Genomic DNA, 56770 nt, shown 5'->3' on the forward strand with positions numbered 1-56770 from the left:
GCCACCGGCCCCCTTCCCCCCCCCCCCCCCCCCCCCCCCCCCCCCCCCCTCCCACCCCCCAGAAGTCCGCTGTAAGCGCCCCCAGCCACGAAGGGGCTCCGCCGCTGGCCGCCGACCGCGCGCCAGCGCGCTCCGCCCGAATCCCGGAACCATGCGCTTGCTCACGGATTGACCACGCAATTGATGACAACGTTGTCCCTACCTGGCGCCGGACTCTCTCCCCGGCCTCCCAGGTGCCTCTGTCCGGCCCCTCCCGTCGCCTTCCCCGGCGACGCCCGGACCTGCGTCACGCGCGGCGCCATCGGGGCCCGCGCGCCCTTTGATCGGAGACACACCATGTACGACCCGATTGTGCGCAGTGCCGAACGTTCCACCCGAAGCTGTCGTCCCCGCCGCCTGGCCTGGCTGCTTGCCCTGGCCGCCGGTGCCGCCAGCCTGCCGGGCCTGGCCCAGGCCGCCAGCTGTGCCGGCGTGGCCGAATGGGACCAGGCCAAGATCTATCGCGCCGGCGACACCCTGCAGAAGGGCGGCGTGCTGTACCGGGCAAACCAGGACATCTGGAATGCCCCGCCAGACCATCCGGCCGGTGCGCCCTACTACACCAACCTCGGTGCCTGCGATGGCGGCGGCGTCAACCAGCCTCCCGTGGTCAGCCTGACCTCACCGGCCAATGGCGCTACCTTCAGCGCCGGCAGCACCATCAACGTCACCGCCAACGCCAGCGACCCGGACGGCAGCGTCAGCAAGGTGGAATTCTTCCGCGACGGCAGCTCGATCGGCGTGGATACCAGCGCTCCCTACAGCGCCAGCTGGGCCAATGCCAGCGCCGGCAGCCACACCCTGCGCGCGGTGGCCACCGACAACAACAACGCCACCACCAGCACCCCGACCATCACCATCACCGTCAACGCCGCCAGCGGCGATACCACCGCACCCAGCGTGCCCGGCGGGCTGGCGGTGGGCACCCGTACCGCCAGCAGCATCGCGCTGAGCTGGAGTCCGTCCACCGACAACGCCGGTGGCAGCGGCGTGGCCGGTTACGATGTGTACCGCAACGGCAGCCTGGTCGGTTCTCCGTCCAGCACCAGCTACGTCGATGGCGGCCTGACCGCGTCCACCACCTACCGCTACCGTGTGCGTGCCCGCGACAACGCCGGCAATGCGTCCGCCCAGGGCACGGAAATCAGCGCCACCACCCTGGCCGGCGACGGTGGCGGCACCGGCAAGCGGGTCATCGGCTACTTCACCCAGTGGGGCATCTACGGCCGCAACTACCGGGTGAAGAACATCGACAGCAGCGGTTCCGCCGCGCGGCTGACCCACATCAACTACGCCTTCGGCAACGTGCGCAACAACCGCTGCGAAGTGGGCGTGACCCAGCCGTCGGACCCGAACAGCGGCGCCGGTGGCGATGCGTTCGCCGATTACACCAAGGCCTTCAGCGCCGCCGAGAGCGTCAGTGGCAGCGCCGATACCTGGGACCAGCCGCTGCGCGGCAACTGGAACCAGCTCAAGCAGCTCAAGGCCAAGCATCCGGGTCTGAAGGTGCTGATCTCGCTGGGTGGCTGGACCTGGTCGCGTGGATTCTCCAGCGCGGCCCGTCCGGAGAACCGCCAGGCCTTCGTCGCCTCCTGCATCGACGCCTACATCAAGGGCAACCTGCCGGTGACCGACGGCGCCGGCGGCACGGGCGCAGCACTGGGCGTGTTCGACGGCATCGACATCGACTGGGAATACCCCGTGGCCTGCGGCATCGAGTGCGGCAAGCCCGAGGACAACGCCAACTTCACCGCACTCATGGCCGAGTTCCGCCGCCAGCTCGATGCGGTGCGTCCGGGCCTTCTGCTGACCGTGGCGGTGGGTGCCGGCATCGACAAGATCCGCGTCACCGACCCGGCGGCGTATCACCCGTACCTGGACTACATCAACGTGATGACCTACGACTTCCACGGTGCGTGGGATGCAAGGACCAATCACCAGTCGGCACTGTTCGATTCGCCGAATGATCCGTCCACCGGCGACCAGAAGCTGTACAACAGCAACGACGCCATCGAGGCCTTCATCAGCCGGGGTGTGCCGGCCGCCAAGCTCAACCTGGGCATCGGCTACTACGGACGTGGCTGGACGGGCGTGGCCAATGCCAACAATGGCCTGTACCAGACCGCCTCAGGCGCCGCACCGGGCACCTATGAGGCCGGCATCGAAGACTGGAAGGTACTGAAGAACCTGGCCTGGCCGGGCTACACCGACAACACCGCAGGCGCCACCTGGATCTACAACGGCAGCACGCTGTGGAGTTTCGACACTCCGGCCAACATCACCCGCAAGATGGGCTACGTGAAGACCCAGGGCCTGGGCGGCGCGTTCGTCTGGGAATTCAGTGGTGACGATGCGCAGGGCACGCTGACCAAGGCCGTCAGCGATGGTCTGAAGTAAGGAAAAGGCCGGGGGCGCCGTGCGCCCCCGGCCTTGATCGGTTAAGGCCTCCGCCGGGCATGGCCCGGCGCTACCGTGGTCGGGCGGGTAGCGCCGGGCCCTGCCCGGCGATATCCCGGTCAGCGCTGGGCCGACAGTTTCTCCAGCGCCGCACGCAGCTGCGCCGGCGGCAGGTAGCCGCCCAGCTGGGTGCCATCGGGCGCGAAGATCGCCGGGGTACCGTTCACCCCCAGCTGCTGGCCGAGCGCGTACTGCATCGCCACCGGATTGGTGCAGTTCTTCGCCGGCACGGTTCCACCACGCTTGGCATTGGTCAGCGCCTGGCGGCGATCGGCTGCGCACCAGACCGAAATCATGTCGGTGTAATCCTTGCTGCCCAGTCCCATGCGCGGGAAGGCCAGGTACTCGACGCTGATGCCGTTGCGGTTGAGTTCGGCGATGTCCTGGTGCAGCTTGCGGCAATAGCCGCACTCGATGTCGGTGAACACGCTGACCGTGTACTTGGCGTTGGGCGCGGCGAACACGATGCGGTCGCCGTGGTTGGCCTTGGCCAGCAGCGCGCGACGGTAACCGAGCAGGCCCTCGCTGTTGGCCGGCCCCTTGGCCCGGGTGTCATAAGGCTGCGACTGGAACAGGTAGCGGCCGTCGTCGGAGACATACAGCAGCTGACCGGAGACCACCACCTCGCGGAAACCGGGGAAGGGCGCGGCGCCGATGTAATCCACTTCGAAACCGGGGTTGAGCGCGGTCAGCGCGGCGCGCACCGCCTGCTCTGCCGGACCATTGGCAGCCGGGGTGGCCCGGGCGGAGGCGGCGGCAGGCGCCTTGGCCGCAGGGGCCGGCGGAGCCGGCTGGGCGCAGGCCGTCAGGCTGAGCGCGCCGAACACGGCGGCGATGGCGAATCGGAGCATGGAGCATTCCGCAGCAGAAGAGGACCACCGATTCTGACACAGCCGCCCGGGGCGGCGCCGTGGCCCGCTGACGGAAGCCGGACGGGGTTCATCCAGGCCGCTCAACCACGGGGATGGTGGCGAGCGTGCAGCTTCTGCAGGTGTTCACGCGCCACCAGCGTGTAGATCTGGGTGGTCGACAGCGAGCTGTGGCCAAGCAGCATCTGCAGCGCACGCAGGTCCGCGCCGCGGTTGAGCAGATGGGTGGCGAAGCTGTGCCGCAGGCCATGCGGGCTGATGCGGGCCGGATCGATGCCGGCGACCTGTGCATGGCGCTTGACCAGATGCCAGAACGCCTGCCGCGTGAGCGCGTGCAGCCGGGGCTCGATGAACAGCGGCGTCTGCCCATCGGCGAGTGCCTGCACCCTGCCCTTTCCCACCAGCTGCGGCCGCGAATGCTGCAGGTAACGCTCCAGCCAGTGCTGTGACTCTTCGCCCAGCGGCACCAGCCGCTCCTTGCTGCCCTTGCCGGTCACCCGCAGCACGCCCTGCCGCAGGTTCACCGCCGTTGCCGGCAGCAGTACCAGTTCGCTCACGCGCAGGCCCGCGGCGTACATGAGCTCCAGCATGGCCCGATCGCGCAGCCCCAGCGGACTGCCGACATCCGGCGCGGCCAGCAACGCATCGATCTGGCTTTCGGCCAGCGCCTTGGGCAGCAGGCGTGGCAGCTTCGGCGGATCCAGCAGAGCGCCGGGGTCCTCGCTGCGCTCGCCGCGACGCACGCCATCGGCGAAGAACGCACGCAGCGCCGACAGCAGGCGCGCATTGCTGCGTGGCGACCAGCCATGGCGCGTGCGCCAGGCCAGGTAGTCGAACAACCCGGCGCGTTCGACGCCGGCCAGGCCCCCTTCGCGGCCGTCCAGCCAGCGTGCCAACCCTTCCAGATCGCGACGGTAGCTGTCCAGGGTGGCCCTGGCCAGACCGTTCTCCGCCCAGATGGCATCAAGGAAGCGCTGGATGCGCATGCTGTCGTCGGCACGCAGTGCAGGCAGTTGCTGGACCAGCTGACGGCGCTCGGCGGGGGTGGAAATGACGGCCATGCGCGGAGGATACGAGGGTGACTGCGGACGCGGCCAGCTTTGCGTATGCTCGGCGCATGTCCAGCCCTGCCACCGACGTGTCTTCCACTGCCACGCCCGAGGCGCAGCGCCCCCGTGCGCTGCTGCCGTGGCGCGTGCTGGCGATGGTCTACGACGCGCTGCCCGTGCTCGCGCTGTGGATGCTGGCCGGCACGGCGTTCACCCTGGCCTACACCTTCAGTGGCCATGCACAGCGCGAGAACATCGCGCCCTTCAGTGCCTGGCAATGGCTGTTGTGGGCGGTGTGCTGGGTCGTCACCGGGGCCTATGCAACCGCCAGCTGGCGCCGGGGTGGGCAGACCCTTGGCATGCGGCCGTGGCGGCTGAAACTGGTGTCGGCCGACGGCACCGCGCTGCGGCGCGCGCAGCTGTGGCTGCGGTTCGCCGTGGCAACGCTGTCGTTGCTGCTGGGTGGGCTGGGCTTCTGGTGGGCCCTGCTGGATCGCCAACGCCTGGCGTGGCACGACCGTGCCAGTGGCACGCGTCTGGTGCGGATGCCCAAGCGCTGAAGTGTCCTGCTGGCGCCGGGCATGGCCCGGCGTTGCCGGAATCAGCCCGATTTCCGCCGGAACAGCAGGCCTGACACCACCAGCATCACGATCGGCGGCAGCGCGTAGGCGATGCGGTAATCAAACTTCAGTGCGCCGGCCATGCGCCCGAAGAACAGCTGCAGCAGCCAGAAGCCCAACGCGAACAGGATGCCGAGGAACAGGCGCTTGCCCATGCCACCACTGCGCAGCGAACCAAACGCGAACGGCACGGCGGCCAGGCACAGCGCCAGTACGTTCACCGGATAGAACCAGCGGCTCCAGTACACATCCTCGAAGTCACGCGCATCCAGGCCGTTGCGCTCGCGATAGGCGATGCTCGTGCTCAGTTCGGACACGCTCAGGTTGCGCGGCTTGGCGATACCGGTCGCCAGTGCCGCCGCGTCCAGCTTGGAATTCCAGGGCTCGCGCGCCACTTCCTCGCGCGTTGCCGAGCGCTCGCCGAAGGTATCGCGGCGCACGCCGGTCAATACCCAGCCGTCCTTGTCATGTTCGGCAGTGGCGGCGTGGGTCAGGGATGCGATCCGCCCGTCTTCGGCGATCCGGTACAGGCGGACGTCACGCAGGATCAACCGCGTTCCCGTGTTGCCGACCAGCTGTTCCTCACCGCTCTGCGCGTTGAGGAAGGTATCGCCTTCGCGTGCCCACATGCCGGAATAACGGGCCACGGCCATGTCCTGGCCCCATTTGGCACTCATCTTCAGCGAATCGGCACGGTTCTGCCCCCACGGGCCCAGCGTCTCGGCGCTGAACACCATCACCGCGGTCAGCAGCGACAGGGCAATCGCCACCGACACGCTCAGGCGTTTGCGGGACAGGCCCAGCGCACGCAGCGCGGTCAGTTCGGAGGTCGCCGCCAGCTGGCCCAGCCCCATCAGCGCGCCGATCACCGCCGCGGTCGGGAAGAAGGTGTAGGCGCGGCGTGGCACCGTATACAGCACCCACGCCGCGGCGTGTCCCAGGGTGTAGCCGTTCTTGCCGATGTCCTTGAACTCGCCGGAGAAGGCCATCACCACGTCCAGGCCGGTCAGCACCGCCCAGGTCAACAGCACGGTGCCGAACACCGCGCGCCCGAGGTAGAAATCGAACCGCATCGGTCGCAGCATCATGCGCGGGCCCCCTTGGGCAGGCTCATGCGTCCATCACGCGCATACATCCAGACCGCGAACGCCAGCAGTGGCAGGGTCAGCCACCACAGGCCCAGCATCGCCGGCAGCTTGCCACTGGCGATCCAGCCGGCGCCGATGAACGTCAGGTTGGTGCCGACCATGTAGGCCAGCAGGGCCAGCATCATGCGCCCGTAGCGCTGCTGGCGCGGCGAGCTGCGCCCCAGCGGCACGGTCAGCAGGGCGAACGCCAGGGCGATCAACGGCGGGGCCAGCCGGCGATGCAGTTCGGCCTGGGCCTGGGTGCGGCCGTCGCCCAGCAGCTGCAGGGTCGACATCAGTTCCGGATCGTCATCCTTGCGGGTCTGCGCACCGTCAGGCAGGGCCACATCGTTGCGGGCGAAGGTGGCCAGCCGGTAATCCAGCGCACCGGCCAGCGGACCCTCGACCTGGTGGCCCTTGTCCAGTTCCAGGAAGCGCTGCCGCTCGCCCTCGAAGTACATGCGGCCGCTGGCGGCAGAGACCACTTCCAGCCGGTCGTCCTTGGCACGCTGCAGGAACACCTTGCCCAGCTGGGTGCCATCGGGCGAGATCGAGGACAGGTAAACCACGCCGCCGTTGGGCAGCGGGGTGAAGCGCCCGGGTTCCAGGCCGGCCATCAGTACGCTGCGGTTGGCGTCCTGGATCATCTGCTCGGCGGTGCGTGAGGCCCACGGCCCCAGCCACAGCGAGCAGGCGCCCACCACCGCCACCACCGGCACCACCAGCATCAGCAGCGGCCGCAGCAGGCGCCTGGGGCCCACGCCGATGGCGGTGATCACCGCCATTTCCGAGTCGCGGTAGAGGCGGGCGATCGCCAGCAGCAGGCCCAGCATCAACGCCAGCGGCAGGATCAGCGGCATGTAGACGATGAACTGCAGCGCAAGCTGCGAGAACAGCAGCCTGGCCGGCAAGCGCCCGTCGGCGATGTTGCCGAGGATGTCCACCAGCACGCCGCCCACGCTGACCACCAGCAGGACGATCAGGGTGGCCAGGAAACTCTGGACGAAATCGCCCAGCAGGTAGCGGTCGAGCTTCAACATGGGGCGGTGGTTTAAACTCTGGGGTTCGTTCGCGGTGCCGCCCAGTCTAGCGTCTGGGCGTAAACGGTCCGCGATTGTACGGACTTGCCAATGGAATCTGCTCAATGGCTCTCGAATTCACCCTGAACCACCTCGCCCCGGCCGCCGCCCCCGTTGACTGCCTAGTGGTCGGCGCGTACGCCGACCATACCCTGACTCCGGCTGCACAGGCGCTGGATGCCGCCAGCGGCGGCCGCCTGTCGGCCCTCGCCCAGCGCGGCGACCTGTCCGGCAAGACCGGCGCCACCAGCCTGCTGCACGACCTGCCGGGCGTGGCAGCGCCGCGCGTGCTGGTGGTCGGGCTGGGTGAAGCCGCCCGCTTCGGCGTGCCGCAGTACCTGAAGGCCGTAGGCGACGCCGTTCGCGCGTTGAAGGCAGGCGCCACCCGCAGTGCGCTGTTCACCCTGTCTGAAGTGGCTGTGAAGGAGCGCGATGCGGCTTGGGCGATCCGCCAGGCAGTGATCGCCGCCGATCACGCGGCGTACCGCTACACCGCCACGCTGGGCAAGAAGAAGGCCGATGATGCCGGGCTGGCCCAGCTGGCCATCGCCGGTGACGACGCGCAGGCCCTGGCCCAAGGCCAGGCCATCGCTGCCGGTGTCGAGTTCGCCCGCGAGCTGGGCAACCTGCCGCCGAACTACTGCACCCCGGCCTACCTGGCCGAAGTCGGCGTGAAGTTCGCCAGCGAGCATGACGGCGCCGAGGCCGAGATCCTCGACGAGACCCAGATGGAAGCTCTGGGCATGGGCTCGCTGCTGGCCGTGGCCCGTGGTTCGGCCAATCGCCCGCGCCTGGTCGTGCTGAAGTGGACCGGCGCCGGCGATGCCAAGCCCTATGTGCTGGTCGGCAAGGGCATCACCTTCGATACCGGCGGCGTCAACCTGAAGACCCAGGGCGGCATCGAGGAAATGAAGTACGACATGTGCGGCGGCGCCAACGTCATCGGCACCTTCGTCGCTGCGGTCAAGGCCAGGCTGCCGCTGAACCTGGTGGTGGTGGTGCCGGCCGTGGAGAACGCCATCGACGGCAACGCCTACCGCCCGTCCGACGTCATCACCTCGATGTCGGGCAAGACCATCGAAGTCGGCAACACCGACGCCGAAGGCCGCCTGATCCTGTGCGATGCGCTGACCTACGCGCAGCGCTTCGAGCCGGCCGCGCTGGTCGACGTCGCCACCCTGACCGGCGCCTGCATGGTCGCCCTCGGTCACCAGACCGCGGGCCTGATGAGCAAGCACGACGACCTGGCCAACGAGCTGTTGGCCGCCGGCGAGCACGTGTTCGACCGCGCCTGGCGCCTGCCGCTGTGGGATGAGTACCAGCCGATGCTGGATTCGACCTTCGCCGACGTCTACAACATCGGCGGCCGCTGGGCCGGCGCCATCACCGCCGGCTGCTTCCTGTCGCGCTTCGCCGAAGGCCAGCGCTGGGCTCACCTGGACATCGCCGGCGTCGCCAGCGACGAGGGCAAGCGTGGCATGGCCACCGGCCGCCCGGTCGGCCTGCTGAGCCAGTGGCTGCTGGACCAGGCCGCCCGCGCCTGATGCTGTACCAGACCCTGGCCGGCCACCGCCGGCCAGGGCCTCGCCCGGCCAGACCGGGCCCCCGCCTGTTCCGGACCCTGCCATGCCCCGCGCCGACTTCTACCTGATCGCCAAGCCCCGTTTCCTGACCGAGCCGTTGCGCCTGGTATGCGAGCTGGCACGCAAGGCCAACGATGCCGGCCTGTTCACCCTGGTGCTGGCGCGCGACCAGGCCCAGGCCGAGGAACTGGACGAACTGCTGTGGGCGTTCGATGACGACGCCTACATCCCGCATCAGATTGCCGGCGAGGACATGGACGAGGAAGAAGCGCTGGTGCTGATCGCCGTGCCCGGCACCGAGGCGCCGGCCCGCCCGCTGGTGATCAACCTGCGCGACGCCCCCTGGCTGGGCCAGTGCGAGCGCGTGCTGGAAGTGGTCCCGGCCGACCCTGAAGCGCGCGAACCGCTGCGCGAACGCTGGCGCCAGTACAAGGCCGCCGGTTACGACCTGAACAAGCACGACATGTGAGCGCCCCGCGGCCCCCTTGATGGGCCACCCCTGCGCCCTGATCCTTCAACGATTACCTCCTGGTTCCCCCGCATGACCCAACTCGCCTCCAGCTACGACCCGAAGTCCTTCGAGACCGACCTCTACGAGGCCTGGGAGAAGGCCGGCCACTTCAAGCCGTCCGGCCAGGGCGAGCCGTACACCATCCTGCTGCCACCGCCGAATGTGACGGGCACGCTGCACATGGGACACGCCTTCCAGCAGACCCTGATGGATGCGCTGGTGCGCTACCACCGCATGCGCGGCTACGACACGCTGTGGCAGGTCGGCACCGACCACGCCGGCATCGCCACCGAGATGGTGGTCAGCCGCAACCTGGCGCTGGAAGGCAAGGGCGAAACCCGTGACTCGCTGGGCCGCGAAGGCTTCATCGGCAAGGTCTGGGAGTGGAAGCAGCAGTCCGGCGACACCATCGAACGACAGATGCGCCGCCTCGGCACGTCGGCCGACTGGTCGCGCAGCACCTTCACCATGGACCCGCAGCCCTCGGCGGCGGTGATCGAGGCCTTCGTGCGCTGGCATGAGCAGGGCCTGATCTACCGCGGCCAGCGTCTGGTCAACTGGGATCCGGTGCTGAAAACCGCCATCTCCGACCTGGAAGTGGAGAGCGCCGAAGAAGACGGTTTCCTGTGGTCGATCGCCTATCAGCTCGATGACGGCCTCAGCTACGAGCACGTCGAGCGCGACGCCGACGGTAACGAAACCCTGCGCGAGACCCGCGATTACCTGGTGGTGGCCACCACCCGCCCGGAGACCCTGCTGGGCGACACCGCCGTGATGGTGCATCCGGAAGACGAGCGGTACGCACACCTGATCGGCAAGACCGTGGTGCTGCCGCTGACCGGCCGCCGCGTGCCGGTGATCGCCGATGATTACGTGGACCGCGCGTTCGGTACCGGCGTGGTCAAGGTCACGCCCGCGCATGACTTCAACGATTACCAGGTCGGGGTGCGCCACAGCCTGCCGATGATCAACCTGTTCACTCCGGTGGCGGCGCTGAATGAGAACGCCCCGGAACGCTTCCAGGGCCTGGACCGCTATGAAGCACGCAAGGCCGTGCTGTCCGAGCTGGAAGACCTGGGCATCCTGGTCGAGACCAAGGCGCACAAGCTGCAGGTGCCGCGCGGCGACCGCACCGGCCAGGTGATCGAGCCGTACCTGACCGACCAGTGGTTCGTGAAGATGGACGAGCTGGCCAAGCGCGGCCTGGAGCTGGTCGAAGGTATCGATGGGAAGCCGGGCAGCATCTCCTTCGTGCCGCCGAACTGGATCAACACCTACCGTCACTGGATGGCCAACATCCAGGATTGGTGCATCAGCCGCCAGCTGTGGTGGGGCCACCGCATTCCGGCGTGGTTCGACGCTGCCACCGGCACCTGCTACGTCGGTCGCAGCGAGGATGAGGTGCGGGCAAAGCACAAGCTCGGCAGCGATGTCGTGCTGAACCAGGAAAGCGACGTGCTGGAAACGTGGTTCTCCTCCCAGCTGTGGCCGTTCTCCACCCTGGGCTGGCCGAACGAACAGGCCATGGCCGAGCGTGGCTTCGACCGCTACCTGCCGTCGTCGGTGCTGGTCACCGGCTTCGACATCATCTTCTTCTGGGTGGCCCGCATGATCATGGCCACCGACAACCTGACCGGAAAGATTCCGTTCAAGGACGTCTACTTCACCGGCCTGATCCGCGACGGACAAGGCCAGAAGATGTCCAAGAGCAAGGGCAATGTGCTCGACCCGCTGGACATCATCGATGGCATCAGCATCGATGACCTGGTCGCCAAGCGCACCGGCGGCCTGATGCAGCCGAAGATGGTGGAGAAGATCGAGAAGGCCACGCGCAGGGAGTTCCCGGACGGCATCGCCGCCCACGGGGCCGACGCGCTGCGCTTCACCATCGCGGCGCTGGCCACCCATGGCCGCGACATCAAGTTCGACATGAACCGTGCCGAAGGCTACAAGAACTTCTGCAACAAGCTGTGGAATGCCAGCCGCTTCGCGCTGATGAACACCGAAGGTGCGGCGTTCAGCGGCGTGCCGGCACCGCGTACCGATGCCGAGCGCTGGATCCTTGCACGCCTGGCGGCCACCACCGCTGAAGCGCAGGGCCACTTCGCCGCCTACCGCTTCGACCTGCTGGCGCAGTGCCTGTACGAGTTCGCGTGGAATGCGTTCTGCGACTGGTTCCTCGAACTGAGCAAGCCGGCGCTGAGCGGCAGCGACGCAGCGGATGCCGAAAGCACCCGCCACACCCTGCTGTATGTGCTGGAAGCCCTGCTGCGCCTGCTGCACCCGTTGACGCCGTTCATCACCGAACAGCTGTGGCAGCAGCTCGCCCCGCGCCTGGGCCTGGCCGAAACCACGCTGTCGCTGCGCCCCTACCCGACCGCAGCCGAGTTCCAGGGCGATTTCGCCCAGGCCGAGGCCGACGTCGAATGGCTCAAGGCGGTGATCAGCGCGGTGCGCCGCGTGCGCAGCGAACTGAACGTCGCACCGTCCAGGCTGGTGCCCCTGCGCCTGCAGGCCGGCCAGCAGCAGGATCGTGCCCGCGTCGAACGCTTCAGTGCGTCGCTGTCGTTCCTGCTGAAGCTGGACAGCGTGCAGTGGCTGGGCGAAGGCGAAAGCGCTCCGCCTGCGGCCGCCGCCATCGTCGGTGAGTTGAAGCTGCTGGTGCCGCTGGAAGGCCTGGTCGATCTGGATGCCGAACGTGCACGCCTGGACAAGGAGATCAAGCGCGTGGAAGGCGAGCAGGAGAAGAGCGAAACCAAGCTGGCCCGGTTCACCGACAAGGTGCCGGCTGCGGTGGTCGAGCAGGAGCGCGTGCGCCTGGCCGACTGGAACACCCAGCTGGCCGGCCTGCGCGAACAACGCGCGAAGCTGTAACAGCCGACCGGCGGGTGCGGATCCAGGTCCGCACCCGCCCAGGTCTTTTGGCATCATCAGAGGATGCCGCTTTCGATCTTCCTGCTGGTTCTCGCCGCTGCCGCGCTGCATGCCAGCTGGAACGCCATCGTCAAGCGTGGCGCCGACAAGCTCCTCGGCACCGTGCTCGTCACCGGCAGCGCCGCACTGCTGTCCGCCGCGCTGCTGCCTCTCCTTCCTCTGCCGGACGTGACCAGCTGGCCGTGGCTGGCGGCCTCGGTACTGCTGCAGGTGGTCTATTACGCGCTGGTCGCGCGCTGCTATCAGCAGGTGGACATGAGCCTGGCGTATCCGCTCATGCGCGGTTGCGCACCGATCCTGGTCGCGCTGGCTGGCACCGTGCTCGGCGAATCACTGCCCGCAGCGGCGTGGCTGGGCGTGGCGCTGGTCAGCAGCGGCATCCTGGCCATGGCACTGGGCGCGCGCGCAGGCCAGCTCGGCCTGCCGCTGCTGACGGCGACGATGATCGCAACCTACACCCTGGTCGATGCGCACGGCGCGCGCCTGTCGGGCAGCCCGCTGGCCTACACGTTGTGGCTGTTCCTGCTGTCGGGCATCCCGCTGCCGCTGTGGGCGCTGTACACCCGCCGCAGCGCGGTGCTGACCTATGCGCGCCAGCATTGGCCGCTGGGCCTGGCCGGCGGCGTGGGCACCACCGCGTCCTACGCGATGGCACTGTGGGCGATGACCCAGGTACCGGTCGCGATGGTGTCGGCCCTGCGCGAGTCATCGATCCTGTTCGCCCTGCTGATCTCGGCATTCCTGCTGCGTGAACGGATACCGCGCGTGCGCTGGCTGGCGGCGTCGCTGATCGTCAGCGGAGTGCTGGCCCTGCGGCTGGCGTGAGCCACACGTGCCCGCCAAGGTTGGCACCTGCCGCCAGCGCCCGGCCGTACCGGCGGGCAACGCGGCGCATGCCGGTTACAGCGGCGGCATCGTCTGCAGGTCGCCCTCGACCAGCTCGATCGCCATCACCACCGCGTCCTCGCGCCCCTGCGCGGCCGGGTAATAGCGCGGACGCCGGCCGATTTCGTTGAACCCTTCGCTGTGATACAGCGCCAGCGCCGGCGCATTGGACGGGCGCACTTCCAGGAACACACGCTGGGCACCGCGATCACCAGCCAGCTGCACCAGCGCACGCAGCAGCTGCCGCCCCAGCCCGCGTGACTGCACCAGCGGATCGATGCAGATGTTCAGCACATGCGCCTCGTCGGCAGCGATGCTCAGCACGCCGTAGCCGAGCAGCTGGCCGTCGCGCTCCATTGCCAGACCGGGATAACCCGCACGCAGGCAATCGATGAAAATGCCGCGGGTCCACGGGAAGGGATAGCCACGCACCTCGATCGCCATCACCTCGGCAAGATCGCTCTCGCGCAGCGCCCGCAGGCGCACCGGGCCAGGCTGGCTGACCGCACTCACGGCGCGCCCCTCTTGCGCAGGGCGCGCAGCTGCGGCCACAGCGCGCGCTTGGCGGCTGGATCACGGCGCAGCTGCTCCAACGGCCAGCTGTCCATCAGCGCCTGCGTCGCGGCATCGTTCGGGTTGCAGCCGGATGCGCGCAGCAGCGCGATCTGCAGGCGATCAGGCAGACGTACCGCCGGCTGCCGGGTGGTGCCCGCCGGGGCTGCGCGTGCCGCCTGCGGTTCGGTTGCCGGCACCACGGCGGGCGCGGTGCGAGGCGGCGACGACGGACTCCGCGGCTGGCGCGGTGCCGGCTCCACCGCTGCCGGTTCGGGCTGGCGTGACGGAGACTGCGCTGCCGGGCTGGCGGCATCGGCGTCGGCCACGCTCAGCTGCAATGCAGCGTCCAGCTCCGCGGCGAGCTGGCCGTCGTGATAGACGGTATAGCCCATCGCCTGCAGCCAGGCCTGCTGGGCCGGTGACCACAGCACGGGCAGATCCTGGCTCACGCGGCCTCGGACTTCTTGCGCAGGCGCTGCACCGCCCACATCACCGGGCCGGACAGGGCATACAGGATGCCCACGGCGAACAGGACGCGCGGCAGGTCGATCACCGCGATCGCGATGGCCATCGGTACCAGTGCCAGGACCAGGAACGGCACCCGGTCGGATCGGGAATCCTTGGCGGCACCGCCCTTGAAGCTCCAGAAGCGGATGCGGCTGACCATCAGCAGCGCAGCGACCAGCGTCACCGCCAGCGCCACGTAGCGCAGCTGATTGCCATCCCAGCCCAGGTTGCCATCGGCGAAGGCCCAGACGAACGACATCATCAGCCCGGCAGCAGCCGGGCTGGCCAGGCCGACGAACCAGCGCTTGTCCACCACCGCGACCTGGGTATTGAAGCGGGCCAGACGCAGCGCCGCGCATGCGGCGTACAGGAAGGCCACGGCCCAGCCGACACGGCCCAGCAGGGGATCATCGAATTTCAGCCAGGACAGCGACCAGTGGTACATCACCAGTGCCGGCGCCATGCCGAAGCTGACCAGGTCGGCCAGCGAGTCGTACTGCACGCCGAACTCGCTGCTGGTGCCGGTCAGGCGCGCGACACGGCCATCCAGGCCGTCCATCACCGCCGCCACGAACACCGCGATGCTGGCATTGACGAAATCCCCGTTGGCAGCGGCGATGATCGCGTAGAAGCCCGCGAACAGGCCCGCAGTGGTGAACAGGTTGGGCAGCAGGTAAATCGTGCGCGAACGCGGCGGCGGTGTGATCGGGTCCATGGAATCCAGTTTAATCGACTTGCCAGCGGTCGGTGCCAATGCTGCAATCGGCGTTCTACGCCCATTCTGCGGAGTTTGCCATGCGTGCCCTGTCCTGCCTGGGATGCCTGCTGCTGTTGGCCAGTACCAGTGCCATGGCCGGCCCCGTCTACAAGTGGAAGGACGCCAACGGCGTCACCCAGTATTCGGAAACCCCGCCAGCAGGCAGGACCTACGAGACCCGGGCGCAGGCGCGCTCGGCGCCATCGGCTGACAGCGCCGAACGCCCGGCCGCACCCGTACCGGAGCAGTGCAGCACCGCCCGTGCCAACCTGGCCCTGCTGGAGGGGTCCGGCCAGGTGATGCAGGACACCGACGGCGACGGCAAGGGCGACACCGTACTGACCGCGGAGCAGCGCACCGCGCAGAAGGGACTGGCTGAAGCCAGCATCAAGGCCTACTGCCCAGCAGCCGGTTGAGGGGTCGGCAGGGCTGCGCCCTGCACCTGCTTCAGGCAACGGCAACGTCAAATGCCAAAGCGGCTCTGGTTTTCTGCTGGTCTGGCGGGGCGGTGTGGGCTGGCAGGACACGCCGTAAACCCATCCATGGGGCTACATGGAATCAAAAATGGGGTCAGATCCGTTTCCGCAGGAAAACGGATCTGACCCCAAGGCATGTCCTGACAGGTCGCAGAGATCTGTCGAAGGCGGGGTGGGTCCGATGGAAGGGGCTGAGCGGCATGGATGCCGCGACCAAGCCCCCATGGACGGGTTTACGGCGTCCCCTGCCACCGGATCCACCCCGCCATCCCACGCGAAGCCCGCTGTTGCTGTGGCAGTTGAAGTTGCCTGAGACGGGTGCAGGGCGCAGCCCTGCCGATACCCTCCCCCCGCCCGGGCTGGCAGAATAGGGATCTCTGCCGTAGACCGAAGCCGACGATGCGCCTCTCCCAGTTCCACCTGCACACCACCAAGGAAACCCCCAGCGACGCGGAGCTGACCAGCCACCGCCTGATGCTGCGTGCGGGCATGATCCGCAAGCTCGCCTCCGGCCTGTACACCTGGTCGCCGCTGGGACTGCGCGTGCTGCGCAAGGTCGAACGCATCGTGCGGGAGGAAATGGATCGCGCCGGTGCCGTGGAGTTCCAGATTCCGACCATCCAGCCCAAGGAGCTGTGGGAGCAGACCGGCCGCTGGCAGAAGTTCGGGCCGCAGCTGCTGAAGATCAAGGATCGCAAGGACCAGGTGTTCTGCTACAGCCCGACCGCCGAGGAAGCGGCCTGCGACTTCGCGCGCAGCGAACTGTCCAGCTACAAGCAGCTGCCGGTGAACTTCTATCAGATCCAGACCAAGTTCCGCGATGAGATCCGCCCGCGCTTCGGCGTGATGCGTGCACGCGAATTCCTGATGAAGGACGCCTATTCGTTCCACCTGCACGATGAGTGCCTGGTGCGCGAGTACGAGAACATGAAGGCCGCCTACAGCCGCATCTTCACCCGGCTGGGCCTGGACTTCCGCATGGTGCAGGCCGATTCCGGCGCGATCGGTGGCGACGCGTCGCAGGAATTCCATGTGATCGCCGATTCGGGCGAGGACGCGCTGGTGTTCTCCACCGGCTCGGACTACGCGGCCAACATGGAAGCGGCGATCGCCGCGGAACCGGCACCGCGCGCGGCAGCCGGCGAGACGATGCGCAAGGTCGAGACCCCCACCCAGAAGACCTGCGAGGACGTTGCCGCCCTGCTCGGCATCGCGCTGCAGCGCACGGTGAAGTCGGTGGCGCTGATGACCGACGAAGGGTTCGTGCTGGTGCTGGTCCGTGGCGACCACGAGGTCAACGAGATCAAGCTGGGCAAGGTTCCCGGCCTGGAAGAGCAGCGCTTTGCCAGCGAAGCGGAGATCGCCGAGTACCTGGGCAGCGTGCCCGGCTTCCTCGGCCCGGTTTCACCGGCCAAGGCGATCCGCGTGGTGGCCGACCGCGAAGTGGCGGCGATGTCCGATTTCGTGGTCGGTGCCAATGAAGCGGGCTTCCACTTGGCTGGAGTCAACTGGGGCCGCGACCTGCCGGAACCGGAAGTGGTCGATATCCGCAACGTGCGTGCCGGTGACCGTGCGCTGGACGGCGGCGAGTTGAAGATCGCCCGTGGCATCGAAGTCGGCCACGTGTTCCAGCTTGGCCGCAAGTACGCCGAAGCACTGGACGCCACCGTACTGGACGAGAACGGCAAGGCCGCAGTGATGGCAATGGGCTGCTACGGGATCGGCATCTCGCGCGTGGTCGCTGCCGCGATCGAACAGAATCACGACGATGCCGGCATCATCTGGCCGGACGCGATGGCGCCGTGGCAGGTGGTGGTGTGCGTCATCAACCCCAAGGGCGATGCCGCTGTGGCCGAAGCCGCTGCCGGCCTGCTGCAGGAACTGCGCGATGCCGGTCTCGATGCCGCGCTGGATGATCGCGGGCTGCGTCCGGGTGCGATGTTTGCCGACATGGAGTTGATCGGCATCCCGCATCGCGTGGTGGTCAGCGAGCGCGGCCTGGCGGCCGGCACGTACGAGTACCGCTCGCGACGTGCCAGCGAAGCCGAAAGCCTGGACAAGGCTACCCTGCTGCAACGCCTGCAGGGTTGAGTGACAGGACCGGGGCATGCCCCGGTCTTTTTCTTTGTACCGGCGGTGGGCCGGTGAATATGCAGCTGGACATAATCCGGTCAAAATGGTCACGATGCAGTCGGTCCATCGCCATACCCTGACCTGCATGATTTGTACTGGATTTAATTCATCATTATCCTGTGCGCCGACGCCACGGACCGGCTCGTCCCTGTCCCTTATTAGTTTCCGGAGTAACCGTAGATGAGCATCGACCTGACCGGCCTGTCGGCACGCGAGCTGGGCGCATTGATCCGCACCGCGAAAAAGCAGCAGACCATCGTCGCCAAGCGTCGCCCGATCGCCAAGGTGCGGGCCCAGCTGAGCAAGCTGGCCAAGACCGAGGGTTACACCATCGAGGAGTTGTTCGGTACCGCTACCACGGCTGCCAAGCCACGCGCCCGCAAGGCAGCGGCGCCGTCCAAGACCGCCGGCCGCAAGCTCGGCAAGGTCGCCCCGAAGTACCGCAACCCGGCCAACCCGAAGGAAACCTGGACCGGCCGTGGCAAGCAGCCGCGCTGGATGGCCGAGCTGACCGCCAAGGGCAGCAAGAAGCCGGAAGATTTCCTGATCAAGAAGGCCTGAGGCCGGATCGGAAAGAATGAAGAACGCCGGCGCAAGCCGGCGTTCTTCATTCCATCACAACGTCTTGCGCGCCGGCATCAAGAGGTTGCCGAACAGCAGGCCCGCCACCAGCGCCATCACCACGTTGAGCACGGTCAGGAACACGCTCTGGCCGGCACCGACATCCTGTTGCTGGACGAGCGTCAGCACGCCACGCAGGCTGGTGCTGCCAGGGACCATCATGATGATGCCCGGCAGGCGGATGATCGCACCCGGACGCCCGGCCAGCCGACCGAACAGGTTGCCGCCGGCGGTCAGCACCATCGCCGACAGGAAGATGCCTGCCGGTGCCCCCCAGGCGTGCCCGCCAAACTTGGAAATGGCATAGCCGGCCACGGACGCGGCAATCACCCAGGGATAATCGCGACGGCTGGCCTTGAACAGCATCGCGAAGGCGAAGGCCGCAGTCAGCAGCGACCCCCACTCCACCCACGGTCCCTGCGGTCGCGAGGCACGGATCACCGGGTCCAGGCCCAGCACATCGGCCAGGGTCACCGCGATCATCGCGCCGACGCTCAGTTTCATGATCGTGGTCAGCGCACCGGCAAACCGCGCGGTGCCTGACACCCAGTGCTGGCTGGCCAGTTCGTTGACCGCATTGGTCAGCGACATGCCGGGCAGCAGCACCACCAGCGAGGCGATGATCACCGTGTTGAGGTTGAGCGCGCCGACAAACGAAGCGACCAAGGTGGCAACCAGGCCGGCCAGCAGCGCGGCCAGCGCCTCGGCGGCCTCGCGGGTCGCCGGGCGACGGTCGGTGACCATGCCGAGCAGGCCGATCATCAGGCCGATGACACCGGCGGTGGCGATGTCCAGCCAGGGCAGCTTCCACATGCCGGCGACACCGGCCGCGCCGAGCGTGAACGAGAGGATGGTGCGGAGCTTGCCGCGACGGCCGGGATCCTTGTCCAGCTGACGCAGCGCGGTGTGCCCCTGCGCGATGCTCATCCGCCCGTTGGCCACTTCCTCGGCGATCCGGTCGGCGACACTGAGCTTGTGCAGGTCGTTCTCGCCCGGTGCCAGGCGGATCACGCGGGTGATGTCGCTGGAGCCGATCGCCTGGGCCGGGTCGCTGAAGCTGAGGATGATGCCGGTGGGGTTAGACCACGGTTCACAATCGAGATCGAGCTGTTTTGCCAGTGCAACCACGGCCGTTTCCAGACGCTGGGCCGTGGTGCCGTAGCTGTGGAGGCGGCCGGCGATCTCGGAAACGAAGGCCACGCGCTGCGCGTAGGTGGCCTGGGGCGTGGGGATCGTGTGAGCGTCTGCGGACATGCGCCGTAGTATTACCTAGGCCGGGCCCCGCCGGAGGAATTCATCCTGGTTCAACGCGAAGCACAATACAGAACGGTTATGCTGCGACCCGAATGGCCCACGTGACCCAGAACCTCGCCCCCCAGCTCGAACAGGACGCCCACGACCCCGGGCTGATCCGCCTGTCCGGCCACTGGACCTTGAAGACCGCGCTGGCCGCGGCCGAGGTGCTGCGCGCCGTTCCCGACAAACTGACCGGCATTGACGCCACGGGCATCGAGCAGCTCGATTCGGCCGGCGTACTGCAGCTGTTGCGCGTGGCCCATCGCGCCGACCTCGGCGAGGATGCGCTGCAGTTCCGGCCGGATCACCAGGCACTGGTGTGCACCATCGAGGAAGTGGCCGACGACCGGCCCAAGCCCAAGCGCGACTTCGGCGTGCTGGCCGCGCTGGAACGGCTGGGCGTCAGCATGCATGGCACCGGCCACAACATCGTGGCCCTGGCCAGCTTCCTCGGCGAGGCGATGGTCAAGACCGCTCGCCTGGTCAAGCAGCCGCGGCGCTTCCGCCTCACCGCCACCGTGCATCAGATGGAGCAGGTGGGCCTGGACGCCGTGCCGCTGGTGGCGCTGCTGTCCTACCTGGTCGGTGCGGTGATCGCGTTCCTGGGCTCGACCATCCTGCGCGACTTCGGCGCGGAGATCTACGTGGTCGAGCTGGTCAACATCGCCTTCCTGCGCGAGTTCGCCGTGCTGCTGACCGCGATCGTGCTGGCCGGCCGCACGGCAAGCGCGTTCACCGCGCAGATCGGCGCGATGAAGGCCCGCGAGGAGATCGATGCGATGCGCACGCTGGGCCTGGACCCGATCGACCTGCTGGTACTGCCGCGCCTGTTCGCGCTGCTGGTGACCCTGCCGCTGCTGACCTTCATCGCGATGATTGCCGGCCTGGCCGGCGGCATCACGGTCGGCGCGTTCGATCTGGACATTCCGCCGCAGATGTACATCGCGCGGATGCACGACACGATGGAGGTGCGGCACATGCTGGTCGGCCTGTCCAAGGCGCCCGTCTTCGCGGTGGTGATCGGCCTGATCGGCTGCCTGGAGGGCCTGAAGGTCACCGGCACCGCGCAGTCGGTCGGCGAGCGCACCACATCCAGCGTGGTGCAGACCATCTCGCTGGTGATCATCATCGACGCCTTTGCGGCGTTGTGGTTCATGCATATGGACTGGTGACATGAACACGACCTCCGGTTCCGGCACCTTCGAGATGCGTGATGACGATGGCCATGACCTGGCCATCCGCGTGCGCGGGCTGGTCAACCGCTTCGGCAGCCAGACCGTCCATGAGGACCTCGACCTGGACGTGCGGCGCGGCGAGATCCTCGGCGTCGTCGGCGGCTCGGGCACCGGCAAGTCCGTGCTGATGCGCTCGATCCTGGGCCTGCGCGTGCCGGATGAAGGACAGATCGAAGTGCTCGGCCGCGATGCGCGTGCCGACGATGCCGAAAGCCGGCTGCATATCGAGCGCAACACCGGCGTGCTGTTCCAGGATGGCGCGCTGTTCTCCTCGCTGACCGTCGGCGAGAACGTGCAGGTTCCGCTGAAGGAGCATCATCGCGACCTTCCCGAACGCTGGCACTACGAGCTGGCACTGCTGAAGGTGAAGCTGGCCGGCCTGCCCGCCGATGCGATCAACAAGCTGCCCTCGCAGCTGTCCGGCGGCATGCGCAAGCGTGCCGGCCTGGCCCGCGCGCTGGCACTGGACCCGCCGCTGCTGTTTCTGGACGAACCGACCGCCGGCCTGGACCCGATCGGCGCGGCGGCCTTCGACCGGCTGATCAAGACCCTGCAGGAAGCGCTGGGCCTGACCGTGTTCCTGATCACTCATGACCTGGACACGCTGTACGCCATCTGCGACCGCGTCGCCGTGCTGGCCGACCACAAGGTGATCGCCAACGCACCGCTTGCGGAAATCGAGAAACTGGATCATCCGTGGATCCAGGAATACTTCCACGGACCACGTGCGCGTGCCGCGCGTGGCGAACAGATCGAGAGTGCCTGAGCCATGGAAACCAAAGCCAACTACGTGCTGATCGGCGCGTTCACCCTGATCACCGGCCTGGCCCTGCTGGCCTTCGGCCTGTGGGCGGCCAAGTACTCATCCGACCGCACCTGGCAGGAATACCGCGTGGTGTTCCGCGAGGCGGTGACCGGCCTGTCGGTCGGCAGCCCGGTGCAGTACAACGGCATCGCGGTCGGCTCGATCATCGAGCTGAACCTGGTACCGGACGATCCGCGCCAGGTGGTGGCGCGCATCCGCCTGAACTCCACCACGCCGGTGAAGACCGATACCCGTGCCAAGCTGGCGATCACCAGCCTGACCGGTCCGTCGATCATCCAGCTCAGCGGCGGCACGCCGCAGTCGCCGGCACTGACCACGGTCAACAAGGACCCGGCGCCGATCATCCCGACCACGCCTTCGGCATTGCAGAACATCACCGATGTGGCCAACCGCATCGTCGAGCGCATGGACCAGATCCTCAGCGATCGCAACGTGGCGTCGATCAACGCGACCCTGGCCAACCTGGAAACCATCAGCGGCGGACTGGCCGACCGCGACCAGGGCACACAGGCGCTGCTGCTCAGCGCGCGCGATGCCGCACGCAGCCTGGACACCACGCTGAAGACCACCAACGGCACCATCGAGCGCCTCGACAGGAACCTGGTGCAGCAGCTGCCGGGCATCATCGACAAGCTCGACGCAACCCTGGTCAAGCTCGATTCGGCTGCCGGCAATGCCGATTCGATCCTTGGCGAGAACCGCGCCGCGATCAACAGCTTCGCCAATGACGGGCTCGGCCAGCTGGGCCCGACCCTGACCGAGCTGCGTGGCCTGATCCGCGACCTGCGCCGGGTCAGCGACCGCCTCGAGAACAACCCCGCGCGCTATCTGCTCGGCCGCGATGCCCCGAAGGAGTTCGAACCCAAATGAGCCCGATCCTCTTCCCGCGCCTGCTGCTGCCAGGCCTGGCCCTGGCGCTGCTGTCGGGCTGCTCGATCCTCGGCAGCGGCGACAAGAATCCCGTCACCCTGTACTCGCCTGCCGTGCAGGTGAAGGTCGATCCCAGCTGGCCCCAGGTCGCCTGGCAGCTGGTGCTGGCCAAACCCAGCGCGGCGCGCATGGTCGACAGCCCGCGCATCAACGTGCGTCCCACGCCGTCGGAGCTGGAGATCTACAGGGGTGCCAGCTGGGCCCAGCCGGCCACCGACATGATCGAGGACACGCTGCTGCGCGGTTTCGAGGACTCCGGCCGCATCAACGGCGTGGCCCGCACCGCCGCCGGTATCCGCGCCGATTACAAGCTGTCCACGGACATCCGTCGTTTCGAATCGGACTACCAGGGCCAGACCACGCCGACGGTGGTGATCGAACTCAATGCCAAGCTGATCCACGTGGCCGACCAGCGCGTGGTCGCTGATCGCACCTTCCGTCAGGCGCAGCCCGTTGGCAGTACCGATGTGCCGGCGGTTGCGGCGGCGTTCGAACGTGGCCTGCAGCAGATCGCGCAGGACGTGGTCGGCTGGACGCTGGTCAGTGGGCAGAACGACAGCGCCGCAGCACCGCGCTGATCCCTCGCTCAGCGCGGCGTGATCCAACGGAATGTCAGGTTGATCCGCTCGCCCTGAGCCCGCGCCATCTTCGGCAACGCGTGCTGATAGAAGCGCTGGGTGCTGCCGGCCATCAACAGCAGATCGCCATGGCCCAGCAGGAACTCCGCCTTGCGTGCCGGCTCGTCGCGTCGTCGCAGCAGGAAACGCCGCGCCGCACCCAGGCTCAGTGAAGCGATCACCGGCGCCGGTCCCAGTTCGGGTTCGTCGTCGCTGTGCCAGCCCATGTAATCGCCACCATCGCGGTATCGATTGAGCAGCACGCTGTTGAACCGGCCGATACCCTCTTCCTGCAATCGCACGCGCAGCGCCTGCAAAGCCGGCAGCCAGGGCCGCGGGACGAACTCGGCGCCGGAATACCGGTAGCGCGCCTGCGGATCGCCGATCCAACTGCTCAGCCGCGGCGAATCCACCCAGTGACCGAACATCCGGATGCGGTGCACATCCCAGGCCACCTGTTCGCCCAGTGTCCGCTGCAGCGCATCCGCCCGATCCGGCAGCAGCCAGCCCGGAACATGACGGACGTCGGCATCGGGCAGCTCGTGTGGAAACAGCATCGGGATCGCCAGGCAGTGTCGGGGCGGCACGAGGCCGCCCCGCCGGACTCAGGCACGCCGGAACGGCACGCCGGTCTTTTCCTTCAGTTCGTCCTCGTCAACCCCCGGCGCGGTCTCCACCAGCACCAGACCGGCATCGGTCACGTCGAACACAGCCAGATCGGTGATGATGCGGTCGACCACGCCCACGCCGGTCAACGGCAGCGTACATTCGGCCAGCACCTTGTGCTCGCCGTTCTTCGCGGTGTGCTCCATCAGCACCACCACGCGCTGCACGCCGGCCACCAGGTCCATCGCGCCGCCCATGCCCTTGACCATCTTGCCGGGCACCATCCAGTTCGCCAGATCGCCCTTGTCGGTCACCTGCATCGCGCCAAGAATGGCCAGGTTGATGTGGCCGCCACGGATCATGGCGAAACTGTCATGGCTGCCGAAGTAGCTGGCACCGGCGCGCGCGGTCACGGTCTGCTTGCCGGCGTTGATCAGGTCGGCATCGACCTCGGCTTCGGTCGGGAACGGGCCGATGCCAAGCAGGCCGTTCTCGGATTGCAGCCACACGTCCACGCCTTCGGGAATGTGGTTGGCGACCAGGGTCGGCAGGCCGATGCCCAGGTTCACATAGGCACCGTCGGTCAGTTCACGGGCGGCGCGGGCCGCCATCTCATCGCGGGTCCACGCCATGTCAGTTGCCCTCCGCACGCACGGTGCGCTGCTCGATTCGCTTTTCAGGATGCGCGTTGTGCACGATGCGATGCACATAGATCCCCGGCAGATGCACCTGGTCCGGATCGATCGCACCGACCGGCACCACCTCTTCCACTTCGGCGATGCACACCTTGCCGGCCATCGCGCAGGCAGGATTGAAATTGCGCGCGGTCTTGCGGAACACCAGGTTGCCGGCTTCGTCGGCCTTCCACGCCTTCACCAGGGCAACGTCGGCACGCAGCGCGGTTTCCAGCACATAGTGCCTGCCGTCGAATTCGCGGGTCTCCTTGCCTTCGGCCACCACCGTGCCGTAGCCGGTGGCAGTGAAGAAGGCAGGAATTCCGGCGCCGCCGGCACGCAGGCGCTCGGCCAGGGTGCCCTGTGGATTGAATTCCAGCTCCAGCTCACCGGCCAGGAACTGCCGCTCGAACTCCTTGTTCTCGCCCACGTACGACGAAATCATCCTGCTGATCTGGCGTGTTTCCAGCAGCTGGCCCAGGCCGAAGCCATCGACGCCGGCGTTGTTGGAGATCACGGTCAGGCCCTTGACTCCACTGTCGCGCAAGGCTGCGATCAGTGCCTCGGGTATGCCACACAGGCCGAAGCCGCCGACGGCCAGCGTCTGGCCATCGGCGACCACGCCCTCCAGCGCCTGGGCCGCGCTGGCATAGCGCTTGCTGCGCTTGCCGCCGGTATTGGACTTGTCCATCGCTTTGCTGTCCCACACGGTAAGGATGCCCGCATTCTAGCGGCACACCCGCATCCGGCTGGGATGCGCCGCAGCAATTGCGGCGTGCCCTCAGCCGCGCGCGATCGCGGCCATGACCTGCTTCAGGCCGTCCTGCCACGGCGGCAGCACGATGCCCAGCGCCTGCTGCAGGGCGCTGTTGTCCAGCACCGACCAGGCCGGCCGCCGCGCCGGGGTCGGATACTCGGCACCCGGAATCGCTTCAACCACCGGCACCCTGTGCAGGACACCGGTTGCCAGCGCTTCGGCGAAGATCGCTTCAGCGAAGCCGTGCCAGCTGGTCTGGCCACTGGCGGTGAGGTGCCAGGTACCGGAGAGCGCGGCAGGATGCTGCAGCGCGAGCGCGGTGACATCGGCGATCAGCGCAGCCGGCGTCGGCGTGCCGATCTGGTCGGCCACCACACGCAGATGGTCGCGCTCTGCGCCCAGGCGCAGCATCGTGCGCAGGAAGTTCGCGCCGTGCTCGGCATACACCCATGCGGTACGGAAGATCAGGTGGCGGCCACCGGCAGCGCGCACGGCGTCTTCGCCATCGCGCTTGCTGGTGCCATACACACCCAGCGGCGCGGTCGGCTCGTCCTCGCGATAGGGCGCGGAACCTTCGCCGTCGAACACGTAGTCGGTGGAGTAATGCACGAACGGCACGCCCTGCGCCTGGCACCAGCGCGCGATCACGCCCGGGGCCTGCGCATTGGCGGCGAAGGCGGCTTCGATGTCCTGCTCGGCGCGATCCACGGCGGTATAGGCCGCCGCATTGACCACCACCGATGGCTGCACGCGATCCAGCAGCGCCGGCAGGCTCCCGGGCTGGCCGAAGTCCGCCGTCTCGCAGGGGCTGCCGTCAGGGAGCCGGCCACTGCGGGTGGTGGCGACCACCGGCCCCAACGGCGCCAGCGCGCGCAGCAGCTCCTGGCCGACCTGGCCGTTGCCACCCAGCACGAGAACCGTCATGGCGCGAAGACCGGCAGACGTTCCTCGGCGATGTCCTTCAGGAACGGCGCATGTTCGTCCTTGGGCGAGAGCGTCGGCGCGCCCACCGGCCAGTCCACTGCGATGTCCGCGTCGTTCCAGCGCACTCCGGCATCGGCTTCCTTCACGTACACATCGGTACACAGGTAGTGGAACAGCGCGGCGTCGGACAGCACGGCAAATCCGTGCGCGAAGCCTTCCGGAATCCAGAACTGGCGCTTGTTCTGCGCGCTCAGCACCACCGCTTCCCATTGGCCGAAGGTGGGCGATCCGCGGCGGATATCGACGGCCACGTCGTACACCTCGCCTTCCAGCACGCTCACCAGCTTGCCCTGCGGTCGCGGCCACTGGTAATGCAGGCCGCGCAGCACGCCCTTGCTCGATGAGGAGACATTGCTCTGCACGAAGCGGTCGGGCAGGCCCAGCTGGCCGAATCGCGCCGCATTCCAGCCCTCGAAGAAGAAGCCGCGCTCGTCACCGAACACCGCCGGTTCAATCACCACACATCCCGGCAACCGGGTTTCAATCACTTTCACGGAACCACTCCACGCAATGCGAGTGTGTGCAGGTACTGGCCGTAGCCATTCTTGATCAACGGGGCGGCCAGCGCTTCCAGCTGCTCGGCATTGATCCAGCCCTGCCCGAACGCCACTTCTTCCGGACAGCAGACCTGCAGGCCCTGGCGCGTCTGGATGGTCTCGATGAAGTTGGACGCTTCCAGCAGCGACTGGTGAGTGCCGGTATCCAGCCATGCATAGCCACGCCCCAGCGCCTCCAGATGCAGGCTGCCCGCACCGAGATAGCGCTGGTTGAGATCGGTGATTTCCAGCTCGCCGCGCGGCGAAGGCCTCAGCTCGGCCGCATAATCGCTGGCGTTGCCATCATAGAAATACAGGCCGGTGACCGCGTAGTTGGAACGCGGGTTCTGCGGCTTTTCGACCAGGCCGACAACCCGGCCGTCCTTGTCGAATTCGGCCACGCCGTAACGCTCGGGATCGTTGACCCAGTAGCCGAACACGGTCGCGCCATCGGTGCGGGCATCGGCACGCCGGAGCACGTCGCGCAGGCCGTGGCCATGGAAGATGTTGTCGCCGAGCACCAGGCAGCTGGGTTTGCCGGCGACGAACTCGCGGCCGATCAGATACGCCTGCGCCAGCCCATCCGGACTGGGCTGCACGGCGTACTGGATGTCCATGCCCCACTGCGAGCCATCACCCAGCAGCTGCTGGAACAGGGCCTGCTCATGCGGGGTGTTGATGATCAGCACTTCCCGGATGCCGGCCAGCATCAGCACGCTGAGCGGGTAGTAGATCATCGGCTTGTCGTACACGGGCAACAGCTGCTTGCTGACGCCCTTGGTGATCGGATACAGCCGGGTGCCGGTTCCGCCGGCGAGGATGATGCCCTTGCGCTGGGTCATGACGTCTCCTGGGTTCAGGCCGTAGTGCCGATGCGCTGCAGGCGGTAGCTGCCGTCAAGCACGCCCTCGACCCAGTCCTGGTTCTCCAGGTACCAGTCAACAGTGAAGGCGATGCCCTGCTCGAACGTGTGCGCCGGCTGCCAGCCCAATTCGTTCTTCAGCTTGCTGGCATCGATCGCATAGCGACGGTCATGGCCGGGGCGATCGGCCACATGGGTGATCTGGCTGCTGCGCGGCTGCCCGTCAGCGCGCGGACGGCGCTGGTCCAGCAGAGCGCAGATCGCATGCACCACCTCGATGTTCTGCCGTTCCGAATTGCCGCCCACATTGTAGGTCTCGCCCACCCGGCCCTTGGCCAGCACGGTGCGGATCGCCTCGCAGTGATCTGACACGAACAGCCAGTCACGCACCTGCCTGCCGTCGCCGTAGACCGGCAGCGGTTCGCCGGCCAGCGCCTTGGCGATCACCAGCGGGATGAGCTTTTCCGGGAAGTGGTAGGGGCCGTAGTTGTTGGAGCAGTTGGTGGTCAGCACCGGCAGCCCGTAGGTGTGGTGGAACGCACGCACCAGGTGATCGGACGCGGCCTTGGACGCCGAGTACGGCGAGTTCGGCGCGTACGGGGTGGTCTCGCTGAACGCGCCGGTCTCGCCCAGCGTGCCGTACACCTCGTCGGTGGACACATGCAGGAAGCGGAACGCTGCGCCGCGCTCGGCCGGCAACGCCTTCCAGTAGTCGCGCACCGCTTCGAGCAGGCACAGGGTCCCCACCACATTGGTCTGGATGAAGGCCCCGGGGCCATCGATGGAGCGGTCGACGTGGCTCTCGGCTGCGAAGTTCAGCACCGCATCGGGCTGATGCTCGGCGAGCAGGCGGGCGACCCGCTCGCGGTCGCCGATGTCCCCGTGCACGAACACGTGGTCCGGATTACCTTCCAGGCTGGACAGCGTCTGCAGGTTGCCGGCGTAGGTCAGTGCATCGAGGTTGACGACCTTGACGCCACGGGCCACGGCCTCGAGGACGAAATTGCCGCCAATGAACCCGGCGCCGCCGGTGACAATCCAAGTTGGCACTACCCGTTACTCCTGTTCGATCAAGGCTCCCGCGCCGCCTGGCAGTCGGGTGCAGCGCAGCAGGATACATCGGGCCCACCTTTACCACTGCCTCTGACGGGTGAACAGAGCCCCTTCCCTGAGGGAGCATTAGTGCGCCGCAGCACAACCATACGCATTCGCATGGTTGCCCCAAGCCAGCTAGAATCGGGATCCCACCCCCGAACCGGTTGCTGTCAGGACCGGACGTTCTCCCTGTTACTGAAGGACCCCGTACCAGATGAAAATCCTCGTCGCATACAAGCGCGTGGTGGACTACAACGTCCGCATTCAGGTCAAGCCGGACGGTTCCGGCGTGGTCACCGACGGCGTCAAGCTGTCTCCCAATCCTTTCGATGAAATCGCCCTGGAAGAAGCCCTGCGCCTGCGCGACAAGGGCATCGCCACGGAGGTGGTGGTGGCCACCATCGCCCCGGCCGACGCCCAGGCGCATCTGCGCAACGGCCTGGCCATGGGCGCCAACCGTGCCGTGCACGTGGTCACCGACCAGGCCATCCAGCCGCTGACCGCCGCGCGCACCCTGCTCAAGCTGGTCGAGAAGGAGCAGCCGGACCTGGTGATCCTCGGCAAGCAGGCCATCGACGATGATGCCAACCAGACCGGGCAGATGCTGGCCACGCTCTGGGGCCGCCCGCAGGCGACCTTCGCCAGCAAGCTGGACATCGCCGATGGCAAGGCCACGGTGACCCGTGAGGTCGACGCCGGCCTGGAAACACTGGAAGTGGATCTGCCGGCGGTCGTCACCACCGACCTGCGCCTGAACGAGCCGCGCTTCATCAAGCTGCCGGACATCATGAAGGCCAAGGCCAAGCCGCTGGAAACCCTGCAGCTGGCCGACCTCGGCGTTGAAGCCGCCGACACCTTCAAGACCACCCGGTACGCTGCGCCGTCCAAGCGCAGCAAGGGTGTAATGGTCAAGGACGCGGCCGAACTGGTGGCCGCACTCAAGCAGAAGGGGTTGCTGTAATGAGCAAGATTCTCGTCATCGCCGAGCACCACGACGGCAAGCTCAACGCCGCCACCGCCAAGACCGTCAGCGCCGCCGCTGCCATCAGCGGTGCCAGCATCGACGTGCTGGTGCTGGCCGCCGATCCGACGGCCGTCGCCGCCGAGGCCGCCAGGATCGCCGGCGTCGCCAAGGTCCTGACCGTGGCCAACGCCGCCAACGCACAGGCCCTGGCCCAGGTGCTGGCGCCGCAGATCGCACAGCTGGCCAAGGGCTACAGCCACGTGTTCGGCCCGTCCACCACCTTCGGCAAGGACCTGATGCCGTGCGTGGCCGCCCTGCTGGGTGTCAACCAGGTCTCCGACCTGATGGCCGTGGAAGGCAGCCACACCTTCAAGCGCCCGATCTACGCCGGCAACGCCATCATCACTGTGGAAGCCCCGGCCGACCAGGTCGTGGTCGCCACCGTGCGTGCCGCGTCGTGGCCGGAAGCCGCGCAGGGCGGCAGCGCTGCCATCGAAGCGGCCAGCGTGGATGCGGCACTGCCGACCCACACCCGTTTCGTCGGTCTGGCCGCCGGTGCCAGCGACCGTCCGGACCTGCAGAGCGCCAAGCGCGTGGTCTCCGGTGGCCGTGGTGTCGGCTCGGAAGAGAACTTCAAGGTCGTCTTCCAGCTGGCCGACAAGCTCGGTGCCGCCGTCGGCGCCTCGCGCGCCGCCGTCGATGCCGGCTACGTGCCCAGCGACCTGCAGGTCGGCCAGACCGGCAAGATCATCGCGCCGGAGCTGTACGTGGCCGTCGGCATCAGCGGTGCGATCCAGCACCTGACCGGCATCAAGGATGCCGGCACAATCGTGGCGATCAACAAGGACGGCGATGCGCCGATCTTCGAGATTGCCGATATCGGCCTGGTCGGGGATCTGTTCACGATCCTGCCCGAACTCGAGGCCGCGCTGGGCTGAGCGCCCGCCCGGGGTGCCGCGTAATCAACAGGTTACGCGGCATTCCCTTCCTTCTGGGGCCCGCAGGGACGCTGGCCTGGCTCACCCGTCCTTGCAGTGCCTGTCGCTATAATCCGGGGTCAACCCGTGTAAGGACTGCATTGATGACGCTCCCGTGTTTCAAGGCCTATGACATCCGTGGCCGCGTTCCGGATGAACTGGATGAACGCCTTGCCCGCCGCATCGGCGCCGGCACTGCCGCGTTGCTGGGCCCGGGACCGGTGGTGGTGGGACACGATATCCGCCTGAGCAGCCCTGCCCTCCTGCAGGCCGCCATCGAAGGCCTGACCGCCAGCGGCCGCGATGTCATCGACATCGGCATGTGCGGTACCGAGGAGGTCTATTTCCAGACCTTCCACCGCAAGGCCGCCGGCGGCATCATGGTCACCGCCAGCCACAACCCGATGGACTACAACGGGATGAAGCTGGTGCGCGAGGAGTCCAAGCCGATCAGCGGCGATACCGGCCTGTTCGACATCCGCGACTTCGCCGCCTCGGAGGCGCCGCTGGGAACCGGCCAGGGCGAGGTCCGCCAGGACACCGACAAGTCCGCCTACATCCAGCACCTGCTCGGCTACGTCGACGTGGCCGGCCTGAAGCCGCTGAAGATCGTCACCAACCCCGGCAACGGTGGCGCTGGCCTGGTGATCGACGAACTGGCGCCGCACCTGCCGTTCGAGTTCATCCGCATCCAGCACGAGGCCGATGGCAGTTTCCCGAATGGCATCCCCAATCCGCTGCTGCCGGAGAACCGTGCGGCAACGCGCGATGCCGTGCGCGCGCACGGTGCCGATTTCGGCATCGCCTGGGACGGCGATTTCGATCGCTGCTTCTTCTTCGACGCCGACGGCAACTTCATCGAGGGCTACTACCTGGTCGGGCTGCTGGCGACGGCACTGCTGGCCCGCCAGGCGGGCGGCAAGATCATCCACGACCCGCGCCTGACCTGGAACACCGTGGAAATGGTCGAGCAGGCCGGCGGCGTGCCGATCATGAGCAAGACCGGGCATGCGTTCATCAAGGAGCGCATGCGTGCCGAAGATGCCATCTACGGCGGCGAGATGAGCGCCCACCATTACTTCCGCGAGTTCGCCTACTGCGACTCGGGCATGATCCCGTGGCTGCTGATCGCGCAGCTGGTTTCCACGACCGGCAAGTCACTGGGCGAGCTGGTGGCCGATCGCATGAAGGCCTATCCGTGCAGCGGCGAGATCAACTTCCGTGTCGATGATGCCAAGGCGACCGTGGCGCGCGTGCTGGCGCATTTCCAGCAACAGCAGCCGGTACTGGACCATACCGATGGCGTCAGTGCGGATTTCGCCGACTGGCGCTTCAACCTGCGCAGCTCCAACACCGAGCCGCTGCTGCGCCTGAACATCGAAACCCGTGGCGATGACGCCCTGCTGCGCGAACGCATCGCCGAGCTGACCGCCCTGATCGGCGGCACGCCGGCAAACCATTAACCGAAGGACGCACCATGAATCCCATCGTTCCCGTCATTCTTTCCGGCGGCTCTGGCACGCGTCTGTGGCCGCTGTCGCGCGAAGCGTATCCGAAGCAGTTCCTGCCGCTGGTCGGCAACGACACGATGCTGCAGGCGACCTGGAAGCGCGTTGCGTCGATTGCCGGCGCGGCACCGATCGTGGTCGCCAACCAGGAACACCGTTTCATGGCGGCCGAGCAGCTGCGCGAATGCAAGGTGCTGCCGCAGGCGCTGATCCTCGAGCCGGTCGGCCGCAACACCGCGCCGGCGATCGCCATCGCCGCGCTGCAGGCACTGTCGGCCGGCGATGACGCGCTGCTGCTGGTGCTGCCGTCGGACCACGTGGTCCGCAACGAGGCGGCGTTCCATGCCGCGGTCAAGCAGGCCGCCGTCGCGGCCGAATCCGGCAAGCTGGTCACCTTCGGCATCGTGCCGACGGCGCCGGAGACCGGCTACGGCTACATCAAGGCCGCCACGGGTGAAGGCGTGCGTGCCGTCGACCGCTTCGTCGAGAAGCCCGACCTGGCTACCGCCGAACAGTACGTGGCATCCGGCGAGTACTTCTGGAACAGCGGCATGTTCCTGTTCAAGGCCTCGCGCTACCTGAAGGAACTGGAGACGCTGCAGCCGGCGATCCTCGCCGCCTGCCGCAATGCGCTCGACAAGGCCGCACGCGACAACGACTTCATCCGCCTCGACGCCGAGGCCTTCGCTGCCAGCCCGAACGACTCGATCGACTACGCGGTGATGGAAAAGACCGCCGATGCCGCCGTGGTACCGCTCGACGCGGAATGGAATGACGTCGGCTCGTGGTCGGCATTGTGGGAAGTGTCCGACAAGGATGCCGACGGCAACGCCTGCCATGGCGATGTCATCGCCCTGGACTGCAAGGACAGCTATGCCTATGGCAACCGCCTGATCGCGATGGTCGGCCTGCAGGACGTGGTGGTCGTGGAGACCGACGACGCCGTGTTCGTCGGCCACAAGGACCGCGTGCAGGACGTCAAGGAGATTGTCGGCCGGATCAAGCGCGAGGGCCGCAGTGAAGCTGCCGCGCACCGCAAGGTGTATCGTCCGTGGGGCGCCTACGATTCCATCGACAACGGCGACCGCTTCCAGGTCAAGCGCATCACCGTCAAGCCGGGCGCGACCCTGAGCCTGCAGATGCATCACCACCGCGCCGAGCACTGGATCGTGGTCAGCGGCACGGCCGAGGTGACCCGGGGCGACGAGGTCATCCTGCTGTCGGAAAACCAGAGCACGTACATCCCGCTGGGTGTCACCCATCGCCTGAAGAACCCGGGCAAGCTGCCGCTGGAGTTGATCGAAGTGCAGTCGGGCAGCTACCTGGGCGAGGACGATATCGTTCGTTTCGAAGACCAGTACGGCCGCGCGGGAGGCTGATCGGTGAGTGCTTCGGGTGCCGGCCGTTCGAGGCCGTTGTGTGTTGATCTGGACGGCACCCTGCTGCGCAGTGACCTGTTGTACGAGACCTTCCTGAGGATGCTGGCACGGCAGCCCTGGATGCTGTTCGTGCTGCCGTTCTGGCTGCTGCGTGGCAAGGCGCACCTGAAGCACCAGCTGGCGGTGCACGGTGCCGGCGATCCGGCACTGCTGCCGTACGACCCGCGCGTGGTCGAACTGCTGCGGACCAGCAGTGATCGCAGGCGGGTCCTGTGCACGGCATCGGACGCGGCACTGGTGGAGCCGATCGCGCGCCATCTGGGCGTGTTCGACGACGTGTTCTGCAGCGATGGACACACCAATCTTGCCGGCCATCGCAAGGCCGATCTGCTGGTGAAGGCGTTCGGCGAGCGCGGTTTCGACTACATGGGCAACGCGCGGGTCGATCTGGCCATCTGGAAGCACGCGCATTCGGCCTGGGTGGTCAACGCCGGTGCCGGCGTCGCCCGCGCTGCGGCGCACTGTTCGGAGCTTGCCGCACACTGGCCCCGCGAAGGCGGCGGCCCACGCGCCTGGCTCAAGGCGATGCGTGTCCACCAGTGGCTGAAGAACGTGCTGGTATTCGTGCCATTGCTGGCGAGTCATCGTTTCCTGGAGCTGGAGACCACGCTCAACGCGGTGCTGGCGTTCATCGCCTTCGGGCTGTGCGCATCCGGCGTGTATCTGTTCAATGATCTGCTGGACCTCGACTCGGACCGGCAGCATCCGCGCAAGCGCAAGCGCCCGTTCGCCTGTGGCCGGCTGGATCTGCGTTCGGGGCTGCTGGCCACGCCGGTACTGACCCTGGCCGGCTTCCTGCTGGCGGCCATTGTCGCCCCTGCATTCCTGCTGGTACTGGCCATCTATTTCTGCCTCACCCTGGCCTATTCCCTGCGGATGAAGCAGGTGGTGATGATCGATGTGGTGATGCTGGCCGCGCTCTACACCATCCGCATCGTCGGCGGTGCCGCGGCAATCGACGTCACGCTTTCGTTCTGGCTGCTGACCTTCTCGATGTTCATCTTCCTCAGCCTGGCCATGCTCAAGCGCTACACCGAACTGCGCATGACGCTGGCCAGCGGCAAGGAGAAGCCCAGCGGGCGTGGCTACCACGTCGAGGACCTGGGACTGGTACAGGCCCTGGGTACCGCGTCGGGCATGGCGTCGGTACTGGTGCTGTGCCTGTACATCAACGCGCCGGAAAGCCAGGAGCTCTACGGGCATCCGCTGTTCCTGTGGCTGCTGTGCCCGGTCCTGCTCTACTGGATCTGCCGCACCTGGCTGCTGGCCCACCGTGGACAGATGCACGACGACCCGGTCGTGTTCGCAGTGAAGGATCCCGGCAGCCTGATCACGGTGCTGGTGGGTGGCCTGTCGGTACTGGCGGCGATCTGAATCAGGCACATCACGGCTGCGCCACCGGCGCGCAGCCCGTCATTCGAGCGCGGGGAATGACGGTGCCAGCGCTGCCCGCAGGCAGCGCTGGCAACCCGGCCAGGTGGGATCAGGCCGGACGCTCGGGCCCGGTACGATCCAGCAGCATGGCTTCCTGCAGGTCGTAGAAGCGCCGCAGCGGATAGGCCTGCAGTGCCTGTGCGCGTACCTCGGCACGGCTTGCCGCATCGCGGCTGGCCATCAGGCGCAGCATCGCTGCCGCCAGTGCCGGTGCATCACCGACCGGCACCACTTCGCCATTGCCGGTGTTCTGCACGATGGTGCGCACGCCCGGCAGGTTCGACGCGATCACCCGTGAACCACTGAGCATCGCCTCCAGCTGCACCATGCCGAACGCTTCATAGCGGTTGACGCTGGGCAGTACCAGCACATCGAGCTGCGCATAGAACGCCTGCAGTTCCTGTTCGCTGACGCGACCGCGCACGTCGACCGCATCCCCCAGCGCGGCGATGCTGCCGTGGATGGCATCCATGATGCCGCCGCCGGCGATGTTGTGGGTATCCCCGACCAGCACCAGGCGGACACGGTCGCCATGCAGGGCATGGACCTGGCTGAAGGCCTCCAGCAGGACGGGCAGGCCTTTCTCGGCGACGAAGCGGCCCACGAAACCAAAGCGGAACACCCCGTCGGTACTCGCCGGGCGATCCTGCCAGGGCATCGCCTTCATCGGCGCCAGCACTTCATGCTGCTTGTGACGGATACCGGACAACCAGGCCGATGAGCTCGCGTAATCGTGGGTGAGCACCCCGACATCACGGGCGCGCCGCGTGGCCAGCCAGCAGGACACACGGGTCACGTTCACCGCCAGCCGGTCCAGCAGTCCACCCACCACGGCCATGTCGCACTGGTAGTTCACCACCAGCTTGCGGGCAGGAACCAGCAATGACAGCAGGCCCGACTCCAGCATCGGCATATGCAGGTTGACCACATCATGCTGCCGCGCCAGTCGGCGGAACCAGGTGATGAACTTCCAGCTCAGGACGCCTTTGTGCATGCGGGCGAACACCGGTGCGCGCACCACGCGCACGCCGTTGATGGTCTCTTCCACCGGCAGGGATGCATCGTGCTGGGTGGTGAGCACGGTGACCTCGTGGCGATGGGACAGGTCCTCGGCAAGCATCCGCGCGAATTCAGTCACCCCGCTCATGTAGGGCGTGTAGTAGGTCAGGACGATCAGGATCTTCATGCTCAGCTCGCGCTCACCAGTACCACGCCCAGCACGATCAGGCCGATTCCGGCCATGCGCAGTGGGCCGATGTGCTCGCCCAGGAACAGCACGGCAAGCACCGGTGTCACCACGTAGGTCAGGGCGATCATCGGCTGCAGCTTGGTCAGTGGCATGTACTTGAGCAGCACCACCCACGACACCAGCGGGATCATCTGCAGGATGAAGCCGGTCACCAGTGGCAGGTTGAACGCAGACGACAGCATCGGCAGGAGGCCGTCGGAATAGGTGACACGCCCTGCCCCGACCTTCAGCAGGACGGTTCCACAGGCGCCCAGGATGACCAGGCCGAAGACGATCAGGAGTTGCATGGGAGACCTCTTGCGCCATGGCCGTGGCCCGACGCAGTTCGATGGATGATTGTGGAGACCGTCATTCTGCCGGCTCGGCAGGCACGCCGCAGCTGATGCGGGCGTGGGACACGCTGGCGAACAGAGGCCGGGGATCGGTTGATAGACCCAACGCCTGCGGCGACGCAACCGGCCAATCCGGCGCGAGGACGACCACCGAGCTGCCGCCGGCCAGCGGCAGACTGACCTCGCCCTGGTGCCCGTCGACGGTTGCTGCTTCCACACCGTTGACGGTCACATGGATACGTCCCTCGGCGGGTGGCTGCAGCAGATCCAGATCAACCTGCAGTCGTGCGCCCGCACATCCTTTGGGCACGAAGGTTTCAAGGCTGAAGGCGCCGCGGGTCCAGCAGTGATCCTGTTCGCAGGTGTGCCAGCCCGTACCCGCCTGGGCCAGCGGCAACTGACCGGACTGCAGCGAGAACAATGCGAATGTGGGATCTTCCAGGAGCGGGGCAGTGCCCGGCGGCAGCGCTGGGCCCGTACCGGGCTGCCTGAGTACCAGCAGCCAATCGGGTGATTCGGCAGCGCGCAGGCTGTCATTGAACAGGGCATCGCTGTACCCCACCGGAGCGTCGCCACGGTCGGCAATGCGCGCGCGCACCCCGCGCCGATGCAGCTCCAGCACAGCAAAGTCCTGCTTGACGTACCGCTCCGGCCCGTTGACCCCGGACGTGTCGATGACGACCTCATCTCCCTTCTGCGGCAGCCTGATCGCTTCCGAGAGGGCATGGGTGATACCCGAAGGCACATGCGAGACCAGGATCGATCGCGAACGCACGGCGTAGGCTGCCGACAGGGCCCCCAGCGTCGCCATCAGCAGCAGTACCACACCTGTGCGGCCGCGACGGCGCGCATGGCGCAGCAGAAGCCAGCTCAACAGCGCCACCCATGCCGGCCCGAGCACCTGCACCAGCTTGTGCTCGCCGTACTGATAGCCATGGCTCTGCACATAGGCAACCAGCACCATGCTGGCTGCCAGCAAGCCGACGAAGAACCGCCAGCGTCCTTCCCGGATGGAAAGCCATGCAGTGGACGCCATCAGCACCATCCCGAGCATGATGGCTTCCGGATTCACGGCAGGTTCGCCGGTCATCAGCAGGCCGGCGAAGGGAGCCGACAGCCACCAACCCCAGAAGGGCTGCCGGATGTACCAGCTGGGCCACGACGACTGCGCGACGATGCCACTGACCTGGGCATAGGATGCCATCAGCTCGGGCAGCATCCGGTTGAGGACGATCGCGCAGGCCAGCATCGCCAGCAGGCCGCCCAGCAGGAACACCCGCCAGGAACGCAGCCACATGGCCGTCACCAGTACGGCCAGGGCCACGATCATGCACGCATGCACCGCCGCTTCGCCGTATGCCATGCCGGTACAGCCCGCGGCTGCACCCAGCATGATCCACTTTGCACCCAGCGACTGCATCGGCGTAAGTGCCCACAGCACGATCATCATCAGCAGGGCGCCCGCCATCGCCGTACCGATGTTCTCGTTGACCACCGCAAGCATCATGCCGGTACCCAGCATGCACAGCACCGCCAGCAGGAAGGCCACCGCGGTTCCCCGCGGCCAGCGACGCGCGCCGCCGAAGCGGCCTGCCATCGAGGGCAGCATGCCGAGCACCGGGAACAGTGCGGCGGTGCCGATCATCGCCCGCACCTGGTTTGGGCCTGCCTCCGGCACGAAGCTGGACGCCAGTGCCAACAGGCTGTACGCCCCATTGCGCTGCACGATGCAGCCGTTGCCGATGAACTGCATGCCCTGACCGCATTGCCCCAGCGCCCACTCGCGGGCCACCGTGGCCTGCTCGACCCAGAGCGGGTGTTGCATGGCCCATTTGGCACCGCCGTAGAAGAACACCAGATCATGGTTGGTGCCTTCAAGCATCCACAGATGCCGGGAGGCGAACATGAGATTCCACCATGCGACCAGCAGAACGCCCGCAAGCAGACTGATCGTGAACGCCCAGATCGACGCATGGGCGAGCGGATCGGCGAAGCCACGGCGAAGCGCCACGAGGGCTCCCACGGCCCCGCTGATCAGGAAACAGGGAAACACCACGTAGCCGGGCAGCCACGCATTGGCATTCATCAGCAGGGCCAGTACGCACACGCTTGCAAGCAGCAACGCCTGGACCGGCCCGATCTGTCGCAGATGCGGGCTCACGCGGATGCCGGCGACGGCCAGCAGGGTCGAGCTGCCGATGACAGCAAGACACATCGCCAATACCGGCGCAATCAGTTGCCAGACATAATGCACTGCGTGTTCTCCCTGCACTGAAGGCGGGATCCGCCGAAGCGGACCCCGCGCTCTTTCAGGCCTCCGCGCGGGCCTGATACATCCAACGAAGCGTCTCGCCCAGATCGAAGTCCGGCAATGAGCCGACCGCGGCCCGCAGCTTGCCGTTGTCACCACGCAGCGACTTGACCTCGTTGGCGCGGACGAAGGCGGGATTCACTTTCACTTCGATGTCGCGGCCGGAGATGCCACGCATGCGTTCGATGACCTCATGCAGCGAATGCTCCTGGCCGGAGCAGACGTTGTAGGTCTGGCCATTGCCCGGCAGTGCCAGCAGGCCTTCGTAGGCAGCGGCCACGCCCCGCACGTCATTGAAATCGCGCGAGACATCGGTGTTGCCCAGCTCGATCACATCGGCACCGCGGCGGAAGTGCGCCACGATCTTCGGAATCAGGAACTTCTCGTCCTGGCCCACGCCGGTGTAGTTGAATGGACGCACCAGGGTCAGCGGAAGCTGATCGATCCACAGCGCCGCCATGGCCTCCATCGCCATCTTGCTGACCGCGTAGTCGTTCTGTGGCGAAAGCGGCGCCTGCTCGTCGAGCACGCCGGACGCGTTGCCGTAGACATTGGCACTGCTGGCCAGCAGTACATTGCTCGGTGCCTCGTCCAGAGACGCCAGCGCTTCCAGCAGGTTGCGCGTACCCACCACGTTGACCCGGTAGATCTCGTCGGCATCACCGTGGGCGACGAACGAGATCGCAGCCAGATGGACCACGCGCTGCGGACGCACTCTGGCGACGTGCTGCTTGAGCGCAGCACGGTCGAGCAGATTGACCGACGTTGCGGTGTCGCCGGAATGCAGATCATGCACATCGCAACCGGCAGCACGCAGGCGCTCGATCACGTAGCGCCCGGTGAACCCGGACGCCCCCGTGACCAGCACGCGCTGGCCTGACAACTCAGAACGAGAAGCCACGCTCGTTCCTCTTGAGGTCAGCCTCGACCATCATCTGGCACAGCTGTTCCAGGCTGGTCTGCGGCTTCCAGCCAAGGATGCGCTCGGCCTTTTCCGGGTTGCCGATCAGCAGATCGACTTCGGCCGGGCGGTGGAACTTCGGATTGATGCGCATCACGGTCTTGCCGGTGGCGGTGTCCACCGCGACTTCGTCCACGTCCTTGCCCTTGAACTCGACATCGATGCCGGCGCCCTTGAACGCCATCGCCACGAAGTCGCGCACGGTCTCGGTACGGTTGGTGGCCAGCACGAAGGTGTCCGGCTGCTCGGCCTGCAGCATGCGCCACATGCCTTCCACGTATTCCTTGGCGAAGCCCCAGTCACGCTTGGCGTCCAGGTTGCCCAGTTCCAGGACGTCCAGCTGGCCCAGCTTGATCTTGGCAACCGAGTCGGTGATCTTGCGGGTCACGAACTCGCGACCGCGCAGCGGGCTTTCGTGGTTGAACAGGATGCCGCTGGAACCGAAGATGTCGTAGCTCTCGCGGTAGTTGACGGTGATCCAGTGCGCGTAGAGCTTGGCCACGCCGTACGGGCTGCGCGGGTAGAACGGGGTGTCCTCCACCTGCGGCACGGCCTGCACCTTGCCGAACATTTCCGAGGTCGACGCCTGGTAGAAGCGGATCTTCGGATTGACCAGGCGGATCGCTTCCAGCAGGTTCAGTGCACCCACGCCGGTGATCTGCGCGGTGGTGGTCGGCTGGTCGAAGCTGACGCCGACGAAGCTCTGTGCGGCCAGGTTGTAGATCTCGTCCGGCTGGATCTTCTGCACCATCGCCAGCGACGTGCCGAGGTCGGTCAGGTCGTACTCCACCAGGTGCAGGTTCGGGTGGTTGGTCACGCCCAGCTCATCCAGGCGCCAGAAATTGACCGAGCTGGTGCGGCGGTAGGTGCCGTGCACTTCATAGCCCTTCTCCAGCAGCAGCTGGGTGAGATAGGCGCCGTCCTGACCCGTGATGCCTGTGATGATTGCCTTCTTCATTGCTTCTCGTCCTGATGATTGAGTGTATTTGCAGCCAGAACCTGCCGACGCGTGCGGAGGATCTGTCGAGCCATGGAGTCCAGACGGCGGGCCAGCGCAGGATACCGGTGTTCGGCGCGCCATTGTGCGGCACGCTGCTGCACATCGGCCAACACTGGATCGCCGTCACGGCTGGCACGCAGCAGTTGCCGCAGACCGGCCGCAAGATCGGCCGGGGAGGTCCCGGGCAGACGGTGAACGACGTCGCCGACGTTGTCGAAGATCGCCAGCGGCGTGACGGCCACCGGGCGGCCTGAGGCCAGCCCGTAGCGGACTGCCGCGCTGGAGGATTCGCCGGTGCCCTGGTATGGGAACACCACCACATCGGCCTGCACCAGCTCCTGCATGCTCTCCTGGTCACGCAGGAAACGGGTCACCATGCGCACACGCGACTGCAGGCCGTGCTGCACGACGCGCGCCACCGCCTGGTCGATCTGCTGCCGCGAGACATCCACCGGATACTCGGCATTGATCATCGCCAGTTCGACGTCCACGCCCTGGGCGACCATCAACGCAACAGCGTCGATCAGTTCCAGCAACCCCTTGTGCGGCAGGAAGAAACCGTAGGAAACGACGCGCAGGCGTGCGCCCGTGTTTGCCGCCGCCGGCTCAGCCGGTTCCAGGATGCCGTGCGGGAACATCGCGGTGTTGCGCTCCACGCCGATGTCCTTGAGACGGTTGAGGTCGTGTATGGAGTGCACCAGCACGCGATCGCAGCCGGCCAGTGCCGGCCCCAGGTCGCGCAGCCGCTTGCGCGGATTCTCCGCGGCATCAACGGTTGCATGCATCATCACGATCAGGCCCCTGCCGGCCGCCTGCTGCCGCTCAAGGAAGGCCGAGAACGCGGGGAAGTCAAAGAAGCCGTACTGGAACTGGATGATCAGCGTGTCCAGCTTCAGGCGCTCGATCTGCTGTTCCAGCCGCTCGAGCATGTCGCCTTCGCCCTGCCGCCAGCAGCGGACAACCTCTGGCCCATCGCGGAACGTGCGGTCATCGGCCTCGGCCGCCAGGATCGCCACCGGCGTTCCGCCGCTCTCCACGAGATAGCTGGCGTAACTGGCCACGCCGCAGCGCGTATTCCAGGTCGTGATCCAGCCGACGCGCGCATCGGGCAGCGTCGGCTGCGCCGCGAACGCGCGTACGTCCTGCTCCAGTCTCCGCGCGGCATCGGACCACGTGAAGCGCGACTTCAGAAGTCGCCGCGCGGCCTCGACCTTGTCCCGCACACGCGCCGGATCGGCGCCGTGCACCTCACGCATTGCGGCGGCCAGCGCGTCGACATCGGGTTCGGCCCAGACCGAATTGCGCAGATTGAAGTGGGTCTGCGCCGGAACGAAGCGGTAATCCACCATCCAGGCGGTTTCTTCGCTGCAGAAATCCAGCTGCCCCCCCCAGTTGGTGGTGATCACCGGCAGGCCGCCCAGCATCGCTTCGGCCAATGGCAGGCCAAAGCCTTCAGCCCGGCTCGGCGCCAGCAGCGCGTTGCAGCTCGCGTACAGATGCTTGAGCTGGGCGTCGCTCACGTCCTCCTCGATGATGTGCACGTCCGGATAATCCGGGTTGTCGCGGCGTGCTTCAGCCAGCCAGCGATGCACTTCATTGTGTGGATTGGCGAAGGTCTTGATGACGAGGCTGACATCGTCGGCGGCGCTGAACGCCTTGCCATAGGCCAGAAGCATCGCGTCCACGCCCTTGCGCGGGAAGCACGAGGACACGTGGAGGAAGCGGAACCCCCTGCCCGGCACCGGATAGGTCGCATCGGCAACAATCTGCTCCCAGTGATCCACGCCGTTCCAGCAGACGCCAAGGGGAACCGACACGCCGTTATCCACCATGATCTTCTCGACATGATGCGAAACGCAGGAGATCCCCTGCAGGCTGTCATTGAACTCCTCGACCCACTCCTGCGGAAAACCGCTCTCCTCCCAGGGATAGGCGTGCAGCAGGTTCATCCTTGCGCGTGCATCGGCAACCCGTGGCGGATACAGCAGTCGGCTGGTCACCTCGGCCTGGTCGGCCGGGATCGCGGCCACGGCAGCATGCAGCGCCGCCACGCGCGGATTGCGCGCAAGGAACTGCGGTGACGGATCGAAATCACCCGGGCCCTCGGTCGAATGCAGACCCACGCGGTGGCCACGATCGGCCAATGCTTCCGCGAGGCAACGGTTCACCAGGGCCAGGCTGTAGCTGCTGTCGAATGGACCTTCCACGCGCCAGGACAGCGACGCGGGCAGTTCACCGCCGCGTGCGAGCGCCTCGTTGGCCGCCGTTCCGGAGGAGATCAGCGCTGCCGCCTGCTGCAGTTCGAAGGGTTCCGGCTCGCAGCCGACGTCCAGCCCACCCACCGCCTGGACCAGGGTGCGGTAGCCGGCGTCGAGTGCAGGCGACGCGGCGACCCAGCGGCGATCGCGTGGCGCACGACGCGATGCGACCGCTTCCATGGCCTGCAGCGCGGCCTTGGCCGAATTGTCCCACGAGAACTTCGCCGCCTGCAGGGGGGCATGGGCACGCAGGGAGTCGGCGAATGCGGTGTCGGTCAGAACCTTCTGCATGGAGCGGGCGATCGAAGCAGGCTCCGTTGGATCGAACAACGCATCTTCACGACCGATCACCTCGGGGATGCTGGTCGTGCCCGAGCCAATGGTCGGTGCTCCGCAGGACATGGCCTCCAGCGCGGGCAGGCCAAAGCCTTCATGCAACGAGGGGAACACGAAGGCCGCCGTCGCGCTGTACAGCGCAATCAGCTCTTCGTCGGTGATATAGCCGGTGAACACCACCTGGTTGCTGACGCCGAGCTGCGCTGCCAGCACATCGAAATTGCGGCGGTCGTGCTCGGACACTTTGCCGGCGATGACCAGCTGCGTCGACGCACGTACGGCCGGATCCATCAGGGAGAATGCCCGCAGCAGACCCTCTGCATTCTTGCGCGGCTCCATTGCCCCGCTGTACATCACGTAGCGGCCACGCAGGCCGAAGCGCTCGCGGAACAGGGTCTGCTCGCGTTCGCCGATGGCCATCGGCACGAAGTGCGGCGAGATTGCCGAGGAGATGTTGACCACACGCGCCGGATCGATATCCAACGCCTGCAATGCCTCCTGCCGGGCATGCTGGGAGATCGACAGCAGCAGGTCGGCGCGCTTGAGCGACTCGACCTTGTCCATGTACCAGGACCGGACCCAGTCCGATGCCAGATAGACGTCGGGATTGAGCAGCGGAATCAGGTCATAAAGGGTCAGCGCAGTCGCCGCCCGTACGCCCGGCAACTTGCCGATCGAGCCGACCGCACCGCCCTGGGAACCTTCGAACAGGCTGGATACGTGGATGAAGTCGGGCTGGAGGCCATCCAGGAACGCTTCCCACATCAGCTCGGATGCACCACGCCGCCACGCATCCGCGGCGTTCGGCCAGCCTACCCGGCTGAAGGTATCGAACTGACGGATCCGTTCCTGCGGGACCAGGCCATCCAGGGCCTGGCGGATGTCGCCGATGCCATCGGGGAAGGTGCCGTTGACCGCCACCCAGATCTCATGGTCGCCCGCATTGCGGGCCATCGCTTGCGCCAGCGAGGTCGAATAGCGCCCGATGCCCCGGAATCGGCTCTCGGTCTGTGCACCCTGCAGGTCAATCAGCACTCTCATCGGGCAGCCCTTTCATTCCTTGAACGCTTCAGGTCTTCCAGCACGCGCCGGGCCCGTCGATCCAGATGGACGACAGTGACTTCGTGCTCGTTGCCCTCCATTGCAGCCAATCGCGCCCGCTCGATCTCGAACAGCTGTTCGCTGATGGCGATCTTCTGCAGGCGCTGGTGAAGGAAGGGAATGCGCGTAACCAGGGGCTTGGCCAGGCGTCGCAGCCACGGTGCGGCCATGGCGACCTTCAGCACGCGCACGACCGCCGGCCGCAGCGCACGTTTCATGCGGCCCAGCACGCTGGACGACAGGCGTCGGCGCACTGCCCGGAACGGCCGCGTGAGCTGCCACGAACGGCTGCGTTCGATCGCATCCAGCTGCGCGCGCAGCTGCTCATGCGCCAACCACCAACGATGGGCCTCGTGCTTGCCCTTGGTGACCTGCTCAGTCAGCTCGTGCAGTTCGGTCAGCGCCTTCCTGTCGAGCAGGCTGCGCTCACGCTCATGCTTGCTCACCAGTTCCCGCTGGGCCACTGCCATCGCACGGACCGCGCCTTCGTGCTCGCTGCGCAGCCTTTCCATTGCCCGGGCGTTGTGCTCGGTTGCCTCGGCAGATTCTTCCTGCGCCCGCTGCAGTGCCGCGTCCAGATCCTGGATCCGCTCGTTCAGTTCGACCTCGCGTCGATCCGCCAGCGTCTGCAGTTCGTGATAGGCCAGGTTGATCTGCGAGCAGAACTGCGAGCCCGAACTCAGACTGAAATCATCGAACACATTGGGTCCGCTCTCGAATGCCGCATCCAGTTCGGGATGCTGCGCACTGGCGTAGAACCGGTTGAGGCCGTCGAAATAGACGAACCGGTACCCCTTGTCGAGCAGGATCGGTTCCCAGCTCTGGTGGGATTGTTCCGAACTCAGCGGACGCGTGCTTTCCACCACGACCAGCCAGGGCAAGCGGGTATCGCGCTGCCAGCCGCGCAGCACCAGTTCCTCTGCGCCCTCGACGTCGACCTTCAACCAGTGGATGTCAGTGGCTGGCACCTGCTCCAGCACGGTGTCCAGCGTCAGCGCCGGCACACGCACGTCGGAGACGTTGAAGCCCGCCTCCCGATGTTCGGCAGCGATGGCCGGATCCGTGGTGCTCAGGCCGGTATCGGCGATGTTGAAGAACTGCAGTATCCCGGGTTGATCGCTTACGGCAACCTGCAGCACCACCTCATCCGGCCGGCGATCGCGCAGCAGGTTGGCATACTGCGGCGTGGGCTCCACGTGCACGCCGCGCCAGCCATGCTCGTAGAACATCCGGCTTACCGAGTCGGTATCGGGGCTCTGTGCGCCCACATCGACATAGCAGCCATTGTCCACATGTGACAGCGCGCGCCAGAGCATGACGTCTTCGAAATTCTGCGCGTAGGAAATGAGCTTTGACATGGTTGTCCGTCAGTCCGCCTGCACACCATCGGCCGATGCGCGGCTGCGTTCCACGCTGAAGGCAGCATCGAGCCAGTTCGATCCGATGAACGTGGTCCTGTCGGCATTCATCACGTCGAACACCAGCAGGTTGTCCACCCACTCGAAGTTGTCGACCATGTGCGTTTCGGTGCTGACCAGCGCCGGCGACACCGAGTAGGAACCCGGGCCCAGCGTACAGGTGAAGTCCAGGTGGTAGACCACCTGTTCTCCGCCCCGCACATCACGCTGGACCTGACCGGTATGCCAGGTATTGCTGCCCCAGATGATGTGGCCCTGCTTGTCGCGCAGCATGAACCCCAGTACCAGGCTGGGCAGGTCGGCACTGACCTGTGCCTTCAGTTCAAGCCGGAGCTTCTGGCCAACGGTTGCCAGCTTGACCTCCTGGCTGCTTTCGCCATCGAGCAGTCGCAGCGATTCCACGCGGGCCTGGCCGGTCCCGCTCCTGGTAGTCACCCAGCCGGATTTGCCACGGCGCTGCTCGACCGCAAGCGTCTCGTTTTCCTTCTTCGCGATCAGCGCGTTGTAGAAATCGATGACCTCGTCCGGCTCGCCATCCTTCAGCACTCGTCCCTTGTCCAGCAGGATCGCGCGGTCGCACAGTGCCTTCACGTCGCTGAGGCTGTGCGAGACCAGCATGATCGACGTGCCCTCCTCGCGGAAGCGACGCATGCGGTCGAAGCTCTTGTGCTGGAAGTAGCTGTCGCCGACCGACAGGGCCTCGTCGACGATCAGCAGGTCCGGGGTGAATGCAGTGGCGACGGCAAACGCCACGCGCACCTGCATGCCGCTGGAATAGGTACGCACGGGCTGGTCGAAGTACTCGCCCACTTCGGCGAAGGCCTCGATCTCCGGCATCGCGGCTTCGATCTGCTCCTGCGAGTAGCCCATCAGGCCTGCGGAGTGGAACGCGTTCTGGCGACCGGTGAGGTCGGGGTTGAAGCCCATGCCCAGCTCGAGAATCGCCGCAACGCGGCCGGTCCGCGTCACCTGGCCCTCGGTGGGCTGGGCGGTTCCGGTGATGAGCTTGAGCAGGGTGCTCTTGCCCGCGCCGTTCTGGCCGATCACGCCCACGGCTTCGCCGGGCGCGATGGTGAAAGACACATTGCGCAGCACCCAGTTCTCTTCCTTGGGCCGCGTCGGCACACCGAACCAGCGGGCCGCGCGCAGCCACTCGCTCGTCCAGACGCGATACGCCTTGCCGACGTTGTCGACCTTCAGTTCACCACTCATAGCGCATCCACCATTTCCGGGCTGGCACGACGGAACATCACCAGCGAAGCCAATGCCAGCACCACCGTGGCGATCATCAGCCACAACAGGTCACCCCAGACCGGCGGCTTGTCGAACAGCAGCACGTTCTGGTAGCTGGTAACCAGCGGCAGCAACGGGTTGAGCCGGAAGATCGCCTGCACGCGCTCGGGCAGGATGGTGATGTGGTAGACGATGGGAGTCAGCCAGAACAATGCCTGCAGGACCACCGGAACCACCTGGCCGATATCGCGCATGAACACGTTGAGCACGCCCAGCAGCAGGCCCAGCGCCATCGAGAAACTCAGCGTCAGCAGCATCAGCGCCGGCAGCCACAGGGCCTCGGCCGTGGGCATGTGGCCCATCACCGCGAACACCGCGAAGATCGCCACCAGCAGCAGCACGTTGTTGACCAGCATCGTGCCACCGGCGATGAACGGCAGGCAGATGCGGGGGAACGACATCTTCTTCATCAGGTTGCCGCTGTCGACGAACAGGTTCACCGACTTGCCGATGGTCTCGGAGAACATCGTCCAGCACAGGGTGCCGGACATCAGGTACAGCGCGTAACCGTACTTGTCATCGATGCCCGGCAGCTTGGCGGCCAGCACCTCGGACAGGATCGTGGCGAAGATCAGCACCTGCATCAGCGGGTGGATGATCATCCACAAGGCGCCCAGGCGGCTGCGGATGAAGCGCAGCCGCAGCTCGTTCTTGATCGAGGAAAAAATGAAATAGCGGTAGTTCCACAGGGCCTTCAGCATACCCAGCATCTCGAATCCTCGTGCCCGGTGGTGGTGGTTCTTGGGTTCATCGGTCGTGTCGTTCCAAAGACTGCAATCGAGCGCGCATGGCCGTTGCAGCGGCCTGCAGGCTCATGGTTTCCAGGATGTCGCTGCGTGCCTGCGCGCCGATCTGCTGCGCCAGGCCCGGTTCGCGCGCGAGCCGGCGCATCCACGCTGCCGCGGCCGGCACGTCGGCCTCGGCCCAGGTGCCGCCATCGGCGAAGGGATACTCCCCCGGGCGGATCGGCACCGTGCGGAACGGCACCAGGCAGCTGTTGCCCTCGTTCATGAAATCGAGATTGCCCGACCAGGCGGTGGCGATCACCGGCTTGCCACGGGCCATGCTCTCGGCCAGTCCGAGCCCCAGCCCTTCCGCGCGGTGCAGCGAGACATAGGCATCGGCAGTTTCCTGCAATGCGTGCAGCTGCGCATCGTCGAGCACCTGGTCGCGTACCAGGATGCGCGGATCGCCGGCAGCCTGCTGCATCAGCTCGCGCAGCCGCTGCGGATGGCGGAAGCCGTTGCTGCACTTCATCACCAGCTGCACGTTGTCCGGTGCGCCATCGAAGGCCGCGCGGAACGCCGCCAGCACCGCCCACGGATTCTTGCGGTGGATCGACGAATTGAAGTCGAAGCTGCACAGGAACACGAAGGCGTCGTCGTCCAGGCCGAAGCTGGACCGAGACAGATCCGCGCCGGGCTGCGGCACGATCGGATGCGGAATGCGCACCACCGGCTTGCCGGTCGCGCGCCGGAAGGCATCCTCGACGAAGCGGGTGGAGACCCAGACTTCGTCGACCTGCTCCAGCGTTCGCTGCCATGCGGCCGGCACGGTATCCAGCTCCCAGAACCAGAACGCGATGGTGTAGGTATCGCGCGGCAGGCGGGGCGCCAGTTCACCGAACAGGTCCGGATTCACGAATACCAGGTTGAAGGGATAGGGCGCGCCCCGTCCGAGCTGGCCGGACAGGCTGTGGTCATTGCACGCATGCGGGATGCGGAGGGCGGCATCGTTCACCGCAACCGGATATCCCTCACCCAGCAGGGCCCGGGCATACATCCGTGCCGTCTGCCCCAGGCCGAACTGGCCGTGGATGTAGCCGTACAGATTGACGCCGGGCCCCAGGGTGGGATCTGTCGGCGGGAAGACCAGCGCTTCACCGCGCGCGTCGCCAGCGGCCGGTGCGGGCAGCGTGGGGAAACGTGCCTGCTCCAGTCCGCGGGCAAGCCACCAACGGCGCAGCCCGCCCAGGCGGGCGCGCAGGGCGTGGACGATGCGACGTGGCGCCCGCCTCCCTCCCCTGCTTTCGTCGTTGCTGGCCATGGTGCGGCTCAACCCAGCGCCCGTTCCAGGTCCAGCTGCAGGTCGCCCAGGTCTTCCACCCCCACGCTCAGGCGCACCAGCGCATCGCTGATGCCCAGCTGCTCGCGGCGCGCGACCGGGATCGACGCATGGGTCATCACGGCAGGATGGTTGACCAGGCTCTCCACGCCGCCGAGCGATTCGGCCAGGGTGAACAGCTCGGTCTTCTCGCAGAAGCGCTTGGCCGCCCCGAAACCGCCCTTGAGGACGATCGAGACGATGCCGCCGTAGCCGCCCATCTGGCGGGTCGCCAGGTCGTGCTGCGGGTGCGAGGCCAGGCCGGGGTAGATCACCTTGTCCACCGCCGGGTGCTTTTCCAGCCATTGGGCCAGGGCCAGCGCATTGGCGCAGTGCGCCTTCATGCGCAGCGGCAGGGTCTTCAGGCCGCGCAGAGCCAGGAAGCTGTCGAACGGCCCCTGCACGCCCCCCACCGAGTTCTGCAGGAACGCCATCTGCTCGGCCAGTTCGGCGTTGTCGCCGACCACGACCATGCCGCCGACCATGTCCGAATGCCCGTTGAGGTACTTGGTGGCCGAGTGCAGGACCAGGTCCGCCCCCAGTTCCAGCGGACGCTGCAGCATCGGTGAGGCGAATGTGTTGTCCACCACCACGATCAGGCCATGGCGCTTGGCGATGGCGGCGACCGCAGCGATGTCCACGATCTTCAGCATCGGGTTGGTCGGGGTTTCGATCCATACCATGCGCGTGGCCGGCGTGATCGCAGCCTCGAACGCGGCCAGGTCGGTCAGATCGACGAAGCTGAAGTCCAGCCCGGCGGTACGACGGCGCACGCGCTCGAACAGGCGGAAGCTGCCGCCATAGATGTCATCCATCGCCACCACGTGGCTGCCGGCGTCCAGCAGTTCGATCACGGTCGAGCTGGCGGCCATGCCGGAAGCAAAGGCGAAACCGCGGGTTCCCCCCTCCAGCGAGGCGACGCAGCGCTCATAGGCAAAGCGGGTCGGATTGTGCGTACGCGAGTATTCGAAGCCCTGGTGCTCGCCCGGGCTGGACTGCGCATAGGTCGAGGTGGCGTAGATCGGCGGCATCACCGCACCGGTGCTCGGATCGGGCGACTGGCCGCCGTGGATGGCCAGGGTGGCCAGGGCGAGCGCGCGATCCTGGGAAGAAGCGTTGGGCATGTTGATTCCTGATGGGCACCGGCGGACGGTGCCGTCGAAGGAGCGGAAGTCTATCAGCGCGGCCTTAACAACCTTTGACGCGAATAAACGTGAATTCAGCTGTGATCGTCTGCGAACTTCGCGTTACTGAACGCGACGCCGCAGGTAGTTGAGCAGATCGATCCGGGTGATCAGGCCGAGGAAGGCGTTGCCGTCCATCACGATCGCCACCTGGCCACGGTCGAACACGGGCAGCAGGGCTTCGATCGGCGACTTCACGTCCAGCCGGTCCAGCTTGCTGACCATGGCCGTGGCCACCGGATCCCGGAAGCGCGCCTCGTCGCCGTAGACATGCAGCAGTACGTCGCTTTCGTCGACGATGCCGACCAGCTGGTCGCCCTCCATCACCGGCAGCTGCGAGACGTCGTACAGCTTCATCCGCTGGTAGGCGGTGGTCAACAGATCATTCGGGCCGATCACGACGGTGTCGCGCTGGCCGTACGGGCGCAGGATCAGGTCGCGCAGGTCGCCGTGCTGCGGGCGCTCGAGGAAGCCGTTGTCCAGCATCCAATAGTCGTTGTACATCTTCGACAGGTACTTGTTGCCGGTGTCGCACACCAGCACCAGCACCTTCTTCGGCGTGGTCTGCTCGCGGCAGTACTTCAGTGCGGCGGCGAGCAGGGTACCCGTGGAGGAGCCACCGAGGATGCCTTCCTTGCCCAGCAGTTGGCGTGCGGTGTGGAAGCTCTCGGCGTCGCTGATGGCATAGGCCTTGGTGACACGGCTGAAATCGGAGATCGAGGGCAGGAAATCCTCGCCGATGCCTTCCACCAGCCAGCTGCCCGACTTGTCATTGAGCACGCCATCGTTGATGTACTCGGCCAGGATCGACCCGACCGGGTCGGCCAGCACCAGCTCGGTCTTCGGCGACAGCGTGGCGAAGGCGCGCGACAGGCCGGTCATGGTGCCCGAGCTGCCGCAGCCGAACACGATGGCGTCCAGATCGCCGCCCATCTGCTCCAGGATCTCCGGGCCGGTGCCGAATTCGTGGGCGGCCGGATTGTCGGGGTTGCCGAACTGGTTGATGAAGTACGCGCCCGGCGTCTGCTCGGCAATGGTCTTTGCCAGATCCTGGTAGTACTCCGGGTGGCCCTTGGCCACGTCCGAGCGGGTCAGACGCACTTCAGCGCCCATCGCCTTCAGATTGAAGATCTTTTCCCGGCTCATCTTGTCGGGAACGACCAGGATCAACTTGTAGCCCTTCTGCTGGGCGACCAGGGCCAGGCCCAGTCCGGTGTTGCCCGCGGTGCCCTCGACCAGCGTCGCGCCCGGCTTCAGGTCCCCGCGCTTCTCCGCTGCCTCGATCATCGACAGGCCGATGCGATCCTTGATCGATCCACCCGGGTTGGCGTTCTCGAGCTTCAGATAGAGCTCGCAGACACCGGTGTCCAGGCGCTGGGCCTTGACGATCGGGGTCTGGCCAATGAGTTCGAGGACGGAAGAATGGATGGGCATTCGCAGGACTTTCGGTTCGCGCCACACAGGGCCGGACAGATGATTATCCGACGGATGGCGCTGAAAGTCAGGTCAGTCCGGGTATGGGCGCGACGCTGCCGGAAAAGGGATGCGGACGGCCCCGGATCGACGAGGAGACCGGTACCGTCCGCATCGATGAGACAGGGACGTGCGGGCCAAGGCACCACCGCCTGTGGTGCCTTGGCGCGGCCGCCGTCATCGGCGGTACCGCGACGCCAGGGCGCGAGCGCCTGGCCGGGCCTTCTGTGGCCGGATCACGCCGTTCCGGGCGTGACGAGGTGCGTCACAGCGTGGCGGACGTCGTTGGGAGCGGTGTTTCGTACATTCGCAGAAGTCGTTGCTTGGCCAGCAGCTTCTCACGCTTCATGCGACCCAGGGTGACATCATCGATCGGGAGTACACCCAACTCCGCGTCCATGCACTTCTTGTTCAACTTGCGGTGCTGGTCATGGAGTGCCCTGAACTCCGGATCACGCGCGCGACGTGCGTCGATCTCGCTCTGGGGCTGATCTTCAAACATGATGGACCTCCTTCGACAGATACGCGAACGCCCCGGCCGCAAGGCACGGGGCGTTGTTCATGGAGGAGCGCCGTTCGATGGCTGCATGGGTGCGCACAACGACCTGCGGCACTGGCCTGCGCACGTCGGTCTGCTGCGGTTCGCGCCCTGCTTGCATCGGCCCGGCCCTCCCATCGTCCGGTCCGCGGCATTGCGTCCCGGACGATTGACCCTACGCCTGCTCCGGGCGGGGTACAAGACCCCTGCGACAAAAAGACCGAACCCCGCCGGGGCGGGGTTCAGGCTGAATGCTCAACGCAACGAAAAACAAACAATATCAATCAATTACGGGGCGATGATGACCTCGGCCGAGCGCGCCCGGGTCGACGCCGCCTTCTTGCCGCTGATCTGGATGCGGTTGCTGGCGACACCGCCCGCCACCAGTGCATCACGCAGGGCCTCGGCGCGCTTCTGCCCGACGCCGTTGGCGCTGTCGTAGGCCTCGATGCGCAGCCGGCCCTTCTTGCCGATGTTCAGGTACTCGGCCAACGCCTTGGCCTGGTTGCGCGCCCCGGCGGACAGACTGGAGCCGCCCGCTCCGAAAGCATCACCGGCGAAGGTGAAGACCTCGCCGCGTCCGTCGAACTTCGAGCCCGGCAGTTTCTGCCCGGACACCAGCTCGGCCTCCTCGCGGGCCAGTTTCGCCGCATTCTGCTGGGCCGCGCTCAATCGCTGCTGCTGCTTGCCGGCCACGCTGGTCAGGGCGTTCTCGGCGTCCTGCCGTGCCAGCGTCTCGGCCTCGGCAGCCTGACGCAGGCGTTCAGCTTCCTCGGCCTGCATCTGCGCCTGCATGCGCAGCTGTTCGGCCTCCTGGCGGGCGCGGGCGGCATCGCGGCGGCTCGCCTCGATCAGCAGGTCACTGCGGGTCCGCTCGAGCCGATCGACCTCACGGGCGGCCAGGGCCGCGCGTACGGCGGTCTCGGCGATCTCGACCCGGCGCTGGGCCAGGTAGGTCGCCAACTCCTGGTCGCGGCGCTTGGCCTTGTCCAGGGTGGCAATGGCCTGCTGGGCCTGCATGCGCTCGAAGGCGCCCAGTTCGGCGGTGTCCGGATTGGCCTGGATGGCCATCAGGCGCTGGCTCAGCCGGGCCACCACGGGGTTGTCGGCCGCCAGGGCAAGGGTCGGCAGAGCCAGCAGTACGGCCAGGGTTGCGGCGTTCACGGGTTTCACCGGCGGTCCTCCCCGGTCGAGAGCTGGCGCTGCAGCTGGTTGACCTCGTTGCGCCGCAGCTGCAGCTGCGCGGTGGCAGTGGCCTCCTCGCTGCGGGCGCGGGCCAGGTCGGCATCGGCCGCCGCGCGCAGGGCCATGGCCGGGGCGTTCTTGCGTTCGCGGCGATCGCCAGCGGCGCGCTGCGCCTGCTCCAGGCCCTGCCGGGCCAGATCGATCAGGTCCGGGGCGTACTGGTCGGCATCGGCCTGGGTGGCCTTGTCCACCGCCTGCCGGGCCTGGGCCAGTTCCAGCGCACCGTCCTGCGCCCAGGCGGGGGCAGACAGTGCGAATGCAAACGCCATCACATACAGGCCGTGGCGCATTCGTGCGAAGCTAGGTCGTTTCATTGGGGAGGCCGTACCGGTTGTCGGTTCACGGCCATTGTCGTCAAGCCAGCGCCGTGCTTGCAACGGGCGCCGGCAGTTTCGTTGGGGAAAATTCGCGATGGATATCGGCTACTTCCTGAAGCTGATGACCGAAAAGAACGCCTCGGACATGTTCCTGACCACCGGAGCACCGGTCTACATCAAGATCGAGGGGAAGCTTTACCCGCTGGGCAACACCGGCCTGCCGCCCGGCATGGTCAAGAAGATCGCCTATTCGCTGATGGACGAGGGCCAGGTGCCGCAGTTCGAGCGCGAGCTGGAGCTCAACATGGCCATCGCCCTGGCCGATGCCGGCCGTTTCCGGGTGAACGTGTTCAAGCAGCGGGGCGAGGTCGGCATGGTCATCCGCGCCATCCGCAGCCGGATCCCGAGCATCGAGGAGCTGAACCTGCCGCAGGTGCTGAAGGACGTCATCATGACCCCGCGCGGGCTGGTGCTGGTGGTGGGGTCCACCGGTTCCGGCAAATCGACCTCGCTGGCGTCGATGATCGACCATCGCAACAGCACCACGACCGGACACATCCTCACCATCGAGGATCCGATCGAGTACCTGCACAAGCACAAGATGTCCATCGTCAACCAGCGTGAAGTGGGGCTGGACACCCATGCCTTCCACAATGCGCTGAAGAACGCGATGCGCGAGGCCCCGGACGTCATCCTGATCGGCGAGATCCTGGATGCCGAGACGATGGAAGCGGCCATCGCCTTCGCCGAGACCGGCCATCTGTGCCTGGCCACGCTGCATTCCAACAATGCCGACCAGACCATCGAGCGGATCCTCAACTTCTTCCCGGAAAGCGCGCACAAGAACGTGCTGATGAACCTGGCGCTGAACCTGCGTGCGGTGATCAGCCAGCGCCTGGTGAAGAACAAGGACGGCCGCCGTCTTCCAGCCACCGAGGTGCTGATCAACACCCCGATGATCCGCGACCTGCTGCGACGCGGCCAGGTGCACGAGATCAAGGCCGCGATGGAAGCCTCGCTGGAAGAAGGCATGGAGAGCTTCGACCAATGCCTGTTCCGGCTCGCCAAGTCCGGCGTGATCGAGCAGGAGGAAGCCTTGCGCGCTGCCGATTCGCGCGACGGCCTGGCGCTGAAGTTCCGCCTCTCCGAAGGCAGCAGCGGCGAGCACGACCCGTACGCCGACTATTCAGCAGGCCAGCCGAGCATCACCCACGGCTTCTGATCCACCCCCGCCGGGCCATGCCCGGCGGCAGTGCACGCCCATCGGTAGCGCCGGGCCATGCCCGGCGGCCGATCCTGAAGAATTCAGGGGCTGTCTCATCCAATGAGACAGCCCCTGCGTAGCGTGCCGTCATGGACACCCTCCGCAAGCTGGCCATTCTTGCCGACGCCGCCAAATACGACGCCTCCTGTGCTTCCAGCGGGTCCGGCAAGCGCGACTCCCGGACCAGCGGTGGCATCGGCAGCACCGAGGGCATGGGCATCTGCCACAGCTACACGCCGGACGGCCGCTGCGTGTCCCTGCTGAAGATCCTGCTCACCAACTTCTGCGTCTACGACTGTGCGTACTGCATCAACCGCGTCTCCAGCAACGTGCCACGCGCGCGTTTCAGTGTGGATGAGGTGGTCGCGCTGACCCTGGACTTCTACAAGCGCAACTACATCGAGGGCCTGTTCCTTTCCAGCGGAATCATCCGCAATGCGGATTACACGATGGAGCGCCTGGTGGAAGTCGCCCGCCGGCTGCGCGAGGAACATCGCTTCGCCGGCTACATCCACCTCAAGACCATCCCCGAAGCATCGCCGGAACTGCTGGCAGCGGCCGGCCGGCACGCCGACCGTCTCTCGATCAATGTCGAACTGCCCACCGAGGCCGGATTGACGAAACTGGCTCCGGAGAAGACCGTCGGCTCGATCCGCGGCGCCATGGGCGAGCTGCGCTGGCGCATCGAGGAGGCCAAGGAGGCCGGCAAGGCATCGCGTGCGGTCACCGCGGGCGAGCCACGCCGGACGCGAGCGAAAGCCCCGCGCTTCGCACCGGCGGGGCAGAGCACGCAGATGATCGTTGGTGCCGATGGCGCCAGCGACAGGCAGATCCTCTGCAGTGCCGACAATCTGTACGGAAGTTACCGGATGCGCCGCGTCTACTACTCGGCGTTCAGCCCCATTCCCGACGCCAGTCTGCAGCTTCCGGTGCAGCCGCCGCCACTGCAGCGCGAGCATCGGCTGTACCAGGCGGACTGGCTGCTGCGCTTCTATGGCTATGGCGTGGAGGAGATCACCGACACCGCGCAGGGGGGCATGCTGGATCTGGACATCGATCCGAAGATGGCCTGGGCGATCCGCCATCCCGAGCGCTTCCCGGTCGACCTCAATCGTGCGCCGAAGGAACTGCTGCTGCGGGTTCCCGGGCTCGGCGTACGCAATGTGAAACGCGTGTTGATGGCGCGCCGCCATGGCCGGCTGCGGGTGGCGGACATTGCGAGGCTGAAGGCACCGATGGGCAAGCTGCTGCCGTTCGTGCTGCTGGCTGACCACCAGCCACGCAAGGCGCTGGAGGATCCTGTGGCATTGCGTGCGCGTTTGGCGCCGCCGCCCCGCCAGGGATCGCTGTTCGATGCACCGCCGGCGGCCTGACGCCCAGCGCTGGTCGCTGCGGGTCGATCCCCCGTGGTCGCTCGATGCCTGGCGGGGTGCAGCGCGCGAAGC

The 56770-nt window shown here is 66.7% G+C and carries 51 protein-coding genes (1 of these 51 cut by a window edge); 21 read left to right on the forward strand and 30 right to left on the reverse strand.

Annotated elements, in window-relative coordinates:
• Nucleotides 1-336 precede the first annotated feature (336 nt).
• Nucleotides 337-2436: a glycosyl hydrolase family 18 protein gene (locus ABE543_RS15625; RefSeq protein ID WP_053516938.1), complete on the forward strand. Its 2100-nt coding sequence runs from the start codon at nucleotides 337-339 to the stop codon at nucleotides 2434-2436.
• Nucleotides 2437-2555: 119 nt separating this feature from the next.
• On the opposite strand, the gene ABE543_RS15630 is transcribed toward ABE543_RS15625, so the two are convergent.
• Nucleotides 2556-3347 (reverse strand): DsbC family protein, encoded by a 792-nt coding sequence (locus tag ABE543_RS15630; protein WP_065175338.1) that lies wholly within the window; start codon nucleotides 3345-3347, stop codon nucleotides 2556-2558.
• Between the two features lie 101 nt (nucleotides 3348-3448).
• A complete protein-coding gene (gene xerD / locus ABE543_RS15635; RefSeq protein WP_053516940.1) occupies nucleotides 3449-4426 on the reverse strand; it encodes a site-specific tyrosine recombinase XerD in 978 nt (325 codons plus the stop codon).
• Nucleotides 4427-4482: 56 nt separating this feature from the next.
• Between xerD and ABE543_RS15640 the strand changes: the two genes are divergently transcribed.
• Complete coding sequence (locus ABE543_RS15640) at nucleotides 4483-4974, forward strand: RDD family protein (protein WP_065175339.1); 492 nt, start codon at nucleotides 4483-4485, stop codon at nucleotides 4972-4974.
• A gap of 41 nt (nucleotides 4975-5015) precedes the next feature.
• On the opposite strand, the gene lptG is transcribed toward ABE543_RS15640, so the two are convergent.
• Nucleotides 5016-6122: an LPS export ABC transporter permease LptG gene (gene lptG / locus ABE543_RS15645; protein ID WP_053516943.1), complete on the reverse strand. Its 1107-nt coding sequence runs from the start codon at nucleotides 6120-6122 to the stop codon at nucleotides 5016-5018.
• Nucleotides 6119-7201: an LPS export ABC transporter permease LptF gene (gene lptF / locus ABE543_RS15650; RefSeq protein ID WP_053516945.1), complete on the reverse strand. Its 1083-nt coding sequence runs from the start codon at nucleotides 7199-7201 to the stop codon at nucleotides 6119-6121. Before lptF ends, lptG begins: the two co-directional genes overlap by 4 nt.
• A gap of 104 nt (nucleotides 7202-7305) precedes the next feature.
• Here lptF and ABE543_RS15655 point away from each other — a divergent pair, with 104 nt between their 5' ends.
• From ABE543_RS15655 to ABE543_RS15670, 4 genes are all read left to right on the forward strand, one after another.
• Nucleotides 7306-8784, forward strand: coding sequence for a leucyl aminopeptidase (locus tag ABE543_RS15655; RefSeq protein ID WP_053516946.1), 1479 nt, complete (start codon nucleotides 7306-7308; stop codon nucleotides 8782-8784).
• An 82-nt stretch (nucleotides 8785-8866) separates the two neighbouring features.
• Complete coding sequence (locus tag ABE543_RS15660) at nucleotides 8867-9292, forward strand: DNA polymerase III subunit chi (RefSeq protein WP_312554861.1); 426 nt, start codon at nucleotides 8867-8869, stop codon at nucleotides 9290-9292.
• Nucleotides 9293-9364: 72 nt separating this feature from the next.
• The gene (locus ABE543_RS15665; RefSeq protein ID WP_346475874.1) at nucleotides 9365-12208 is read left to right on the forward strand and encodes a valine--tRNA ligase; all 2844 of its coding nucleotides are present in this window, start codon (nucleotides 9365-9367) and stop codon (nucleotides 12206-12208) included.
• Between the two features lie 63 nt (nucleotides 12209-12271).
• Complete coding sequence (locus ABE543_RS15670) at nucleotides 12272-13093, forward strand: EamA family transporter (RefSeq protein ID WP_111186577.1); 822 nt, start codon at nucleotides 12272-12274, stop codon at nucleotides 13091-13093.
• 75 nt (nucleotides 13094-13168) lie between these two features.
• Here ABE543_RS15670 and rimI read toward each other — a convergent pair whose 3' ends face one another.
• The 3 genes from rimI to pssA are packed head-to-tail and all read right to left on the reverse strand — an operon-like array spanning nucleotide 13169 to nucleotide 14930.
• Entirely contained in the window at nucleotides 13169-13666 is a 498-nt protein-coding gene (gene rimI, locus ABE543_RS15675) for a ribosomal protein S18-alanine N-acetyltransferase (protein ID WP_053516950.1), read from the reverse strand.
• On the reverse strand, nucleotides 13663-14157 hold the full coding sequence (locus ABE543_RS15680) for a hypothetical protein (protein WP_065175343.1): 495 nt from the start codon (nucleotides 14155-14157) through the stop codon (nucleotides 13663-13665). Before ABE543_RS15680 ends, rimI begins: the two co-directional genes overlap by 4 nt.
• Nucleotides 14154-14930, reverse strand: coding sequence for a CDP-diacylglycerol--serine O-phosphatidyltransferase (pssA, locus tag ABE543_RS15685; RefSeq protein WP_053516952.1), 777 nt, complete (start codon nucleotides 14928-14930; stop codon nucleotides 14154-14156). Before pssA ends, ABE543_RS15680 begins: the two co-directional genes overlap by 4 nt.
• Before the next feature lie 80 nt (nucleotides 14931-15010).
• Here pssA and ABE543_RS15690 point away from each other — a divergent pair, with 80 nt between their 5' ends.
• The 3 genes from ABE543_RS15690 (at nucleotide 15011) to ABE543_RS15700 (ending at nucleotide 18142) form a co-directional block, all read left to right on the forward strand.
• Nucleotides 15011-15388, forward strand: a complete 378-nt coding sequence (locus ABE543_RS15690) for a DUF4124 domain-containing protein (protein ID WP_074902117.1) — start codon at nucleotides 15011-15013, stop codon at nucleotides 15386-15388.
• A 459-nt stretch (nucleotides 15389-15847) separates the two neighbouring features.
• A complete protein-coding gene (locus ABE543_RS15695) occupies nucleotides 15848-17539 on the forward strand; it encodes a proline--tRNA ligase (RefSeq protein WP_180875768.1) in 1692 nt (563 codons plus the stop codon).
• A 222-nt stretch (nucleotides 17540-17761) separates the two neighbouring features.
• Nucleotides 17762-18142: an H-NS histone family protein gene (locus ABE543_RS15700; protein ID WP_053516955.1), complete on the forward strand. Its 381-nt coding sequence runs from the start codon at nucleotides 17762-17764 to the stop codon at nucleotides 18140-18142.
• A 54-nt stretch (nucleotides 18143-18196) separates the two neighbouring features.
• Here the strand turns inward: ABE543_RS15700 and ABE543_RS15705 are convergent, their stop codons facing one another.
• Nucleotides 18197-19456, reverse strand: coding sequence for a threonine/serine exporter family protein (locus tag ABE543_RS15705; protein WP_053516956.1), 1260 nt, complete (start codon nucleotides 19454-19456; stop codon nucleotides 18197-18199).
• Nucleotides 19457-19548: 92 nt separating this feature from the next.
• Between ABE543_RS15705 and ABE543_RS15710 the strand changes: the two genes are divergently transcribed.
• From ABE543_RS15710 to ABE543_RS15725, 4 genes are read left to right on the forward strand one after another with little or no spacing between them, the layout of a single operon-like run.
• Nucleotides 19549-20670, forward strand: coding sequence for an ABC transporter permease (locus ABE543_RS15710; RefSeq protein ID WP_053516957.1), 1122 nt, complete (start codon nucleotides 19549-19551; stop codon nucleotides 20668-20670).
• A 1-nt stretch (nucleotide 20671) separates the two neighbouring features.
• A complete protein-coding gene (locus ABE543_RS15715; protein ID WP_053516958.1) occupies nucleotides 20672-21499 on the forward strand; it encodes an ABC transporter ATP-binding protein in 828 nt (275 codons plus the stop codon).
• Between the two features lie 3 nt (nucleotides 21500-21502).
• A complete protein-coding gene (locus ABE543_RS15720; RefSeq protein WP_053516959.1) occupies nucleotides 21503-22429 on the forward strand; it encodes an MlaD family protein in 927 nt (308 codons plus the stop codon).
• Nucleotides 22426-23067 (forward strand): ABC-type transport auxiliary lipoprotein family protein, encoded by a 642-nt coding sequence (locus ABE543_RS15725; protein WP_065182499.1) that lies wholly within the window; start codon nucleotides 22426-22428, stop codon nucleotides 23065-23067. Before ABE543_RS15720 ends, ABE543_RS15725 begins: the two co-directional genes overlap by 4 nt.
• Before the next feature lie 8 nt (nucleotides 23068-23075).
• On the opposite strand, the gene ABE543_RS15730 is transcribed toward ABE543_RS15725, so the two are convergent.
• The 7 genes from ABE543_RS15730 to rfbB all read right to left on the reverse strand — a co-directional run bounded on the left by ABE543_RS15730 (nucleotide 23076) and on the right by rfbB (nucleotide 28575).
• Nucleotides 23076-23663 (reverse strand): alpha-ketoglutarate-dependent dioxygenase AlkB, encoded by a 588-nt coding sequence (locus ABE543_RS15730; RefSeq protein WP_053516962.1) that lies wholly within the window; start codon nucleotides 23661-23663, stop codon nucleotides 23076-23078.
• 48 nt (nucleotides 23664-23711) lie between these two features.
• Nucleotides 23712-24344, reverse strand: a complete 633-nt coding sequence (locus tag ABE543_RS15735; protein ID WP_065175345.1) for a CoA transferase subunit B — start codon at nucleotides 24342-24344, stop codon at nucleotides 23712-23714.
• Between the two features lies 1 nt (nucleotide 24345).
• Nucleotides 24346-25077 (reverse strand): CoA transferase subunit A, encoded by a 732-nt coding sequence (locus ABE543_RS15740; RefSeq protein ID WP_053516964.1) that lies wholly within the window; start codon nucleotides 25075-25077, stop codon nucleotides 24346-24348.
• Between the two features lie 90 nt (nucleotides 25078-25167).
• Nucleotides 25168-26067 carry a dTDP-4-dehydrorhamnose reductase gene (gene rfbD, locus ABE543_RS15745; RefSeq protein ID WP_346475875.1) on the reverse strand — a complete coding sequence of 300 codons (900 nt, stop codon included), beginning with the start codon at nucleotides 26065-26067 and terminating at the stop codon, nucleotides 25168-25170.
• Entirely contained in the window at nucleotides 26064-26621 is a 558-nt protein-coding gene (gene rfbC / locus ABE543_RS15750; RefSeq protein WP_346475876.1) for a dTDP-4-dehydrorhamnose 3,5-epimerase, read from the reverse strand. The genes rfbD and rfbC overlap by 4 nt, the downstream gene beginning before the upstream one ends.
• On the reverse strand, nucleotides 26618-27505 hold the full coding sequence (gene rfbA / locus ABE543_RS15755) for a glucose-1-phosphate thymidylyltransferase RfbA (protein WP_053516968.1): 888 nt from the start codon (nucleotides 27503-27505) through the stop codon (nucleotides 26618-26620). The genes rfbC and rfbA overlap by 4 nt, the downstream gene beginning before the upstream one ends.
• Nucleotides 27506-27519: 14 nt before the next feature.
• Nucleotides 27520-28575: a dTDP-glucose 4,6-dehydratase gene (gene rfbB, locus ABE543_RS15760; protein ID WP_164152896.1), complete on the reverse strand. Its 1056-nt coding sequence runs from the start codon at nucleotides 28573-28575 to the stop codon at nucleotides 27520-27522.
• 259 nt (nucleotides 28576-28834) lie between these two features.
• Here rfbB and ABE543_RS15765 point away from each other — a divergent pair, with 259 nt between their 5' ends.
• The 5 genes from ABE543_RS15765 to ABE543_RS15785 all read left to right on the forward strand — a co-directional run bounded on the left by ABE543_RS15765 (nucleotide 28835) and on the right by ABE543_RS15785 (nucleotide 34882).
• Nucleotides 28835-29581, forward strand: a complete 747-nt coding sequence (locus tag ABE543_RS15765; RefSeq protein WP_053516970.1) for an electron transfer flavoprotein subunit beta/FixA family protein — start codon at nucleotides 28835-28837, stop codon at nucleotides 29579-29581.
• Nucleotides 29581-30522 (forward strand): electron transfer flavoprotein subunit alpha/FixB family protein, encoded by a 942-nt coding sequence (locus ABE543_RS15770; RefSeq protein WP_065182502.1) that lies wholly within the window; start codon nucleotides 29581-29583, stop codon nucleotides 30520-30522. The genes ABE543_RS15765 and ABE543_RS15770 overlap by 1 nt, the downstream gene beginning before the upstream one ends.
• A gap of 143 nt (nucleotides 30523-30665) precedes the next feature.
• On the forward strand, nucleotides 30666-32024 hold the full coding sequence (locus tag ABE543_RS15775) for a phosphomannomutase/phosphoglucomutase (protein ID WP_053516973.1): 1359 nt from the start codon (nucleotides 30666-30668) through the stop codon (nucleotides 32022-32024).
• Between the two features lie 14 nt (nucleotides 32025-32038).
• Nucleotides 32039-33448, forward strand: a complete 1410-nt coding sequence (locus ABE543_RS15780; RefSeq protein ID WP_065175349.1) for a mannose-1-phosphate guanylyltransferase/mannose-6-phosphate isomerase — start codon at nucleotides 32039-32041, stop codon at nucleotides 33446-33448.
• Between the two features lie 3 nt (nucleotides 33449-33451).
• Nucleotides 33452-34882 carry a UbiA family prenyltransferase gene (locus ABE543_RS15785; RefSeq protein WP_262218483.1) on the forward strand — a complete coding sequence of 477 codons (1431 nt, stop codon included), beginning with the start codon at nucleotides 33452-33454 and terminating at the stop codon, nucleotides 34880-34882.
• Nucleotides 34883-34991: 109 nt separating this feature from the next.
• Here ABE543_RS15785 and ABE543_RS15790 read toward each other — a convergent pair whose 3' ends face one another.
• From ABE543_RS15790 to ABE543_RS15860, 15 genes are all read right to left on the reverse strand, one after another.
• Nucleotides 34992-36128 (reverse strand): glycosyltransferase family 4 protein, encoded by a 1137-nt coding sequence (locus tag ABE543_RS15790; protein ID WP_111186688.1) that lies wholly within the window; start codon nucleotides 36126-36128, stop codon nucleotides 34992-34994.
• Between the two features lie 2 nt (nucleotides 36129-36130).
• A complete protein-coding gene (locus ABE543_RS15795; protein WP_053516976.1) occupies nucleotides 36131-36478 on the reverse strand; it encodes an EamA family transporter in 348 nt (115 codons plus the stop codon).
• 61 nt (nucleotides 36479-36539) lie between these two features.
• Entirely contained in the window at nucleotides 36540-38738 is a 2199-nt protein-coding gene (locus ABE543_RS15800) for a hypothetical protein (protein ID WP_346475877.1), read from the reverse strand.
• A gap of 94 nt (nucleotides 38739-38832) precedes the next feature.
• Nucleotides 38833-39735, reverse strand: a complete 903-nt coding sequence (locus ABE543_RS15805) for a GDP-mannose 4,6-dehydratase (RefSeq protein ID WP_053516979.1) — start codon at nucleotides 39733-39735, stop codon at nucleotides 38833-38835.
• The gene (gmd, locus tag ABE543_RS15810; RefSeq protein ID WP_053516980.1) at nucleotides 39719-40753 is read right to left on the reverse strand and encodes a GDP-mannose 4,6-dehydratase; all 1035 of its coding nucleotides are present in this window, start codon (nucleotides 40751-40753) and stop codon (nucleotides 39719-39721) included. Before gmd ends, ABE543_RS15805 begins: the two co-directional genes overlap by 17 nt.
• A complete protein-coding gene (locus ABE543_RS15815) occupies nucleotides 40750-44430 on the reverse strand; it encodes a glycosyltransferase (RefSeq protein WP_346475878.1) in 3681 nt (1226 codons plus the stop codon). The genes gmd and ABE543_RS15815 overlap by 4 nt, the downstream gene beginning before the upstream one ends.
• Nucleotides 44427-45848 carry an FkbM family methyltransferase gene (locus tag ABE543_RS15820; RefSeq protein WP_346475879.1) on the reverse strand — a complete coding sequence of 474 codons (1422 nt, stop codon included), beginning with the start codon at nucleotides 45846-45848 and terminating at the stop codon, nucleotides 44427-44429. The genes ABE543_RS15815 and ABE543_RS15820 overlap by 4 nt, the downstream gene beginning before the upstream one ends.
• A gap of 9 nt (nucleotides 45849-45857) precedes the next feature.
• Nucleotides 45858-47120 carry an ABC transporter ATP-binding protein gene (locus ABE543_RS15825; protein ID WP_053516984.1) on the reverse strand — a complete coding sequence of 421 codons (1263 nt, stop codon included), beginning with the start codon at nucleotides 47118-47120 and terminating at the stop codon, nucleotides 45858-45860.
• Nucleotides 47117-47911, reverse strand: coding sequence for an ABC transporter permease (locus tag ABE543_RS15830; RefSeq protein ID WP_111186692.1), 795 nt, complete (start codon nucleotides 47909-47911; stop codon nucleotides 47117-47119). Before ABE543_RS15830 ends, ABE543_RS15825 begins: the two co-directional genes overlap by 4 nt.
• Nucleotides 47912-47948: 37 nt before the next feature.
• The gene (locus ABE543_RS15835) at nucleotides 47949-49247 is read right to left on the reverse strand and encodes a glycosyltransferase family 4 protein (RefSeq protein ID WP_231108685.1); all 1299 of its coding nucleotides are present in this window, start codon (nucleotides 49245-49247) and stop codon (nucleotides 47949-47951) included.
• A gap of 8 nt (nucleotides 49248-49255) precedes the next feature.
• Nucleotides 49256-50428: a cystathionine gamma-synthase gene (locus tag ABE543_RS15840; protein ID WP_197572001.1), complete on the reverse strand. Its 1173-nt coding sequence runs from the start codon at nucleotides 50426-50428 to the stop codon at nucleotides 49256-49258.
• Nucleotides 50429-50551: 123 nt separating this feature from the next.
• Nucleotides 50552-51922, reverse strand: a complete 1371-nt coding sequence (locus ABE543_RS15845; protein WP_197572000.1) for a pyridoxal-phosphate dependent enzyme — start codon at nucleotides 51920-51922, stop codon at nucleotides 50552-50554.
• A 304-nt stretch (nucleotides 51923-52226) separates the two neighbouring features.
• Nucleotides 52227-52463, reverse strand: coding sequence for a YdcH family protein (locus ABE543_RS15850; protein WP_053516987.1), 237 nt, complete (start codon nucleotides 52461-52463; stop codon nucleotides 52227-52229).
• A gap of 324 nt (nucleotides 52464-52787) precedes the next feature.
• Nucleotides 52788-53672: a hypothetical protein gene (locus ABE543_RS15855; RefSeq protein WP_197571999.1), complete on the reverse strand. Its 885-nt coding sequence runs from the start codon at nucleotides 53670-53672 to the stop codon at nucleotides 52788-52790.
• Nucleotides 53669-54034, reverse strand: coding sequence for a DUF4398 domain-containing protein (locus ABE543_RS15860; protein ID WP_053516990.1), 366 nt, complete (start codon nucleotides 54032-54034; stop codon nucleotides 53669-53671). The genes ABE543_RS15855 and ABE543_RS15860 overlap by 4 nt, the downstream gene beginning before the upstream one ends.
• A gap of 121 nt (nucleotides 54035-54155) precedes the next feature.
• On the opposite strand from ABE543_RS15860, the gene ABE543_RS15865 reads away from it, so the two are divergent.
• The 3 genes from ABE543_RS15865 to ABE543_RS15875 all read left to right on the forward strand — a co-directional run.
• Nucleotides 54156-55283 carry a PilT/PilU family type 4a pilus ATPase gene (locus ABE543_RS15865; RefSeq protein WP_053516991.1) on the forward strand — a complete coding sequence of 376 codons (1128 nt, stop codon included), beginning with the start codon at nucleotides 54156-54158 and terminating at the stop codon, nucleotides 55281-55283.
• Between the two features lie 131 nt (nucleotides 55284-55414).
• Complete coding sequence (locus tag ABE543_RS15870) at nucleotides 55415-56698, forward strand: putative DNA modification/repair radical SAM protein (protein WP_053516992.1); 1284 nt, start codon at nucleotides 55415-55417, stop codon at nucleotides 56696-56698.
• Nucleotides 56679-56770 carry the start of a UdgX family uracil-DNA binding protein gene (locus ABE543_RS15875; protein WP_346475880.1) on the forward strand. 1405 nt of this gene lie beyond the right edge of the window, so only the first 92 of its 1497 coding nucleotides appear in the window; the start codon lies at nucleotides 56679-56681; its stop codon lies beyond the right edge, outside the window. Before ABE543_RS15870 ends, ABE543_RS15875 begins: the two co-directional genes overlap by 20 nt.

Origin of the sequence: Stenotrophomonas sp. TWI169, assembly GCF_039674705.1 — a bacterium.
Classification (GTDB): Bacteria; Pseudomonadota; Gammaproteobacteria; order Xanthomonadales; family Xanthomonadaceae; genus Stenotrophomonas; species Stenotrophomonas maltophilia_P.

What these genes read in the sequence shown, in the direction of transcription:
- ABE543_RS15625 (WP_053516938.1), top strand. Translation starts at nt 337, where the DNA reads ATGTACGACCCGATTGTGCGCAGTGCCGAACGTTCCACCCGAAGCTGT.
- ABE543_RS15630 (WP_065175338.1), bottom strand. Translation starts at nt 3,347, where the DNA reads ATGCTCCGATTCGCCATCGCCGCCGTGTTCGGCGCGCTCAGCCTGACG.
- xerD (WP_053516940.1), bottom strand. Translation starts at nt 4,426, where the DNA reads ATGGCCGTCATTTCCACCCCCGCCGAGCGCCGTCAGCTGGTCCAGCAA.
- ABE543_RS15640 (WP_065175339.1), top strand. Translation starts at nt 4,483, where the DNA reads ATGTCCAGCCCTGCCACCGACGTGTCTTCCACTGCCACGCCCGAGGCG.
- lptG (WP_053516943.1), bottom strand. Translation starts at nt 6,122, where the DNA reads ATGATGCTGCGACCGATGCGGTTCGATTTCTACCTCGGGCGCGCGGTG.
- lptF (WP_053516945.1), bottom strand. Translation starts at nt 7,201, where the DNA reads ATGTTGAAGCTCGACCGCTACCTGCTGGGCGATTTCGTCCAGAGTTTC.
- ABE543_RS15655 (WP_053516946.1), top strand. Translation starts at nt 7,306, where the DNA reads ATGGCTCTCGAATTCACCCTGAACCACCTCGCCCCGGCCGCCGCCCCC.
- ABE543_RS15660 (WP_312554861.1), top strand. Translation starts at nt 8,867, where the DNA reads ATGCCCCGCGCCGACTTCTACCTGATCGCCAAGCCCCGTTTCCTGACC.
- ABE543_RS15665 (WP_346475874.1), top strand. Translation starts at nt 9,365, where the DNA reads ATGACCCAACTCGCCTCCAGCTACGACCCGAAGTCCTTCGAGACCGAC.
- ABE543_RS15670 (WP_111186577.1), top strand. Translation starts at nt 12,272, where the DNA reads ATGCCGCTTTCGATCTTCCTGCTGGTTCTCGCCGCTGCCGCGCTGCAT.
- pssA (WP_053516952.1), bottom strand. Translation starts at nt 14,930, where the DNA reads ATGGACCCGATCACACCGCCGCCGCGTTCGCGCACGATTTACCTGCTG.
- ABE543_RS15690 (WP_074902117.1), top strand. Translation starts at nt 15,011, where the DNA reads ATGCGTGCCCTGTCCTGCCTGGGATGCCTGCTGCTGTTGGCCAGTACC.
- ABE543_RS15695 (WP_180875768.1), top strand. Translation starts at nt 15,848, where the DNA reads ATGCGCCTCTCCCAGTTCCACCTGCACACCACCAAGGAAACCCCCAGC.
- ABE543_RS15700 (WP_053516955.1), top strand. Translation starts at nt 17,762, where the DNA reads ATGAGCATCGACCTGACCGGCCTGTCGGCACGCGAGCTGGGCGCATTG.
- ABE543_RS15705 (WP_053516956.1), bottom strand. Translation starts at nt 19,456, where the DNA reads ATGTCCGCAGACGCTCACACGATCCCCACGCCCCAGGCCACCTACGCG.
- ABE543_RS15710 (WP_053516957.1), top strand. Translation starts at nt 19,549, where the DNA reads ATGGCCCACGTGACCCAGAACCTCGCCCCCCAGCTCGAACAGGACGCC.
- ABE543_RS15715 (WP_053516958.1), top strand. Translation starts at nt 20,672, where the DNA reads ATGAACACGACCTCCGGTTCCGGCACCTTCGAGATGCGTGATGACGAT.
- ABE543_RS15720 (WP_053516959.1), top strand. Translation starts at nt 21,503, where the DNA reads ATGGAAACCAAAGCCAACTACGTGCTGATCGGCGCGTTCACCCTGATC.
- ABE543_RS15725 (WP_065182499.1), top strand. Translation starts at nt 22,426, where the DNA reads ATGAGCCCGATCCTCTTCCCGCGCCTGCTGCTGCCAGGCCTGGCCCTG.
- ABE543_RS15730 (WP_053516962.1), bottom strand. Translation starts at nt 23,663, where the DNA reads ATGCTGTTTCCACACGAGCTGCCCGATGCCGACGTCCGTCATGTTCCG.
- ABE543_RS15735 (WP_065175345.1), bottom strand. Translation starts at nt 24,344, where the DNA reads ATGGCGTGGACCCGCGATGAGATGGCGGCCCGCGCCGCCCGTGAACTG.
- ABE543_RS15740 (WP_053516964.1), bottom strand. Translation starts at nt 25,077, where the DNA reads ATGGACAAGTCCAATACCGGCGGCAAGCGCAGCAAGCGCTATGCCAGC.
- rfbD (WP_346475875.1), bottom strand. Translation starts at nt 26,067, where the DNA reads ATGACGGTTCTCGTGCTGGGTGGCAACGGCCAGGTCGGCCAGGAGCTG.
- rfbA (WP_053516968.1), bottom strand. Translation starts at nt 27,505, where the DNA reads ATGACCCAGCGCAAGGGCATCATCCTCGCCGGCGGAACCGGCACCCGG.
- ABE543_RS15765 (WP_053516970.1), top strand. Translation starts at nt 28,835, where the DNA reads ATGAAAATCCTCGTCGCATACAAGCGCGTGGTGGACTACAACGTCCGC.
- ABE543_RS15770 (WP_065182502.1), top strand. Translation starts at nt 29,581, where the DNA reads ATGAGCAAGATTCTCGTCATCGCCGAGCACCACGACGGCAAGCTCAAC.
- ABE543_RS15775 (WP_053516973.1), top strand. Translation starts at nt 30,666, where the DNA reads ATGACGCTCCCGTGTTTCAAGGCCTATGACATCCGTGGCCGCGTTCCG.
- ABE543_RS15780 (WP_065175349.1), top strand. Translation starts at nt 32,039, where the DNA reads ATGAATCCCATCGTTCCCGTCATTCTTTCCGGCGGCTCTGGCACGCGT.
- ABE543_RS15790 (WP_111186688.1), bottom strand. Translation starts at nt 36,128, where the DNA reads ATGAAGATCCTGATCGTCCTGACCTACTACACGCCCTACATGAGCGGG.
- ABE543_RS15795 (WP_053516976.1), bottom strand. Translation starts at nt 36,478, where the DNA reads ATGCAACTCCTGATCGTCTTCGGCCTGGTCATCCTGGGCGCCTGTGGA.
- ABE543_RS15800 (WP_346475877.1), bottom strand. Translation starts at nt 38,738, where the DNA reads ATGTGTCTTGCTGTCATCGGCAGCTCGACCCTGCTGGCCGTCGCCGGC.
- gmd (WP_053516980.1), bottom strand. Translation starts at nt 40,753, where the DNA reads ATGAAGAAGGCAATCATCACAGGCATCACGGGTCAGGACGGCGCCTAT.
- ABE543_RS15815 (WP_346475878.1), bottom strand. Translation starts at nt 44,430, where the DNA reads ATGAGAGTGCTGATTGACCTGCAGGGTGCACAGACCGAGAGCCGATTC.
- ABE543_RS15820 (WP_346475879.1), bottom strand. Translation starts at nt 45,848, where the DNA reads ATGTCAAAGCTCATTTCCTACGCGCAGAATTTCGAAGACGTCATGCTC.
- ABE543_RS15825 (WP_053516984.1), bottom strand. Translation starts at nt 47,120, where the DNA reads ATGAGTGGTGAACTGAAGGTCGACAACGTCGGCAAGGCGTATCGCGTC.
- ABE543_RS15830 (WP_111186692.1), bottom strand. Translation starts at nt 47,911, where the DNA reads ATGCTGGGTATGCTGAAGGCCCTGTGGAACTACCGCTATTTCATTTTT.
- ABE543_RS15835 (WP_231108685.1), bottom strand. Translation starts at nt 49,247, where the DNA reads ATGGCCAGCAACGACGAAAGCAGGGGAGGGAGGCGGGCGCCACGTCGC.
- ABE543_RS15840 (WP_197572001.1), bottom strand. Translation starts at nt 50,428, where the DNA reads ATGCCCAACGCTTCTTCCCAGGATCGCGCGCTCGCCCTGGCCACCCTG.
- ABE543_RS15845 (WP_197572000.1), bottom strand. Translation starts at nt 51,922, where the DNA reads ATGCCCATCCATTCTTCCGTCCTCGAACTCATTGGCCAGACCCCGATC.
- ABE543_RS15850 (WP_053516987.1), bottom strand. Translation starts at nt 52,463, where the DNA reads ATGTTTGAAGATCAGCCCCAGAGCGAGATCGACGCACGTCGCGCGCGT.
- ABE543_RS15860 (WP_053516990.1), bottom strand. Translation starts at nt 54,034, where the DNA reads ATGCGCCACGGCCTGTATGTGATGGCGTTTGCATTCGCACTGTCTGCC.
- ABE543_RS15865 (WP_053516991.1), top strand. Translation starts at nt 54,156, where the DNA reads ATGGATATCGGCTACTTCCTGAAGCTGATGACCGAAAAGAACGCCTCG.
- ABE543_RS15870 (WP_053516992.1), top strand. Translation starts at nt 55,415, where the DNA reads ATGGACACCCTCCGCAAGCTGGCCATTCTTGCCGACGCCGCCAAATAC.